The 55,993-nt window shown below is 67.7% G+C and carries 60 protein-coding genes and 3 tRNA genes (1 of these 63 running past the window's edge); 49 read left to right on the top strand and 14 right to left on the bottom strand.

Features of this window, described 5'->3' with window-relative positions; all coding sequences use genetic code 11:
- Nucleotides 1–631, bottom strand: the 5' portion of a protein-coding gene (locus JAV51_RS11005) for a sensor histidine kinase (protein ID WP_197320602.1). It extends 515 nt beyond the left edge of the window; the window shows 631 of its 1,146 coding nt (coding positions 1–631); its start codon is at nt 629–631; its stop codon lies off the left edge, out of view.
- A gap of 174 nt (nt 632–805) precedes the next feature.
- Here JAV51_RS11005 and JAV51_RS11010 point away from each other — a divergent pair, with 174 nt between their 5' ends.
- From JAV51_RS11010 to JAV51_RS11045, 8 genes are all read left to right on the top strand, one after another.
- Nucleotides 806–1,456, top strand: a complete 651-nt coding sequence (locus tag JAV51_RS11010; RefSeq protein ID WP_197320603.1) for a DedA family protein — start codon at nt 806–808, stop codon at nt 1,454–1,456.
- 339 nt (nt 1,457–1,795) lie between these two features.
- The gene (locus JAV51_RS11015) at nt 1,796–4,474 is read left to right on the top strand and encodes a bifunctional diguanylate cyclase/phosphodiesterase (RefSeq protein ID WP_197320604.1); all 2,679 of its coding nucleotides are present in this window, start codon (nt 1,796–1,798) and stop codon (nt 4,472–4,474) included.
- Nucleotides 4,475–4,551: 77 nt separating this feature from the next.
- Nucleotides 4,552–4,624: transfer RNA gene (locus JAV51_RS11020), tRNA-Thr, on the top strand.
- Nucleotides 4,625–4,639: 15 nt separating this feature from the next.
- Nucleotides 4,640–4,712 (top strand) — tRNA-Met (locus tag JAV51_RS11025).
- Between the two features lie 31 nt (nt 4,713–4,743).
- A complete protein-coding gene (gene rpmG / locus JAV51_RS11030) occupies nt 4,744–4,908 on the top strand; it encodes a 50S ribosomal protein L33 (RefSeq protein ID WP_005443178.1) in 165 nt (54 codons plus the stop codon).
- Nucleotides 4,909–5,094: 186 nt separating this feature from the next.
- Nucleotides 5,095–6,192: a S1 family peptidase gene (locus JAV51_RS11035; protein WP_197320605.1), complete on the top strand. Its 1,098-nt coding sequence runs from the start codon at nt 5,095–5,097 to the stop codon at nt 6,190–6,192.
- Between the two features lie 97 nt (nt 6,193–6,289).
- Nucleotides 6,290–6,733, top strand: coding sequence for a MaoC family dehydratase N-terminal domain-containing protein (locus JAV51_RS11040; protein WP_197320606.1), 444 nt, complete (start codon nt 6,290–6,292; stop codon nt 6,731–6,733).
- Between the two features lie 3 nt (nt 6,734–6,736).
- Complete coding sequence (locus JAV51_RS11045) at nt 6,737–7,159, top strand: MaoC family dehydratase (protein WP_197320607.1); 423 nt, start codon at nt 6,737–6,739, stop codon at nt 7,157–7,159.
- Between the two features lie 19 nt (nt 7,160–7,178).
- Here the strand turns inward: JAV51_RS11045 and JAV51_RS11050 are convergent, their stop codons facing one another.
- From JAV51_RS11050 to JAV51_RS11065, 4 genes are all read right to left on the bottom strand, one after another.
- A complete protein-coding gene (locus tag JAV51_RS11050) occupies nt 7,179–8,051 on the bottom strand; it encodes an SGNH/GDSL hydrolase family protein (RefSeq protein ID WP_197320769.1) in 873 nt (290 codons plus the stop codon).
- 27 nt (nt 8,052–8,078) lie between these two features.
- The gene (locus tag JAV51_RS11055; protein ID WP_197320608.1) at nt 8,079–9,065 is read right to left on the bottom strand and encodes a DUF1648 domain-containing protein; all 987 of its coding nucleotides are present in this window, start codon (nt 9,063–9,065) and stop codon (nt 8,079–8,081) included.
- Nucleotides 9,062–9,412 carry a GntR family transcriptional regulator gene (locus tag JAV51_RS11060; RefSeq protein WP_197320609.1) on the bottom strand — a complete coding sequence of 117 codons (351 nt, stop codon included), beginning with the start codon at nt 9,410–9,412 and terminating at the stop codon, nt 9,062–9,064. Before JAV51_RS11060 ends, JAV51_RS11055 begins: the two co-directional genes overlap by 4 nt.
- 124 nt (nt 9,413–9,536) lie before the next feature.
- Nucleotides 9,537–10,769, bottom strand: a complete 1,233-nt coding sequence (locus tag JAV51_RS11065) for a pyridoxal phosphate-dependent aminotransferase (RefSeq protein WP_197320610.1) — start codon at nt 10,767–10,769, stop codon at nt 9,537–9,539.
- A gap of 240 nt (nt 10,770–11,009) precedes the next feature.
- On the opposite strand from JAV51_RS11065, the gene JAV51_RS11070 reads away from it, so the two are divergent.
- From JAV51_RS11070 to rplA, 5 genes are all read left to right on the top strand, one after another.
- Nucleotides 11,010–11,082: transfer RNA gene (locus JAV51_RS11070), tRNA-Trp, on the top strand.
- Between the two features lie 34 nt (nt 11,083–11,116).
- Nucleotides 11,117–11,566 (top strand): preprotein translocase subunit SecE, encoded by a 450-nt coding sequence (gene secE / locus JAV51_RS11075; protein ID WP_197320611.1) that lies wholly within the window; start codon nt 11,117–11,119, stop codon nt 11,564–11,566.
- A 78-nt stretch (nt 11,567–11,644) separates the two neighbouring features.
- Nucleotides 11,645–12,475, top strand: a complete 831-nt coding sequence (gene nusG, locus JAV51_RS11080) for a transcription termination/antitermination protein NusG (RefSeq protein WP_197320612.1) — start codon at nt 11,645–11,647, stop codon at nt 12,473–12,475.
- A gap of 82 nt (nt 12,476–12,557) precedes the next feature.
- Nucleotides 12,558–12,989, top strand: a complete 432-nt coding sequence (rplK, locus tag JAV51_RS11085; protein WP_197320613.1) for a 50S ribosomal protein L11 — start codon at nt 12,558–12,560, stop codon at nt 12,987–12,989.
- A gap of 104 nt (nt 12,990–13,093) precedes the next feature.
- A complete protein-coding gene (rplA, locus tag JAV51_RS11090; protein WP_197320614.1) occupies nt 13,094–13,813 on the top strand; it encodes a 50S ribosomal protein L1 in 720 nt (239 codons plus the stop codon).
- 64 nt (nt 13,814–13,877) lie between these two features.
- On the opposite strand, the gene JAV51_RS11095 is transcribed toward rplA, so the two are convergent.
- Nucleotides 13,878–14,825, bottom strand: coding sequence for a hypothetical protein (locus tag JAV51_RS11095; RefSeq protein ID WP_197320615.1), 948 nt, complete (start codon nt 14,823–14,825; stop codon nt 13,878–13,880).
- A gap of 376 nt (nt 14,826–15,201) precedes the next feature.
- Between JAV51_RS11095 and rplJ the strand changes: the two genes are divergently transcribed.
- From rplJ to JAV51_RS11180, 17 genes are all read left to right on the top strand, one after another.
- Nucleotides 15,202–15,747, top strand: a complete 546-nt coding sequence (gene rplJ, locus JAV51_RS11100; RefSeq protein ID WP_197320616.1) for a 50S ribosomal protein L10 — start codon at nt 15,202–15,204, stop codon at nt 15,745–15,747.
- Between the two features lie 54 nt (nt 15,748–15,801).
- The gene (rplL, locus tag JAV51_RS11105) at nt 15,802–16,194 is read left to right on the top strand and encodes a 50S ribosomal protein L7/L12 (RefSeq protein ID WP_197320617.1); all 393 of its coding nucleotides are present in this window, start codon (nt 15,802–15,804) and stop codon (nt 16,192–16,194) included.
- A gap of 190 nt (nt 16,195–16,384) precedes the next feature.
- On the top strand, nt 16,385–17,551 hold the full coding sequence (locus JAV51_RS11110) for an ABC transporter ATP-binding protein (protein ID WP_197320618.1): 1,167 nt from the start codon (nt 16,385–16,387) through the stop codon (nt 17,549–17,551).
- Entirely contained in the window at nt 17,548–18,342 is a 795-nt protein-coding gene (locus tag JAV51_RS11115) for an ABC transporter permease (protein WP_197320619.1), read from the top strand. Before JAV51_RS11110 ends, JAV51_RS11115 begins: the two co-directional genes overlap by 4 nt.
- Before the next feature lie 3 nt (nt 18,343–18,345).
- Nucleotides 18,346–19,185 carry an ABC transporter permease gene (locus JAV51_RS11120; protein ID WP_197320620.1) on the top strand — a complete coding sequence of 280 codons (840 nt, stop codon included), beginning with the start codon at nt 18,346–18,348 and terminating at the stop codon, nt 19,183–19,185.
- Complete coding sequence (locus JAV51_RS11125) at nt 19,182–20,504, top strand: MCE family protein (protein WP_197320621.1); 1,323 nt, start codon at nt 19,182–19,184, stop codon at nt 20,502–20,504. Before JAV51_RS11120 ends, JAV51_RS11125 begins: the two co-directional genes overlap by 4 nt.
- A gap of 37 nt (nt 20,505–20,541) precedes the next feature.
- A complete protein-coding gene (locus JAV51_RS11130; protein WP_197320622.1) occupies nt 20,542–21,573 on the top strand; it encodes an MCE family protein in 1,032 nt (343 codons plus the stop codon).
- Nucleotides 21,570–22,556 carry an MCE family protein gene (locus tag JAV51_RS11135; RefSeq protein WP_197320623.1) on the top strand — a complete coding sequence of 329 codons (987 nt, stop codon included), beginning with the start codon at nt 21,570–21,572 and terminating at the stop codon, nt 22,554–22,556. The genes JAV51_RS11130 and JAV51_RS11135 overlap by 4 nt, the downstream gene beginning before the upstream one ends.
- Complete coding sequence (locus JAV51_RS11140; protein WP_197320624.1) at nt 22,553–23,731, top strand: MCE family protein; 1,179 nt, start codon at nt 22,553–22,555, stop codon at nt 23,729–23,731. Before JAV51_RS11135 ends, JAV51_RS11140 begins: the two co-directional genes overlap by 4 nt.
- The gene (locus JAV51_RS11145) at nt 23,728–24,927 is read left to right on the top strand and encodes an MCE family protein (RefSeq protein ID WP_197320625.1); all 1,200 of its coding nucleotides are present in this window, start codon (nt 23,728–23,730) and stop codon (nt 24,925–24,927) included. Before JAV51_RS11140 ends, JAV51_RS11145 begins: the two co-directional genes overlap by 4 nt.
- On the top strand, nt 24,927–26,186 hold the full coding sequence (locus JAV51_RS11150) for an MCE family protein (RefSeq protein WP_197320626.1): 1,260 nt from the start codon (nt 24,927–24,929) through the stop codon (nt 26,184–26,186). The genes JAV51_RS11145 and JAV51_RS11150 overlap by 1 nt, the downstream gene beginning before the upstream one ends.
- Before the next feature lie 72 nt (nt 26,187–26,258).
- A complete protein-coding gene (locus JAV51_RS11155; RefSeq protein ID WP_197320627.1) occupies nt 26,259–27,017 on the top strand; it encodes a hypothetical protein in 759 nt (252 codons plus the stop codon).
- Nucleotides 27,018–27,084: 67 nt separating this feature from the next.
- Nucleotides 27,085–28,176, top strand: a complete 1,092-nt coding sequence (locus JAV51_RS11160; RefSeq protein WP_197320628.1) for a hypothetical protein — start codon at nt 27,085–27,087, stop codon at nt 28,174–28,176.
- 344 nt (nt 28,177–28,520) lie between these two features.
- Entirely contained in the window at nt 28,521–32,012 is a 3,492-nt protein-coding gene (locus JAV51_RS11165; protein WP_197320629.1) for a DNA-directed RNA polymerase subunit beta, read from the top strand.
- Between the two features lie 119 nt (nt 32,013–32,131).
- Nucleotides 32,132–36,043, top strand: a complete 3,912-nt coding sequence (locus tag JAV51_RS11170) for a DNA-directed RNA polymerase subunit beta' (protein ID WP_197320630.1) — start codon at nt 32,132–32,134, stop codon at nt 36,041–36,043.
- Between the two features lie 357 nt (nt 36,044–36,400).
- Nucleotides 36,401–36,958 (top strand): DinB family protein, encoded by a 558-nt coding sequence (locus JAV51_RS11175; RefSeq protein WP_005443218.1) that lies wholly within the window; start codon nt 36,401–36,403, stop codon nt 36,956–36,958.
- Nucleotides 36,959–37,091: 133 nt separating this feature from the next.
- Entirely contained in the window at nt 37,092–37,826 is a 735-nt protein-coding gene (locus tag JAV51_RS11180) for a D-Ala-D-Ala carboxypeptidase family metallohydrolase (RefSeq protein ID WP_005443220.1), read from the top strand.
- Between the two features lie 69 nt (nt 37,827–37,895).
- Here the strand turns inward: JAV51_RS11180 and JAV51_RS11185 are convergent, their stop codons facing one another.
- From JAV51_RS11185 to JAV51_RS11220, 8 genes are all read right to left on the bottom strand, one after another.
- Entirely contained in the window at nt 37,896–39,053 is a 1,158-nt protein-coding gene (locus JAV51_RS11185; protein ID WP_197320631.1) for a WXG100 family type VII secretion target, read from the bottom strand.
- A gap of 17 nt (nt 39,054–39,070) precedes the next feature.
- The gene (locus tag JAV51_RS11190) at nt 39,071–39,415 is read right to left on the bottom strand and encodes a type VII secretion target (RefSeq protein WP_197320632.1); all 345 of its coding nucleotides are present in this window, start codon (nt 39,413–39,415) and stop codon (nt 39,071–39,073) included.
- 74 nt (nt 39,416–39,489) lie between these two features.
- A complete protein-coding gene (locus JAV51_RS11195; protein ID WP_197320633.1) occupies nt 39,490–40,173 on the bottom strand; it encodes a hypothetical protein in 684 nt (227 codons plus the stop codon).
- Between the two features lie 102 nt (nt 40,174–40,275).
- Nucleotides 40,276–40,863, bottom strand: coding sequence for a hypothetical protein (locus JAV51_RS11200; protein WP_197320634.1), 588 nt, complete (start codon nt 40,861–40,863; stop codon nt 40,276–40,278).
- A 7-nt stretch (nt 40,864–40,870) separates the two neighbouring features.
- Nucleotides 40,871–41,992 (bottom strand): hypothetical protein, encoded by a 1,122-nt coding sequence (locus tag JAV51_RS11205; RefSeq protein ID WP_197320635.1) that lies wholly within the window; start codon nt 41,990–41,992, stop codon nt 40,871–40,873.
- Nucleotides 41,993–42,029: 37 nt separating this feature from the next.
- Nucleotides 42,030–42,371 carry a hypothetical protein gene (locus JAV51_RS11210; RefSeq protein ID WP_197320636.1) on the bottom strand — a complete coding sequence of 114 codons (342 nt, stop codon included), beginning with the start codon at nt 42,369–42,371 and terminating at the stop codon, nt 42,030–42,032.
- Nucleotides 42,368–43,162: a hypothetical protein gene (locus JAV51_RS11215; protein WP_197320637.1), complete on the bottom strand. Its 795-nt coding sequence runs from the start codon at nt 43,160–43,162 to the stop codon at nt 42,368–42,370. The genes JAV51_RS11210 and JAV51_RS11215 overlap by 4 nt, the downstream gene beginning before the upstream one ends.
- A 51-nt stretch (nt 43,163–43,213) precedes the next feature.
- Entirely contained in the window at nt 43,214–43,795 is a 582-nt protein-coding gene (locus JAV51_RS11220; protein WP_197320638.1) for a YbaB/EbfC family nucleoid-associated protein, read from the bottom strand.
- Between the two features lie 471 nt (nt 43,796–44,266).
- Between JAV51_RS11220 and rpsL the strand changes: the two genes are divergently transcribed.
- The 19 genes from rpsL to rplE all read left to right on the top strand — a co-directional run bounded on the left by rpsL (nt 44,267) and on the right by rplE (nt 55,990).
- Nucleotides 44,267–44,641 carry a 30S ribosomal protein S12 gene (gene rpsL, locus JAV51_RS11225; RefSeq protein WP_005443238.1) on the top strand — a complete coding sequence of 125 codons (375 nt, stop codon included), beginning with the start codon at nt 44,267–44,269 and terminating at the stop codon, nt 44,639–44,641.
- Nucleotides 44,641–45,111, top strand: coding sequence for a 30S ribosomal protein S7 (gene rpsG / locus JAV51_RS11230; protein ID WP_197320639.1), 471 nt, complete (start codon nt 44,641–44,643; stop codon nt 45,109–45,111). Before rpsL ends, rpsG begins: the two co-directional genes overlap by 1 nt.
- Nucleotides 45,112–45,205: 94 nt before the next feature.
- The gene (gene fusA / locus JAV51_RS11235) at nt 45,206–47,308 is read left to right on the top strand and encodes an elongation factor G (RefSeq protein WP_197320640.1); all 2,103 of its coding nucleotides are present in this window, start codon (nt 45,206–45,208) and stop codon (nt 47,306–47,308) included.
- Between the two features lie 7 nt (nt 47,309–47,315).
- Nucleotides 47,316–47,438: a hypothetical protein gene (locus JAV51_RS20380; RefSeq protein WP_255534903.1), complete on the top strand. Its 123-nt coding sequence runs from the start codon at nt 47,316–47,318 to the stop codon at nt 47,436–47,438.
- Between the two features lie 237 nt (nt 47,439–47,675).
- A complete protein-coding gene (tuf, locus tag JAV51_RS11240; RefSeq protein ID WP_197320641.1) occupies nt 47,676–48,869 on the top strand; it encodes an elongation factor Tu in 1,194 nt (397 codons plus the stop codon).
- 424 nt (nt 48,870–49,293) lie between these two features.
- Nucleotides 49,294–49,599 (top strand): 30S ribosomal protein S10, encoded by a 306-nt coding sequence (gene rpsJ, locus JAV51_RS11245; RefSeq protein WP_003883485.1) that lies wholly within the window; start codon nt 49,294–49,296, stop codon nt 49,597–49,599.
- A 30-nt stretch (nt 49,600–49,629) separates the two neighbouring features.
- A complete protein-coding gene (gene rplC, locus JAV51_RS11250) occupies nt 49,630–50,286 on the top strand; it encodes a 50S ribosomal protein L3 (RefSeq protein WP_197320642.1) in 657 nt (218 codons plus the stop codon).
- A complete protein-coding gene (rplD, locus tag JAV51_RS11255; protein WP_197320643.1) occupies nt 50,283–50,957 on the top strand; it encodes a 50S ribosomal protein L4 in 675 nt (224 codons plus the stop codon). Before rplC ends, rplD begins: the two co-directional genes overlap by 4 nt.
- Nucleotides 50,954–51,265, top strand: coding sequence for a 50S ribosomal protein L23 (gene rplW / locus JAV51_RS11260; RefSeq protein ID WP_197320644.1), 312 nt, complete (start codon nt 50,954–50,956; stop codon nt 51,263–51,265). Before rplD ends, rplW begins: the two co-directional genes overlap by 4 nt.
- A 14-nt stretch (nt 51,266–51,279) precedes the next feature.
- Complete coding sequence (rplB, locus tag JAV51_RS11265) at nt 51,280–52,113, top strand: 50S ribosomal protein L2 (protein WP_197320645.1); 834 nt, start codon at nt 51,280–51,282, stop codon at nt 52,111–52,113.
- 18 nt (nt 52,114–52,131) lie between these two features.
- Nucleotides 52,132–52,413: a 30S ribosomal protein S19 gene (rpsS, locus tag JAV51_RS11270; protein ID WP_005453244.1), complete on the top strand. Its 282-nt coding sequence runs from the start codon at nt 52,132–52,134 to the stop codon at nt 52,411–52,413.
- A gap of 26 nt (nt 52,414–52,439) precedes the next feature.
- On the top strand, nt 52,440–52,862 hold the full coding sequence (gene rplV, locus JAV51_RS11275; protein WP_005443250.1) for a 50S ribosomal protein L22: 423 nt from the start codon (nt 52,440–52,442) through the stop codon (nt 52,860–52,862).
- The gene (gene rpsC, locus JAV51_RS11280) at nt 52,862–53,707 is read left to right on the top strand and encodes a 30S ribosomal protein S3 (protein ID WP_197320646.1); all 846 of its coding nucleotides are present in this window, start codon (nt 52,862–52,864) and stop codon (nt 53,705–53,707) included. The genes rplV and rpsC overlap by 1 nt, the downstream gene beginning before the upstream one ends.
- Before the next feature lie 3 nt (nt 53,708–53,710).
- A complete protein-coding gene (gene rplP / locus JAV51_RS11285; RefSeq protein WP_197320647.1) occupies nt 53,711–54,130 on the top strand; it encodes a 50S ribosomal protein L16 in 420 nt (139 codons plus the stop codon).
- Nucleotides 54,130–54,381, top strand: a complete 252-nt coding sequence (gene rpmC / locus JAV51_RS11290) for a 50S ribosomal protein L29 (RefSeq protein WP_005443256.1) — start codon at nt 54,130–54,132, stop codon at nt 54,379–54,381. Before rplP ends, rpmC begins: the two co-directional genes overlap by 1 nt.
- Nucleotides 54,378–54,659, top strand: coding sequence for a 30S ribosomal protein S17 (rpsQ, locus tag JAV51_RS11295; RefSeq protein WP_005443258.1), 282 nt, complete (start codon nt 54,378–54,380; stop codon nt 54,657–54,659). Before rpmC ends, rpsQ begins: the two co-directional genes overlap by 4 nt.
- Nucleotides 54,660–54,737: 78 nt before the next feature.
- On the top strand, nt 54,738–55,106 hold the full coding sequence (rplN, locus tag JAV51_RS11300) for a 50S ribosomal protein L14 (RefSeq protein ID WP_005453254.1): 369 nt from the start codon (nt 54,738–54,740) through the stop codon (nt 55,104–55,106).
- Nucleotides 55,107–55,421, top strand: a complete 315-nt coding sequence (gene rplX / locus JAV51_RS11305) for a 50S ribosomal protein L24 (RefSeq protein ID WP_197320648.1) — start codon at nt 55,107–55,109, stop codon at nt 55,419–55,421.
- Nucleotides 55,421–55,990, top strand: coding sequence for a 50S ribosomal protein L5 (gene rplE, locus JAV51_RS11310; protein ID WP_197320649.1), 570 nt, complete (start codon nt 55,421–55,423; stop codon nt 55,988–55,990). Before rplX ends, rplE begins: the two co-directional genes overlap by 1 nt.
- Nucleotides 55,991–55,993: the final 3 nt, after the last annotated feature.

Genomic DNA, 55,993 nt, shown 5'->3' on the forward strand with positions numbered 1-55,993 from the left:
GCGACTGCTGGACACCGTCGTGGAGGTCCCGTTCGATACGCCGGCGCTCGGCGTTCACCGCCTTGACGACCTCGGCCCGCGTCGTCGCCAGCTCGTGGACGCGTTCGCGCAGCCGGTCGGTGGCACTCGGCGCCAGCAGCCGCCGTGCCACCGCGCGTTCGAGCACGACGACTCCCCACAGGCCCGACACGACGAGGAACACCAGGAGCGCGCCGCCCAGCACCACCGTGAACGGGTCATACCAGGAGCGTTCGGTGCCACCGCCGACCGGAGAGCCCGACAGCAGTTGGCCCACCATGATCCCGCCGCCGACACCGCCGAGGGCCGCCAGCACGACGATGCCCGCGGTCAGCCCGCCGACGACGCAGCGGGCCGCGAGGTACGGCCACGCACGATGATCCGGGTAGTCACCGGAGAGGGCGGTGTTCAGGAATCGGGCCAGTCGCGTGCGGTGGAGCTCGGCGAGAGCCCGCGCGACGCGGTGGACCGAGCGACGTGCGGGTGGCACGAGCACGGCGGGAGCGGTCAGGAGCACGAACGGCAGTTCGACGACGACGGCGAGCGCCCCGAACAGGAGCCCGGCACCCACGCGCGGCGCACCCCGCGCGATACGCTCGGTGGTGGAGGACACCTCGCAGACGCTAACCAGGCCGGGGTCTCGTGTGACTGAGGTTTTCCACAATTCCGGCCTGCGGAAGGGGCACCCCGTGTTCGGCGGTGTGCACCATCCCGTCCACGCCGTAGCGGTTTGTAGTGTTCTGGCCACACATCCGGACTTGGTGATTCGCGAAAGGCCCCCTTATTCATGAACAGTCTCGCTGCTGAAGCCGACACCGCCGAGCTCGGAGGGCTCGCCGGCTGGACGGTCGACTTGATGGACGCGCTCGGTGGGCCGGGTGCGGCCGTGGCCGTGGGACTCGACAACATCTTTCCCCCGATCCCGAGCGAGCTGATCCTTCCGCTCGCGGGTTTCACCGCCGCGCAGGGGCGGTTCAGCCTGGTCGAGGCGCTGGCGTGGACCACTGCGGGTTCGGTGATCGGCGCGGTGCTCGTGTACCTGGTCGGCTACTTCTTCGGCCGGGAGCGCACGCGCAAGCTCATCACAATGCTGCCGCTGGTCAAGGAGTCCGACTTCGACCACGCCGAGCGGTGGTTCGCGAAGCACGGGACGAAGGCGGTGTTCTTCGGCCGGATGGTGCCGCTCGTGCGGAGCTTCATCTCGGTGCCTGCGGGTATCGAGCGGATGCCGTTCTGGATCTTCCTCGGTCTCACCACGCTGGGCAGCCTGATGTGGAACGCGATCTTCGTCGTCGCGGGCTACTTCCTGGGGTCGAACTGGCACGTGGTCGACGAGTACGCGGAGATCTTCCAGTACATCGTCATCGCCGCCGTCGTGGTGGCGCTCGCGGTGTTCGTCGTCAAGCGGGTGCGGGAGCGGCGCAACGCCAACGTCTGAACCACAGCGCTCGGCAACGGGCATCCACGCGGTCGGCGTGGGTGCCCGTTTCTCGTGTGTGCACGGTCCCGCGTAGGGGGCCAGGGCGGTGGGACGCTCGCATTGTTCCCGGAAATGTGGCATAAATCACCCTGTTGGGGTGGCTACCAATCGCGACCGAAACGCCACGGAGCTGTTCACTCACTCTGCGGTCGAACGACCGCTGATGTCGGTGTTCGTTGACACAGCGCTGATGAGTTGGTCGCGAACAGCCGCCTTGATACGCCCACCGGGGGTAAAGTATCGCCTCGTTCGTGGGTCGGCCCCGACAGGCGCATGCGCGTCACACAAGGAGGTTGCATGCCGGAGGCATACGGCGACGCCACCGCCGCTGCCGAGGCCGGTACGGCGACGGACGACGTACCGAGACCGAGTGGACGACCGACCGACGAGAACCGCCCCTCGGTGGAAGCTCGCGCGGACGAACGTCGTTTCGGGCTTTACACCGCCGCGGTCCTGACCCTCGGCATCGCCGCCGCGGCGGCCGTGTCGGCATGGCTGCCCTTCGACGGCTCGGTGCACCTGTGGTGGATCGGACCTCTCCTCGCACTCGCGTTCCTCGGAGCCGAACAGCTCGGCGTCAACGTCGACGTCCGCAGCGGCATCTCCTGGACCATCTCCTTCACCGAAATCCCCCTCGTCATCGGACTCCTCGTCGCACCGTTCGAGGTCGTACTCGCGGCCCACGTCGTCGCCGGGGTCACCACGCTGTTGGCGCGTCGCGTCACAGGCCGGGTCCTCTACAACGCCGGCGCATTCCTCCTGGAGGTCACGAGCGCGTTCGCCGTCGCGGGGCTCGTCAGTCAGGCGCTCGGCAGCCCGTCCTCCATGCCGTGGCTCGCGGCGCTCGCGGGCACGCTCACCGCTCCACTCGCGAGCACCCTGCTGGCGATGGCAGCCGTGCGCGTGCTCCGTCGCCGGATGCGTATCGGCACCGTCGTGCGGCTGGCGGGACGCATCCTCGTGGTCGGGTTCGTCAACGCCTCGGTCGGGCTCACCGGCTACCTGGTGATCTCGAAGACGCCGGAGGCGTGGCCGATCGTGCTCGCGGTCAGTCTCGGGCTCGCCGCGCTGTACTGGGCGTACTCGGACCTGCTGCGCGAACAGCGCGACATGGAGGCCCTCACCGACGTCAGCCTCATGGTGGCGCGCTCGGGGCAGCAGGTGGCCGCGCGCCCCGCGCAGCGGACCGGGGACTTCGGGGTGGACGTCGACCTCGACGAGTGGACGACGATCGCCGAACGCATCCGTGACCAGCTCGCCGCGGCCCGGATCGTGCTGCGGCTGCGGCTCGAACCCGACGAACCGCTGCGCACCGTGGTGGTCGGCGACGAGCTGCCTCCCGAGGCGGAGGTCGACCAGGACGACGACCCGCTGCTGCGCCTGCCGGGCTCGCACGTCCGGCACCTGCGCATCACCGAGGCCAACACGCGCATCCGCACCGCGCTGCTCGATCGCGGTGCGCACGAGGTGCTCGCCGTCCCGTTGCGCAGCGCGAACCAGTTGCTCGGCATCGTCGAGGCGCACGACAGGCTGTCGCGCTGGCGGGGGTTCGGCAAGTACGACGTCCAGCTGCTCGGCACGATGGCGAGCCACCTCGCCACCGCCCTCGACAACCGCAGGCTGCTCGCCACGCTCCGGCACGACGCCTACCACGACCCGTTGACGGGGCTGCTGAACCGACCGGGCTTCCGGCAGGTGACCGCCGAGCCGCTGCGGGAGAGCGAGAACTCGGTCGTCCTCCGGGTCGACCTCGACGTGTTCTCCACCGTCAGCGACGCACTCGGGTACACGTGGGCCGACCGCATGCTCATGGCTGCGGGGCGGCGTATGCGCGACACCCTCGGCGCGCACGTGCCGCTGGCGAGGTTGGAGGGCGCGTCGTTCGCGGTGTTGCTCGCCGACTGCGAGGTCGAGGACGCCCAGCAGGTGGCCCAGCGACTGCGCAGCCAACTCTCCGCCCCGTACACGGTGGACCGGCTCATGGTGGAGGCCAACGCGGTCGTCGGCTACGTCGCCACGACAGCGGCGGAGAACGCCGAGCGGGCGGACGTCGACAGCCTCCTGCAGCGGGCCGACATGGCCGTCCGCGCGACCCGCAGCGGCGAGGAGGTCAAGTCCTACGTGCCCAGCATGGGGCAGATCTTCCTGCGGCGGTTCCAGATGGTCACGCAGTTCCGGCAGGCCATCGAGGAAGGGCAGGTCACCGTCCACTACCAGCCGAAGGTGGCGCTGCCCGGCAAACAGGTGCTCGGCGTCGAGGCGTTGGTGCGGTGGCAGCATCCGGAGTTCGGCCGCGTCGACCCCGACGAGTTCGTGCCTGCCGTCGAGGCGGCTGGGCTGGTGGGCTTGCTCACGTCGTTCGTACTCGACACGGCGCTCGACCGCGTGCGGCGATGGCTGGACGACGGGCTGCGGATCTCCGTCGCCGTGAACCTGTCGGTGCGCAACCTCGCCGACGCGGAGTTCCCCCGGCGGGTCGCCGAGTCGCTGGAGCGCTTCGGAGTACCCGGTGAGTTGCTCACGTTGGAACTCACCGAGTCGGACGTCATGCAGGACCCGGAGCGCGCCCTGCCGATCCTGCGCGAGCTGAGCGAGCTGGGCATCGAGCTGGCCGTCGACGACTTCGGCACGGGGTACTCGTCGTTGGCCTACCTGCGGCAACTGCCCGTCGACCAGGTCAAGATCGACAAGAGCTTCGTGTTCGGCATGGGGACCGATCTCGGCGACCTGGCCGTGGTGCGGTCGATCGTCGAGCTGGGGCACTCGCTCGGGCTCACCGTGGTGGCCGAGGGGGTCGAGGAGGACCTGGCTCGCGACCAACTGGAGGCGATGGGCTGCGACGTGGCCCAGGGCTACCTCATCTCGCGTCCGTTGGCCGAGGACCGGCTGGAGGCGTGGTTGCAGGCGAGGACGGTCCGTTCGCTGGGTCGCTCCTCCGAGTCGTCCGGCGGCGCCGTGCTGACCCTCCTGACCTGAGGTTTCACCGAAAACCGACCCCCGAATCAGGGGGGTGACGAGGTGCTGTATTGTTGTCCTCAGCCCGGTGAGGGCAGGCCCCTTTAGCTCAGTCGGCAGAGCGTCTCCATGGTAAGGAGAAGGTCTACGGTTCGATTCCGTAAAGGGGCTCGGTGTGTGTTACGAGGCGGTGTAGCTCAGTCGGTAGAGCAAGCGGCTCATAATCGCTGTGTCGCCGGTTCGAGTCCGGCCACCGCTACGCTGTTTCGATGAGAGAGTAAGGAGCCGTTGTGGCTGCCACCGACGTACGACCGAAGATCACGTTGGCGTGCGAGGAGTGCAAGCACCGCAACTACATCACCAGGAAGAACCGTCGTAACGACCCGGATCGCCTGGAGATGAAGAAGTTCTGCCCGAACTGCGGTACGCACCGGTCGCACAAGGAAACGCGCTGACGCAGATCTCTCCAAGCTCTACGAAGCCGCCCCCGCAAACCGGGGGCGGCTTCGTTGTGTGTGGAGCATGGGAGCGTAACGGTCCTGAGGTTGGAAAAAACCCAACGAACGGGGCTACTTTTCGGTAGTGGTGTCGATCACTCTAGCGGGGACCCATTTCCAACCCTGCGGAAGTGAGGGACCGACATGAAGAGGTTGACGAAGACGACGGTCGCGGCCGGTGCGTGTGCCCTGGCGTTCGGCGCCCTGGCGCCCGCCGCCATGGCGTCCGCGGCGTCGACGTCGGCGGAGGTCGAGGGTTACTCCGCCAGCGTCCAGACCGAGGCGGTGTCCGCTCTGGTCGCCGAGCGCGGTATCGACCGGGCCGAGGCGATCGAGCTGCTGCAGAAGCAGGACGCCGCGGTGGCGGCGCTCGACTCCGCGCTGGAGCAGTTGGGTGCTCGTGCTGCGGGCGGGTACCTGGACGCCTCGGGCACGCCGGTGGTCAACGTCGTGAGCGACGCGGCCGCGGCTTCGGTGGCGGGCAGCGGCGTCGTCACGAAGGTGGTCGAGTACTCCACGGCCGAGCTCGAAGCGGCTCGGGCCGCCCTGCCGACGGTGGTCGGCACGGCCGTCGCGACCGACCCGACCACGAACCAGGTCGTCGTCACCGTCGCGGAGGAGGCCGACGCGACGGAGGTGGCCGAGCTGGAGGCCGCCGCACAGCGTCTCGGTGACGCGGTGCGTGTCGAGCATGTCGATGGCGAGTTCGAGCTGGCGATCTACGGCGGCGAGGCCATCACCGGTGGCGGCAGCCGTTGCTCGGCGGGCTTCAACGTCAACTCGGGCGGCCAGAACTACATCGTGGACGCGGGTCACTGCACGGGTGCCGTCTCGCAGTGGAACGTCGGTCCGTCGGTGGGCGCCAGCTTCCCGGGCAACGACTACGGCCTGATCCGCAACGACACGGGCAGCGCTCCCGGTGCGGTGAGCCTGTACAACGGCTCGACGCAGGCGATCAGCTCGGCTTCGAACGCCTCGGTGGGCCAGTCGATCTGCAAGAGCGGCAGCACCACGGGCCTGACCTGCGGCACGGTGACGGCCACGAACGTCACGGTGAACTACGCGGAGGGCGCGGTGCACCAGCTGGTGCAGACGTCGGCCTCGGTCAACTCCGGTGACTCCGGTGGCGCTCTGTTCGCCGGTAGCACCGCTCTCGGCATCACGTCCGGTATGGGGGGCGGCAGCTCGTTCTTCCAGCCCGTCACCGAGGCGCTGAGCGCCTACGGCGTGTCGCTCAACTGAGTTCGGTCGGTGACAGCCGTGTCCGGTCCAGGCCGGGCACGGCTGTCGTCGTTCGGTGGTCTGTCCGGTGAGGTGGCCGACCGGTACCCTGCCGTGCGTGCCACTGGATCCTAGTTACGCAGGGCGAACGTACCCGCCCACCACCACGTACGAGGTCAGCCGCAGCAAGATCGCGGAGTTCGCCGACGCGATCGGCGACGACAACCCGCTGTACCGCGACCCCGAGGCGGCCAAGGCCGCAGGCCACCCGGACGTGCTCGCCCCGCCCACGTTCCTCACGGTCGTCAACCTGAGGGCGATCAACGCGATCGTCGCCGACCCGGACCTCGGGCTCGACTACTCCCGCATGGTGCACGGTGACCAGCGGTTCACCCACCATCGTCCGGTGTACGCGGGTGACGTCCTCCGGCTCACCACCCACATCGACGAGGTGTTCGCCCGCGCGGGCAACGACTTCCTCGGCGTGCGCGCCGACATCGAGACCACGTCGGGCGAGTTGGTGTGCACGACGCACGCCCAGCTCGTCGTGAGGGGGGAGTGAACCGTGACCGAGACGATCGGTACCGAGACGTCCGTCGGCGACGAGCTGCCGCCGCTGTCCGTGCGGGTCACCCGTGAGCAGTTGGTGCGCTACGCGGGTGCGTCGCTGGACTTCAACCCGATCCACTGGAACGAACGCTTCGCCACCGAGGTCGGCCTGCCCGGCGTGATCGCGCACGGGATGCTGACCATGGCTCTCGGTGGCAGGGTCGTCACCGACTGGCTCGGCGACCCCTCGCGCCTGGTCGAGTACGGCGCCCGGTTCACTCGACCGGTGGTCGTGCCGGACGACGACACCGGCGCGTTGGTGGAGTTCAGCGGCAAGGTCGCGCAGATTCGCGACGACGGCACCGCCAGGATCGACATCACGGCGAAGTTCGACGGCAAGACCGTGCTGGGCAAGGCGCAGGCGGTCGTCCGGCTCTGAGCGGCGCTCGCCGGTGCGGTCACCGCGTCCGGATGGCGGCGAGGACCGCGTCGGCGATCGCGCGTTCTCCTCGTGCGGTCGGATGCAGAGGTGCCGCACCGGTCGTGGACTCCAGTCCCTCGATCCAGCGTTGCCCCTCCGCCGCACACAGGTGGTGCTCGGCTGTGGGTGTCGCCGTGTCGACGAACCGGGCGCCGTGCGCGTTGGCCTGCTGCTCCAGCACGTGGTTCAGCAGGTCCAGCCCTTCCCGGAGCGCGGCGAGGTCGGCGAGGTCGTGGGGGAGGACGTCGGCGCACGTCGCCGGATCGGCGGGCAGGATCGTCGGGTAGCCGACCACGAGCACGCGAGCGTCGGGTGCCCGCTCGCGGACGGCCCGCACCGCCTCGGCGACGGCCGCCACGGTGTTGCCCACGCGCTCCTCGACCGCTGCGCTCTCACCGCACCGGCCGCCCTCGGCCGCCACCTCGGCGCACTGCCCGGCCAACTGCACCAGACCCACGTCGTTGCCGCCGATGCCGAGTGTCACCAACGTCGTGTCGGGGGTGAGTGCGTCGAGCTGCGGCGGGTTGGTGCCGTCGGCGGTCTGTTGCGGGCTGGTGAGGTGCTCGGTCGTGGCGCCACCGCAACTGGCGTCGGTGAAGCTGGCGGGTGCCAGCTCCGCCGCGACCAGGCGCGGGTAGTTGTTGTCCGACCGCTCGCATCCGATCGGTGAGCCCACACCCCGGCCGGTGCCGGGTGCCGAGGTGTAGGAGTCGCCGAGAGCCACGTAGTGCACCGGCTCGGCGGACTCTCCGGCCGTGGACCGCTCCCCGCTCGCGCACGCCGCGGTGAGCGCCGCCAGGACCGTCACGACCGACACGGCCACCCGCGGCGCCACCGAGGTGAGTCCCATTCGTCCGCGCAGCACCTCTCGGTTGTATCAGGAGGCCCGGTCGCGAGCCTGTCGAACGAGGTCGTTGACCAGGCCCGCCGCCTGATCGGGGTGGTCGACCGTCGCGATCACCCTGCGCTTGGTGCTCAGCGTCAGGACGAGTGCCTCGCCGCCGCGGCACTTGAACGCCACGTCACCGGAGGCGTTGAGCCGCACACCGAGGCCGCCGTTGCCCAGGAGAGTCAGGGTCGTCGTGCCTGCGGAGGTGACGTCGGAGAGCGGCACGGTGCGGCGGGGATACCCGAGCAGCCCCATGCGGATCGAGACGGCCTTCTCGTCGATCGTGACCCGCACGGAGGCGATGCCCACGGCGGCGAGCGCACCGACCAGCAGCGGGACGAGCGCCGAGCTCCAGGTGGGCGCCGTGCCCGACAGGGCGCTGACGATCGCGATCACGACCGGGGGAGCGACGACGCAGATCACGGCCAGACCGGCGTTCGTGGTGCCCCCGACCCACGTCGCCCGCTCGTGGGCGGCCAGACCGACGCTCTCGACGGTCACGACGTCGTCGCGGCGTCGCTGCGGAGGCACGTCGGGGGCGACGAGCCAGGCCAGCGCGCCGACGACCAGCCCGAGGCCCAGCAGGAGCGGAACGGTCGTGGCCGCGCCGGCTGCGTCCTCCCACGACGCCGCGTCGAGCGTGCTGACCATCGACGTCACGAGGGTTGCGACGGGCAACGCCGCGACACCGGCGGCCAGGCCGAGCAGCGGGCGATGAACTCCTCGGCCGGTGCGCCACAACACGAAGGCTGTGACCGTGACGGCGACGGTCAGGGCGAGCGTGATCGCGACCGTCCACGTCGTCAGGGGTGCCAGCCCGGTCGCCTGGTCGGGCGTACCCGACGGGCCCCAATGGGTGGCCACCTCGTCGGGGAGGCGGTCCGCCCACGCGTTGCGCAGCGCCAACGCCGCGACGGTGAGCAGGACGGGCCCGCTGAGGAGAGCTGCCACCACCCGCATCGGAACACTTCTCACGAGAACTTCCTCCTGACGATCGTGACCAACTCGTCGACGTCCACGCCGACTCGTCGGCTCTCTGCCACGAGCTCGCCGACCAGCGCGGCCAGCCGCGCGTGTCCGTCGGCCTGTCCCTTCACCACGGCGCCCCGCCTTCGTCGGAGGTCGATGACGCCCTCGTCCCGCAACGTCGCGTACGCCCGGAGGACCGTGTGCACGTTGACGTCGAGCAGCGTCGCGAGCTCCCGTGCGGGAGGGAGCTGCTCGCCCGGCTTGACGCGCTGCTCGGACAGGGCACGCCGGACCGACGCGGCGAGCTGTTCGTACAGCGGGGTCGTCGACGACGGGTCGATGCGAAACAGCATAGTTCTAACTGTACTAGAACAATGAACTCTAATGCGGGTGCTTACGCAACGAGGCCCACGCCGTCCCCGGAAACGACGAAGCCCCCGAGGTGGGAACCCCGGGGGCTTCGCGACGTGCTCGTGACTACTTGGCCTCGGAGAGCAGCTCCGCCACGCGGGTCACGCCCTCGACCAGGTCGTCCTCGGCCAGCGCGTACGAGAACCGGAAGTAGCCGGGCGTGCCGAACGCCTCGCCCGGAACCACGGCCACCTCGACCTCACGCAGGATCAGGTCGGCCAGCTCGACGGTGTCCGCCGGCTTCTGGCCCCGGATCTCCTTGCCGAGCAGTGCCTTCACCGACGGATACGCGTAGAACGCGCCTTCCGGCGTGGGGCACTCGACGCCCGGAATCTCCGACAGCATCGACACGATCCGGCGGCGACGCTTGTCGAACGCGGCGCGCATCTCCTCCACCACGTCCAGCGGCCCGGCGACGGCCGCCAGCGCCGCCCGCTGGGCCACGTTGGCGACGTTGCCGCACAGGTGGGACTGGAAGCTCGACGCGGCCTTGATGACGTCCTGCGGGCCGACGATCCAGCCGACACGCCATCCGGTCATCGAGTAGGTCTTCGCGACGCCGTTCAGGATCAGCGTCCGGTCGGCCATCTCGGGCACCACGACGGGCAGCGACTCGGCCTTGACGCCGTCGTAGACGAGGTGCTCGTAGATCTCGTCGGTGATCACCCAGATGTCGTGCTCGGCGGCCCAGCGGCCGATCTCCGCCACCTGCTCCCGCGTGTACACCGCGCCGGTGGGGTTCGACGGCGAGTTGAACAGCAGTACCTTGGTGCGCTCGGTGCGCGCCGCTTCCAGCTGGTCCACCGTGACCCGGTAGCCCGTCGACTCGTCGGCGGTGACCTGCACCGGGACCCCGCCGGCGAGGGTGATCGACTCGGGGTAGGTCGTCCAGTAGGGGGCGAGCAGCAGCACCTCGTCGCCCGGGTCGAGCAGGGTGGCGAACGCCGAGTAGACGGCCTGCTTGCCGCCGTTGGTCACGAGTACCTGCGACGCGTCGCACGAGAAGCCGGAGTCGCGCAGCGTCTTGGCGGCGATGGCTTCCCGCAGTTCCGGGAGCCCGGCGGCGGCCGTGTAACCGTGGTTGCTGCGGTCGTGCACCGCTGCCGCGGCTGCCTCCACGACGTAGTTGGGGGTCGGGAAGTCGGGCTGCCCGGCGCCGAAGCCGATCACGGGCCGCCCCTCGGCCTTGAGTGCCTTCGCCTTCGCGTCGACGGCGAGTGTCGCCGACGGCGTGATGCCGGCGATGCGAGCGGACACTCGGGGACGGGAACCGGAGGCAGAGCTGTCGGATGTGGCCATGCCGACAGTTTTCCACGTGAGCCATACTGCCTGGCAGCAGCCCTCCTTCGAGCGTCGTGGCCCCCTGGTGTGGGCGCGGTGGGAGACGCCCCGTGATCGCCTCGCCACGCCGTAAGTAGGGCGTGGTTGCGAGTCACCCTCGGGCTTGCCGTAGACTGCTGAACTTGGAACGTCCGGAACCGGCCCCACGACTCTCGCGGGGTTGGTGAAGAGCGTCCTTGTGAGTGGGTCACCGCTCGAAGGGGTGTAGCTCAACTGGCAGAGCAGCGGCCTCCAAAGCCGCAGGTTGCAGGTTCAAGTCCTGTCACCCCTGCGTTGACGTGTCAGGTGGAGCGGAGGAGTAGCTCGTGAGCGAGGACGGGGAGAAGGACAAGGAGAGGGCGGCTGAGCGCCCTTCCCGTCCGGACACCGCCGCGGCTCGGCGCGCACGGCGTGCCTCCGCTGACCGAACGGGCACACCAGCCAAGGCCGGCTCCGGGGGAGCCCGCAAGGGTGCGGAGTCGAAGCGGCCCGCTCCGAAGGGAAAGGCGCCGGAGAAGGCTGCCAAGCCCGAGGGCAAGGGTGCGCCGACCCCGAAGCGGAATCGGCAGGAGACCAAGAAGGGCTCTCCGTTCGCCCGCATCGGGCGTTTCGTCCGCGAGGTGTGGGGCGAGCTGCGCAAGGTCATCTGGCCGACGCGCAAGCAGATGGTCACCTACACCACGGTGGTCCTGGCCTTCCTGGTGTTCATGGTGGCCCTCGTGGCCGGACTCGACTTCGTCTTCCTTGAGGGCGTCGACGTCGTCTTCGGTAACTAGGTTGCCTACTTCCTCGCGGGTCGCGACGTCCACGCGGCGCCCGCGACCACCACACGCGATCAACTGAGAGGACGGAAAGTGACCTCCGAGAACGGCTCAGGAGCCGGTCAGGACCTGACCGGCCTCTCCGAGGAGCAGGCGCTCGCCGCCACCGGCGACGCGGACTCGGATGCCACCGAGACCGCCGAGGTGGCCGAGGCCGCCGAGACGCCCGAGGCCGACCAGCCCTCGGAGACTTCCGGGGCTTCGGAGGCCGCCGGAGACGACAGCGCGGAGAGTGCCGCCGACGAGGACCCCGCCGCCAAGCTGAAGGCCGAGCTGCGGAACCTCCCCGGCGACTGGTACGTCGTGCACTCCTACGCCGGTTACGAGAACCGGGTGAAGAGCAACCTCGAGACCCGTCGGCAGACGCTGGACGTCGAGGACTACATCTTCCAGATCGAGGTGCCCACCGAAGAGGTCACCGAGATCAAGAACGGCCAGCGCAAGATCGTGCAGCGCAAGGTGCTGCCGGGCTACATCCTCGTGCGGATGGAGCTGAACGACGCCTCGTGGAGCGCGGTGCGGAACACCCCGGGTGTGACCGGGTTCGTCGGCGCCACCTCGCGTCCGTCTCCGCTCAGCCTGGACGACGTGGTCAAGTTCCTCGCCCCGAAGGTCGAGAAGCCGGAGCCCGCGAAGGCAGGCAAGGGCGAGCCCGCCGAGGCCGCGCAGCCCGCCGCCTCCGGCGCCGTCGAGGTCGACTTCGAGGTCGGCGAGTCGGTCACGGTGATGGACGGCCCGTTCGCCACGCTCCCCGCCACGATCAGCGAGGTCAACGCGGACGCCCAGAAGCTGAAGGTCCTGGTGTCGATCTTCGGCCGGGAGACGCCGGTCGAGCTGTCGTTCACCCAGGTCTCCAAGATCTGACGGCCGGGTACGCTCGGCCGCAGGCACAGTCCCACGCCATGGCAGGGGCGTGGGGACGAGCGACATTGAACAGGAACGAAGAATGCCACCCAAGAAGAAGAAGCTTGCAGCGATCATCAAGCTGCAGATCCAGGCGGGCGCCGCGAACCCGGCCCCGCCCGTCGGTCCGGCGCTGGGTCAGCACGGCGTCAACATCATGGAGTTCTGCAAGGCCTACAACGCCGCGACCGAGTCGCAGCGCGGCAACGTGGTGCCCGTCGAGATCTCCGTCTACGAGGACCGCTCGTTCGACTTCAAGCTCAAGACCCCGCCCGCCGCGAAGCTGCTGCTGAAGGCCGCCGGCGTCGACAAGGGCAGCGGTGAGCCGCACAAGTCGAAGGTCGGCAAGGTCACCTGGGACCAGATCCGTGAGATCGCGGAGACCAAGAAGTCCGACCTCAACGCCAACGACGTCGATCAGGCCGCCAAGATCATCGCCGGTACCGCTCGCTCGATGGGCATCACGGTCGAGTGACCGTCGGTGGCCGGACGGCCCTGCGGGGCTCCGAGCCACCTGTGGGAGGGCCAGGCGCTGGCCCGGACCACAACTGATCCGCCACGAACTTCGAAGGACAGAACATGACGAAGCGCAGCAAGGCCTACCGTCAGGCCGCCGAGCTGATCGACCGCGAGCGGCTGTACACGCCGCTGGAGGCCGCGAAGCTCGCCAAGGAAACGTCCAAGATCAAGATGGACGCCACCGTCGAGGTCGCGATGCGACTCGGCGTCGACCCCCGCAAGGCCGACCAGATGGTCCGCGGCACCGTGAACCTGCCGCACGGAACGGGTAAGACCGTCCGCGTCATCGCTTTCGCGACCGGTGACAAGGCCGCCGAGGCCGAGGCCGCCGGTGCCGACGCGGTCGGTTCCGACGACTTGATCGAGCGCATCCAGGGTGGCTGGCTCGATTTCGACGCCGCGATCGCGACGCCGGACCAGATGGCGAAGGTGGGCCGGGTGGCCCGCATCCTCGGCCCGCGTGGCCTGATGCCGAACCCCAAGACCGGCACCGTGACGCCGGACGTCGCCAAGGCCGTGGCCGACATCAAGGGCGGTAAGGTCAGCTTCCGGGTGGACAAGCAGGCCAACCTGCACATGGTGATCGGCAAGGCGTCGTTCGACGCCGAGAAGCTGGTGGAGAACTACGCCGCCGCGCTGGACGAGGTGCTGCGGGTGAAGCCGTCCTCCTCGAAGGGCCGCTACCTCAAGAAAGTCACCTTCTCCACCACCATGGGCCCGGGCATCCCGGTGGACCCGGCTCGCACGCGGAACCTGCTGAGCGAGGACGCCAACGCCTGACGGGTACCTGACGTTCGTTCGGGGCGGTCATCCGAGGGATGGCCGCCCCGACGTCGTTTCCGGGTCAGTTGTCGTCGGTCGAGCTCGTGCTCGGCGTGGCGGGGCAGGTGGTGGGACCCGGCTGGTGGCCGGTGATCAGCCACTGGCCCATCTCGACCTGGCTGACCTCGAACACGCCCAGCGCGGGGCCGCCCTTGACGGCGAAGTCGCACGAGTCGATGCGGACCGTCGTCGCGTCCGGGTCGTACCACCGAGGGAAGATCGACTCGGCGTAGTCGTTGACGTGGGTGACCTGCTCGTGCAGGGCCAGCACCGCGGCGCGGCAGTCGGTGTGCCCGGTGTTCTCGGCGAACCGCTGCTGGATGCCGTTCTCGTTGTCGAAGTGCCCGCATGCCTCGGCGATCAGCGGGCGGTTGGTGCGCGGGTCCTCCTGGGCGATGGAGTCGTAGACCCGGCGGACGGCCTCGTGTGGCTGCTTCGCGAGCAGCTCGCGGGTGTGGTAGGTACCGCCGCCCATCCGGGCCGCGGCCTCGGTGTCGGTGCCGCCGTTGTCCGAACCGAAAAGCTGGTTGAACGCCCAGTTGGCGAAGAGCGCGAGCAGCAGGAAGAAGACGAGCCAGCCGATGACCTTCTTGCCGAGCCACTGCAGCCAGCGGGGCACGCGGCTGGTGGCAGGCGGAGGCTGCGGCGAAGGTGGTGACGGCGGGACGAGATCGGTGGTGCCGGTGGTCTGGAGCGTGCCGGAGGGTGCTGGCCCGCCGCCCTCCTGCTGCCGGAGGAACTGTTGGAACTGCTGAAACTGCTGGAACTCGCGGAAGGCCTGGAACTGGCGTAGTTGCTCGGCGTCGACTTGCTGAGCCGGGGCGAGTTCCGCGCCCGGTGTGGTGGGTGCGTGCGGGGTGGCGCCGACGTCGATGCCGGGATCGCCGTGGGTACCGGGCTGCGGGTGCGTGCCCGGTGTGTCCGGTCGGTCGGGGGTTCCGTCAGGTCGCTGCTCCACCACGTCACCCATGATGCCTGCTCGCACACGAATCGTGGCCTACGCGGCGAGCATTCGTCGTGACACCGAGGGCGCACGGGGTGCGAGCGGGGGCAAGCGAGGGCATCGATGAGGTGTTCGCCGGGGGCGGTGTGGGCGTCTTCCCAGGTGGTGCGTATGCTGGTCGACGGTTCTACCGAAGACCGCTGGTCTTTCCCACGCCGGAGCGTGGGGAACGAAGGTCCCGTGCAAGGCGGGCGGCCCGCGCAGGAGGACGAGGCTCGTGTGACGTCGGATCGTGTCCGACGACCCGCGAAGGTACGCCCCGCGCCTGCTGCGCCGGGGCGTTTTGTCGTTGTGGGGGTCCGGGCAACGCCGGTGGTCATTGAAGCCAAGAGAGGAGGCGACCATGGCGAAGCCCGACAAGGTGGCGGCCGTCGCCGACATCGCGGACAGCTTCCGCAACAGCTCGGCTGCCGTCGTCACCCAGTACAGCGGCCTCTCCGTGTCCCAGCTCAGCGAGCTGCGCCGCGCTCTCGGCGACACCGCCAACTACCGGGTCGCGAAGAACACCCTCGTGAAGCGTGCCGCCGAGGAGGCGGGCGTCGAGGGGCTCGACGAGCTGTTCGTCGGTCCCACGGCCATCGCGTTCATCGAGGGCGAGCCGGTTGAGGCCGCGAAGGCGCTTCGCGACTTCGCGAAGGACAACAACGCCCTCGTGATCAAGGGCGGCTACATGGACGGCAAGAGCCTCTCGGTCAGCGAGATCGAGCGGATTGCCGACCTGGAGAGCCGCGAGGTGCTGCTCGCCAAGACGGCGGGCGCGCTGAAGGCGAAGCTGTCCCAGGCCGCTGCGCTGTTCCAGGCCCCGGCGTCGCAGATCGCCCGCCTGGGCGCTGCGCTCGAGGAGAAGCGCAAGTCCGAAGGTGGCGCCGACGAGGCTGCCGAGAGCTGATCACCACCCACCCGACTCACCAACCACGAGTCCGTTAGAGGAAGGAACGCCATCATGGCGAAGCTGAGCACCGACGAACTGCTCGACGCGTTCAAGGAGCTGACGCTGCTCGAGCTCTCCGAGTTCGTGAAGAAGTTCGAGGAGACCTTCGACGTCACCGCCGCCGCTCCGGCCGCCGTCATGGCCGCCCCGGGTGCCGCCGGTGGCGCGGCTGCTCCGGCCGAGGAGGAGAAGGACGAGTTCGACGTCATCATCGAGGCCGCTGGTGACAAGAAGATCCAGGTCATCAAGGTCGTGCGTGAGGTCGTCTCCGGCCTGGGCCTGAAGGAGGCCAAGGAGCTGGTCGAGAGCGCTCCGAAGCCGCTCCTGGAGAATGTCGACAAGGAGGCCGCCGAGGCCGCCAAGGAGAAGCTGGAGGCCGCCGGCGCCAAGGTTTCGCTCAAGTGAGCTGACGCCACTTCGGCTTCGAAGGCGGGTCGTTCGTCGTGTGACGGACGGCCCGCCTTTTTGTCACCCGGTCGTGGGTTAGTGTGCTGCAGGCCACGGGCGCGCCCCCAGAAACAACTGGTGAGTAACCTGCGCGCCTCGAACTCGTTGCACGTTGTTGACGCGCCACGAACACAGACCGGGAGGTGCGATGGGTGCCGAGGTGGTCATCGAAGGACTCAGCAAGTCCTTCGGCAAGCACACCATCTGGCGGGATGTCACGCTGACTCTGCCTCCCGGCGAGGTGTCGGTGATGCTGGGCCCGTCCGGCACAGGCAAGTCGGTGTTCCTCAAGTCCATGATCGGACTGTTGAAACCGGACAGAGGCAAGTGCGTCATCAATGGTGTGGACATCGTCCGTTGCTCGGAGCGCAAGCTCTACGAGATCCGCAAGTTGTTCGGGGTGCTCTTCCAGGACGGCGCGCTGTTCGGGTCGATGAACCTTTACGACAACGTCGCCTTCCCGCTGCGTGAGCACACGAAGAAGTCGGAGACGGAGATCCGTCGGATCGTCTTCGAGAAGCTGGAGATGACGGGTCTGGCGGGTGCGGAACGCAAGCTGCCCGGCGAGATCTCGGGCGGTATGCGCAAGCGGGCCGGGCTCGCGAGGGCGCTCGTGCTCGACCCGGAGATCATCCTCGTCGACGAGCCGGACTCCGGTCTGGACCCGGTGCGCACGACCTACATCTCGCAGCTCTTCATCGACGTGAACGCGCAGATCGACGCGACGTTCCTCATCGTCACCCACAACATCAACCTGGCGCGGACGGTGCCCGACAACCTCGGGATGCTGTACCGCAAGGAACTGGTGATGTTCGGTCCCCGCGAGGTTCTGCTCACCAGTGAGGAACCCGCGGTCAAGCAGTTCCTGAACGGCCGCATGGACGGTCCGATCGGGATGTCCGAGGAGAAGGACTCCGCGACGCTGGCCGCCGAGCGCGCGATGTTCGAGGCCGGCCACCACGCCGGTGGGGTCGAGGAGATCGAGGGCGTTCCGCCGCAGTTGCAGCCGACTCCCGGCCTGCCGGAGCGACAGGGCGCGCGGCGGCGCAAGGACCGCGTCATGCGCATCCTCCACACGCTGCCCGCACCGGCCCGCGAGTCGATCATCGCGTCGTTGACGCCCGAGGAACGCCGCCACTACGGCGTCCACAGCGCCCGGCCCGCTCACGCCGGTGTCGCGGGTGTGCAGCAGGGCACCCTGCCGACCGGCGACGTGGCGAGGCTTCCCGACTCCGACTGGACCCGACCGCTTCCGTCGAACTCCGACACGAGTTCCGACGTGACCCGTCGACTACCTGAGCAAGGAAATCTATGAGTTCACCGGCCTCGACGGCCAGGATTCCCGGCGCCGGGATGCTCCGCGAGACCGGGCGGTTGTTCGCGCTCGGCCTCGACGTGGCTCGTGGAGTGTTCCAACGGCCTTTCCAGTTCCGGGAGTTCATCCAGCAGGCGTGGTTCATCGCCAGTGTGACGATCCTGCCGACAGCACTGGTCGCGATCCCGTTCGGCGCGGTCATCTCGATGCAGTTCGGGTCGCTGGCCAAGCAGTTGGGGGCGCAGTCGTACACCGGTGCGGGCAGCGTGCTCGCGACGGTGCAGCAGGCGAGCCCGCTCGTGGTGGCGTTGCTGGTGGCGGGCGCGGGAGGCTCGGCCATCTGCGCCGACATCGGCGCGCGCACCATCCGCGAGGAGATCGACGCCATGGAGGTGCTCGGCGTGTCGGCCGTGCAGCGCCTCGTGGTGCCGAGGGTGCTCGCGTGCATGTTCGTGGCGTTGCTGCTCAACGGCATGGTGAGCGTCATCGGTGTGCTGGGTGGCTACTTCTTCAACGTCGTGCTCCAGGACGGCACACCCGGCGCGTACCTGGCGAGTTTCTCGGCGCTGGCGCAGCTCTCCGACTTGTGGATCGGTGAGATCAAGGCACTGATCTTCGGGTTCATCGCCGCGGTGGTCGCCGCCTACCGTGGCCTCAACCCGCCCCCTGGACCGAAGGGGGTCGGCGACGCCGTGAACCAGTCGGTCGTCATCACGTTCCTGCTGCTGTTCGTGGTCAACACGGTGATCACACTGATCTACCTGCAGCTCGTTCCTTCGAAGCTGGACTGACTCATGGCCCGTCTGACCCAGAGTGTGAAGAACTTCGTCGACCGTCCTTTGACCACATTGGACATGCTCGGCGACCAGATGTCGTTCTACCTGCGCGCGCTCGCGTGGGCGCCGAGGGCGCTGCGCCGGTACAGCAAGGAGGTCCTGCGGCTGCTCGCCGAGGTGAGCTTCGGCTCGGGCTCGCTCGCGGTGATCGGTGGCACGGTCGGCGTGATGGTCGGGTTGACCCTCTTCACGGGTGTCCTCGTCGGACTCCAGGGGTTCTCCGCGCTGGACTCCATCGGCACGTCCGCCTTCACGGGCTTTTTGACGTCGTTCTTCAACACGCGTGAGATCGCGCCGCTGGTGGCGGGGTTGGCGTTGTCGGCGACCGTCGGTGCGGGCTTCACCGCGCAGCTCGGCGCGATGCGGATCTCGGAGGAGGTCGACGCCCTGGAGGTGATGGGCGTGCCGAGCCTGCCGTACCTGGTGACGACGCGCATCATCGCCGGATTCGTCGCGATCATCCCGCTGTACGTGATCGGGCTGTTGAGTTCGTACCTGGCGTCCCGGACGGTGGTCGTCTACCTCTACGGCCAGTCGGCGGGAACGTACGACCACTACTTCGACATGTTCCTGCCACCCGAGGACGTGTTGTACTCCTTCATCAAGGTGCTGATCTTCAGCGTCTTGATCATTCTGATGCACTGCTACTACGGCTACCGCGCCAGCGGCGGACCCGCCGGTGTCGGCATCGCGGTCGGGCGAGCCGTGCGGTTGTCGATTGTGACCGTGGCAGTGGTCAACTTCTTCATCGGTTTCGCCCTCTGGGGCACCGACACGACGGTGAGGATCGCGGGATGAGCTCGACGGGCGCGACGATTCGTCGCAGGTTGCTCGGCCTGCTGCTGGTGGGGATTCTCGTCGGCGGCATCGCGTTGAGCGTGGCGATCTACAACAGGTCGTTCAGCCAGTACGTGACCGTGCGGTTGCAGGCCGACGAGATCGGCAACCAGCTCGCGCCGAACTCCGACGTGAAGGTGCGCGGGCTGATCGTGGGGCACGTCGGTGAGATCAACGCGACGTCCGACGGGACGGAGCTGGTACTCCAGCTCGACCCGCAGCACGCGGAACTCGTGCCGGCCAACGTGTCCGCGCGGTTCCTGCCGAAGACGTTGTTCGGCGAACGCTACGTCGACCTGGAGATCCCGGAGGAGCCGGCGACCGCGACCCTCGCCGACGGCGGAACGATCACGCAGGACCGCACCGAGGACGCCGTCCGGCTGGACCGAGCACTCGACAACCTGCTGCCCGTGCTGCAGGCCGTGCAACCGGAGAAGCTGTCGAGCACGTTGTCGGCCATCTCCACGGCGTTGGAGGGCAGGGGAGAGCAGCTCGGTGAGACCCTGTCCGAGCTGGGCGACTACCTGAGCGAACTCAACCCGCACGTGCCGAGGCTGCAGGAGAACCTGCGGGAGCTGGCCGAGTTCTCCGACACGCTGTCCGACGTCGCACCGGACCTGCTGACCACGCTCGACAACCTCAGCACCACCAGCCGCACCGTCGTGGAGCAGCGGTTCAACCTCGACACGCTGTACCGGACGGTGACGGCGGCGACGACCGACCTCGACACCTTCCTGGAAGCCAACCAGGCCAACCTCATCAGCCTGGGTGAGACCGCGCGCCCCACGGCGGAGTTGTTGGCGAAGTACGCGCCGTCGTACCCGTGCTTCCTCGGGCAGATGGCCGAGCTGGTGCCGCGGATCGACGAGTCGTTCGGCAAGGGCACGAACAAGCCCGGCCTGCACGCGACCCTGGAGATCACGGTCGACCGTGGTCCGTACAAGGCCGGGCAGGACGAGCCCGAGTACAAGGACAAGCGCGGGCCTCGCTGCTACGCGATGGAGGAGTATCCCGACCCGTTCCCGCAGCATCCGCCGGACGGTCCGCTGCAGGACGGCACAGTGCACCCGCCCGCGGCGGGGACGTCGGGGACCGGGCTCAACCACTCGGCAGGCGGCGGCACCGCCCCGGCGGGCAACCCGGCGAACACCCCGGGCGAGCACGCGCTGGTGGCGCAGCTCGTCGGGCCGAGGGTCGGCATGGATCCGGGTGAGGTGCCGGCGTGGGGGTCGCTGCTCGTGGCCCCGCTGTACCGGGGAGCGCAGGTGACGGTCGAATGAACGGGACTCGGGTGATGCGTCGACCGGAGGTGATCGCGTGAGGGGACTGCTCGCGCCACTCCTGAAGCTCGGTGTCTTCGTGGTCACCACCGTGGTGTTCACGGCGATGCTCGCGTTCAGCATCGCCAACGTGAACACGTCCGACACCCACACCTACAAGGCCCGGTTCACCGACGCCACGTCCGTGCTCGCGGGCGACGAGGTCCGCATCGCGGGTGTCCGGGTGGGCAAGGTGTCCGACGTGCGCATCGTCGACCGCCGGATCGCCGAGGTCGAGTTCGAACTGGACAGTCAGCGGACGTTGCCGGACAACGTGGTGGCGGCCATCAAGTTCCGCAACCTGGTCGGGCAGCGGTACCTCTCCCTCGAACGCGGTGAGGGCGAACCCCAGGGCGTGCTGGACCACGGAGCGACGATCCCGCTGGAGAACACCCGCCCCGCCGTCGACCTCACCGAGTTGTTCAACGGCTTCAAGCCGTTGTTCCGGGCGCTCTCACCCGAGGACGTCAACACGCTGTCGTACCAGATCGTGCGGGTCCTGCAGGGCGAGGGCGGCACCGTGGAGAGCCTGCTCGCGCACACCGCGTCGCTCACCACGACGCTCGCCGAACGCGACCAGGTGATCGGCGACGTCATCGACAACCTCAACCAGGTGCTGCACACCCTGAACGAACGCACACCGCAGCTCTCCCAGCTCATCGGCAGGCTCCAGCGGTTCGTGTCGGGACTCGCGAGCGACCGGGAACCCATCGGCGAAGCCATCGACGCGATCGGCGACCTCACCCAGACCACGGCCGGTCTGCTCGACGAGGCCCGCAAGCCGCTGCGCGAGGACATCGACGCGCTCGGTGAACTCGCCGGCAACCTCAACGACTCCGAGGAAGTCGTCGAGCACTTCATCCAGTTCCTGCCGAGGAAGACGAGCCGACTGGCGTCCACAGCGGACTACGGCTCGTGGCTGAACTTCTTCCTGTGCGAAGCGAAGGGCAGCATCAGCATCACCGGGCTCGGCGACCAGCCGGTGTCGCTGCCGCTGTTGCCCGCCAACCGGAGTCGGTGCCTGTCATGACGAAGTTCTCCCACCGCAACCCCATCCCCATCGCGCTCGTCGGGATCACGTTGATCCTGCTGGGCACGCTCGCCGCGTTGAACTCCGACGACCTCCCGCTGATCGGCGGCGGCACCACCTACCGGGCCGAGTTCAGCGAGGCCGCGGGGCTGCAGACCGACGACGAGGTGCGGATCGCCGGTGTGAAGGTCGGCAAGGTCACCGACATCGACCTCGACGGCGCGAAGGTGCTGGTGTCGTTCAAGGTCTCCGACGCCTGGCTCGGCGACCGCACCACCGCCGCCATCAAGATCAAGACGTTGCTGGGGCAGAAGTTCCTCGCGCTCGACCCGCATGGCGAACAGACTCTCGACCCCGGCGACACGATCCCGCTCGACCGCACCGCCGCGCCCTACGACGTCCTCGAAGCGTTCCGCGACCTGTCCGAGACGGTGGACGAGATCGACGTCGACCAGCTCGCGGAGAGCTTCGACGTGCTGGCGGAGACCTTCTCCGACACCCCCGACGACGTGCGCGGCGCACTCTCCGGACTGTCCGAACTGTCCGACACCATCGCCTCACGCGACGCCGAACTCGCCGAGTTGCTCGACGGCACCCGGCAGGTCAGCCAGACGCTCGCCGACCGCGACGACGAACTCGCCACCCTCATCGAGGACGGCAACCTCCTGCTGGAGGAACTCTCCGCCCGTGAGGAAGCGATCAGCGCGATGCTCAACGGCACGAGGGAACTCACCGAGCAGTTGAAGGGCCTCGTCGACGACAACGACGAACAGCTCGACCCCGTGCTCGCCCAGCTCGACAAGCTCACCGACATGCTGGAGCGCAACCAGGAGTCGCTGGCCGAGGGCATCGAGAACTTCGCGCCGTTCGTGCGCGTCTTCAACAACACCATCGGCAGCGGGCGCTGGTTCGACAACTACATCTGCGGCCTGCTCCTGCCGAGCATCGGACCGCTCAACGAAGAGGGGTGCAACGCGCGATGAACACCCGCTTCGGGCAACAGCTCGCCCGCGGTGTCGCCGCCGCCTGCGTGCTCGGCCTGGTGGTGGCCGGGGCGTTGTGGTGGACCTTGAAGGACGCCGGTTCCAAGACCGTCACCGCGTACTTCACCGAGGCGATCGGCCTCTACGAGGGCAACAGCGTGCGCATCCTCGGCGTAGAGGTGGGCGAGGTGGTCTCCGTCGAACCCGAGGGCGACCGCGTCCGCGTCGAGATGACCTACGACCGGAAGGTCTCCGTCCCCGCCGACGCCAAGGCCATCCTCGTCGCGCCCTCGCTGGTGTCAGACCGGTACGTGCAGTTCGCCCCCGCCTACACGGGAGGCGACGAACTCGACCACGGCGCCGTCATCCCGCTGCAGCGCACCGCCGTGCCGTTGGAGATCGACGAACTCGGCCGCAGCCTCAACCGCGTCTCCGAGGCACTCGGCCCGAACGGCGCCAACGCCGACGGCTCGCTGTCGGACCTCCTCGACACCGCCGCAGCCAACCTCGACGGCAACGGCAAGGCACTGAACCAGACCATCAGCAAACTCGGCCAGGCCGCGGGCACGCTCTCCGGCAACTCCGAAGACCTGTTCGTCACCGTCGAGAACCTCGCCAAGCTGTCCGGCACCCTCGCCGAGAGCGACGGCCAGGTGCGCCGCTTCGAGGAACAACTCGCCGAGGTCAGCGGCTTCCTCGCCGACGAGCGCGAGAACCTTTCCGCCACCGTCTCCGAACTCGGCACCACACTGCAGATCGTCGACGACTTCCTCAACGACAACCGCGACCGCGTGAAGTCCAACGTGGACAAGCTCGCCGACGTCACCAAGGTGCTCGTCGACCAGCGGGCGGCGCTCGCCGAGACCCTCGACATCGCCCCGCTCGCCCTCGGCAACCTCGCCAACACCTACAACGGCGCCTCGGGCACCCTCGACGCCCGGCCGAACATGAACGAGCTGACCGAACCCCCGATCGCGATGGTGTGCAACCTGCTCAAGCAGACCCCCAAGGCACTCGACGCGCTCGGCAACCTCTGCTCGGAGCTGAGCGGCGTGCTGGAGGGAGCGATCCCGCTGCCGTCGCTGGCCGAGACGGTCAACTCGCTCAACAAGGGCAAGCTGCCGCCTCTGCCGCTGCCGCTGCTCGGGCAGTTCTCCTCGGGAGGTGACCGATGAGGCGCCTGCGCACACTCGTGACGGCCGCGAGCGCGGCCACGTTCCTCGTGACCGCGGGTTGCAGCGGCTACCAGGGCATCTACGACGTCCCGCTCCCCGGCGGCGCCGACCTCGGCGACGACCCGTACACGATCCGCGTGCACTTCCGCGACGTGCTCGACCTCGTCCCCAAGGCGGGCGTCCGGGTGGGCGAGGTGCCCGTCGGCGCCGTCGAGGAGGTGCGGCTCGCCGAGGACGGGTGGACCGCCGAAGTGGTGCTCGTCGTCAACCGCGACGTCCAACTGCCCTCCGGCGCCATCGCCAACCTGCGCCAGTCGAGCCTGCTCGGGGAGAAGTACGTCGAGCTCGCCGCGCCCGCCGAGGGCACCGACGCCGGTGGCGGCACACTGTCCGACGGCGACCTCATCCCGATCGAGCGCACCAACCGCAGCGTCCAAGTCGAAGAGGTGCTCGGCGCGCTCTCCATGCTGCTCAACGGCGGCGGTGTCGAACAGCTCAACACGATCACCAAGGAACTCAACGCGGCGCTGGAGGGTAACGCGCCCGACATCAAGGCGCTGCTGCGCAACGCCGAGGAGCTCGTCAAGGCCCTCGACGAGCAGTCCAGCGACATCACCACCGCGCTCGACGCGCTCAACCGGCTGTCGTCGACCCTCAGTTCGCAGCGCGACAAGATCGCCACCGCCGTCGAGGACCTCGGCCCCGGGCTGGAGGTGCTGGAGCGCCAGCGCGACCAGCTCGTCGACATGCTGAGCGCGCTCGACGGACTGTCCGAGGTCGCCGTCGAGACCGTCAACGCCGGGCAGGAGGACCTCGTCGCGAACCTCGAAGCGCTGCTGCCGGTGTTGCGCAAGCTCGGCGAGGCCGGGTCGGACCTCCCCAACGCCCTGGAACTGATGCTGACCTACCCGTTCACCGACGCGGCGGCCGAAGGCGTCAAGGGCGACTACATGAACCTCTACCTCGACCTGGACCTCAACCTGAAGGAGATCCTGGCCAACCTCGGCCGCAGCAGGCAGAACCCGCTGCACAGCCTCCCGATCATCGGTGACCTCACCAGCCCGCGCGAGACCGACCCCGACGACACGTCGTCGGTGCTGCCGATCCCCGGCGACGACCGGTACAGCACGTCCGGGCAGAACGGGTCGAGCGGCCTCGGCGGGCTCGTCGAATCCATCGTGGGAGGGCAGCGCTGATGCTCGTGCGCAAGACCAGGATCCAGCTCGTCGCCTTCCTCGTCATCTCGGTGCTGGCGGTCGGGTACGCGCTCGTGCGCTTCACCGACGTCGAGAAAACGTTCGGCTCCGGCGGCTACACCGTCCACCTGCACATGAGCGAATCGGGCGGCATCTTCACCGGCGCGGAGGTGACCTACCGCGGCTACAACATCGGTAAGGTCGGCCCGCTCAGCCTGACCCGCGACGGGCTGTCGGCTGCCCTGCACATCGAACCGGACGCGCCGGCGGTGCCGAAGGACCTGCACGTCGCGGTCGCCAACCGCTCGGCCGTGGGTGAGCAGTACATCGACCTGCGGCCGGTGAAGGACGAGGGCCCCTACCTGACCGAGGGCGACGTGATCCCCGCCGACAAGGTCACCACGCCCGTCCCGTCCGAGAAAATCATCTCGGACCTGGACGCGTTGGCGTCGTCGGTGCCCACCGAGTCGTTGCGCACGGTCGTCGACGAGGCGTACGAGGGGTTCCGAGGCACCGGCCGCGACCTCCAGGTACTGCTGGACACCACCGGCGAGTTCACGCGCGTGGCGAAGGAGTACCTGCCGCAGACGGTGGACTTGCTGGAGGACGGCACGACCGTCCTGGCCACCCAGAACGACCTCAGCACCCACATGCGGTCGTTCAGCGCCGACCTCAAGGACCTGTCGCAGACGCTCAAGGACTCCGACGCCGACCTCCGTGAGCTCATCGCCGCGGCCCCGGAGGCGGCCACCACCGTCAGCGAGGTGCTGGCCGAGTCGGGGCCGAACCTGAGCACGCTCGTGGCCAACCTCTTGACCACGTCCAACGTGCTCGTCACCCGGCTCGACGGACTGGAGCAGGCGTTCATCAGCTACCCCATGGTCGCGGCGGGCGCCTACAGCGTGACCCCCGGCGACGGCACGGCACACCTGGGGCTCGTGCTGAACCTCTTCAACCCGCCCGCGTGCACCAAGGGCTACCGTTCTCCCAAGGACTACCGCCCGGGCAACGAGACCGCCGAACGCGAGCACTACGCCGACGCGTACTGTGCCGAACCCGAGGGCAGCCCCATCGCGGTGCGCGGCTCGCAGAACGCACCGTTCAACGGTGTGCCCGTCGTGCCCAGCGCGGAGCAGGTGCGGGCCAACAGCAACCGCGACTCGGAGCAGTTGGAGGCGTTGCGGCGGGCGGCGCTCGGCCTCGACGACGACGATCGCTCGATCACCTCGCTGCGGCAGCTCGTGGGCCTGGAGGACTGAGGACACCCACGGCCCCAGCCCACCGACACCGTTCACCTCGACAACACCCACCCCGACCTAGTCTGGAGCGCCATGAGTTCGGACGAGCAGCGGCCGGAGCCGGACGAGCAGGAGAACCGCGTGGCCGCCGACGCCGGGCGCGACGACGGCGATCAGGTCGATCCGCACGGCGACACGACGACCGACGAGCCCACCGGCGAGGCCATCGAGGCCACCGAGAAGACCGAGGAGTCCGACGGCTCCGTCGAGGAGTCGGCCTCGGCGGAGGGCCGCGAGAAGCGGTCACCCCGCCAGGGCCCGCCGCGACCGGTGGTGTTCGTCGCCGCGGCCCTGACGGTGGCGTCCCTGGTGGTCGCCGTCGTGTTCGGCGTGATGTGGCAGAGCGCCGAGGGCAGCGACGACGTGCGCATCGCCGAGGCACGCGAGGCCGTGGTGGCGTCGGCGGGCTCGGCCGTGGTCGCGTTCACCGGCCTCGACTCGGAGGCCCCCGACGAGTACTTCCGCAGGCAGAAGGAGCTCGCGACCGGCGATCTGCTCAAGGAGATCGAGGCGACCGAGCAGCAGTACCGCGACGCGATCAGCAAGGCCAAGACCACGGTCGACGCGCGGGTCGCGGACGTGGCGGTGGAGGAGCTCAACGTCCACGAGGGCAAGGCGATCGCCCTGGCCGTCGTGGAGCTGACCGTCACGCAGGAGCAGGACACCGGGACGAAGACGCTGCGCATGCAGTTGCAGCTCGAACGTGATCGAGGCGACGACTCCGGCGACACGTCGGAACAGGCGTGGAAGGTGTCGGGCATCTCGCCCGTGGAGTACGGCGCCAGCGGCTGACCCGCTCCCGCCGCCCGTTCCCCGCCCCTCGCGAGCCACCGTCGCACGACCCAGTCAGGAGACCCCGATGCCTCCCTCCCGGCGCCGCAACCTCGGTGCACAGCCGCCCACACCGTCCCGCCGTCCCCGGGTCGCGGGCCTGCGCAGGCCGTCCCCGGTCAAGCGGGTGTCGGAACCGACCGAACCCACCGAACCCACCGAGTCGACTGAGCCCACCGAGCCGACCGAGGCCGCTGCCGATCCGTCCGTCGACAAGTCCGACGCGGTCGAGAGCGCGCCGAGCGTGGCCGAGCGGGAGGCCACGACCCCCGACGACACCGAGCCGGAACCCGCCACCGAGCAGGGGGCCGAGCAGGACGAGGAGCCTTCCGGCACTGCCGAGCCGACGCCCTCCGAGGCCACGGACGCCCCGGCCCGGCCGAGCCCGCGACGCAAGGCGCGTGACCGAGGTACCGCCCGGCCCACGGACGCCGACCAGGTGGACGTGCGCGACCAGGCGGCCGCCCTCGCCGAACGGCCGGCCGCCGAGGAAGAGCCCGAGGCCGTCGACTCGACGACTCGTCGCCGCGTCGGCTACCCGGTGCTGGCCGCGCTGATCGCCGCGACGCTCGTGCTCGCGGGTCTCGCCGTGTTCTTCAAGATCAAGCACAGTGAGGTCTCGAACCTCGTCGGCAACACGGCGCTGGTCGACGTCGCCTCCACCGCCGAGGTGAAGCAGGCGATGGAGGACGCGGCGGAGCAGTTGCTGTCGGTCAACTACAAGGACATGGAGAAGACCGAGCGGGCCGCGGACCGGTTCCTCGGCAGCGACGAGGTCCGCAAGACCTACGACGGCCTCATGGGCGACTACCGCAAGCAGGCCGCTGAGCAGAAGATCGTCGTTACCACGACGGCGGTTCGCAGCGGAGTGGTGGTCCTCGACGACGACAGCGCCAGGGTCATGGTCTACGTTGATCAAGTGGCGACGCGGGCCGGCAACGACCAGCCGATGGGTGGCCCGGCCGCTCTGTGGTTCGAGGCCGAACGACAGGACGGCACGTGGAAGGTCTCCGATCTGGACGTCTACGGTTCCGCTGAGTCCGATACTCGATCGGGGTCGGCTCCGACCGGCGCCGAACCATCATCGTCGCAGGCAGAGGATTCGACGGAGGGTAACTGACACTGCGCCAACCGGTGGTCAACACCTGAAGGACGCTTGACTCAGCGTCTCCGGGGGTTCACGCTTACAGGCAACACGGCGCGCCTTGCGGGAGGCGCGTCGGGGACACGAGTAGGGAGAGAACAGACCGAGGCCGGACCACGATCGCTGCGGGTCTTCGCGCGATCAGGTGGGTCCCCTCGACAACTCTCCTGTTGCGGGCTAGACTGCTTCTTTGCGCTGCCCACTTTCAGGCTGCCCTTTTGCGGTAGCTAGGATGGTCGGCAACACCGCACCCTTGACAGTCCGCGTTACGAGTTGCTAGCGCGGCTGCTCAACCAGCTATGTCCCCGGAAGGACGCATCTTGGCAGTCTCTCCCGCGAACCAGGCCACTGCTGCGACCAACTCGAATCGACCGTCAACGGGTGTTCCTGGAGCACCGAAGCGAGTCTCTTTCGGGGAGATTCGCGAGCCGCTCGACACCCCGCACCTGCTTGACGTGCAGATCAGGTCGTTCGAATGGTTCACCGGCTCGGAGGCGTGGTACGAACGCGCCGTCAACGAGGGTGAGGAGAACCCGGTCGGCGGTCTCGAGGAGGTCCTGAACGAGATCTCCCCGATCGAGGACTTCTCCGGTTCGATGTCCCTGTCCTTCTCCGACCCGCGCTTCGACGAGGTCAAGGCCTCCGTCGAGGAGTGCAAGGACAAGGACATGACCTACGCGGCGCCGCTGTTCGTCACCGCCGAGTTCGTCAACAACAACACCGGTGAGATCAAGAGCCAGACGGTCTTCATGGGCGACTTCCCCGTGATGACCGACAAGGGCACCTTCATCATCAACGGCACCGAGCGTGTCGTCGTGTCCCAGCTCGTGCGGTCGCCCGGCGTGTACTTCGACCAGTCCGTCGACAAGTCCACGGACAAGGACGTCTTCAGCGTCAAGATCATTCCGAGCCGGGGTGCCTGGCTCGAGTTCGACGTCGACAAGCGCGACACCGTCGGTGTGCGTATCGACCGCAAGCGTCGTCAGCCGGTCACCGTGCTGCTGAAGGCCCTCGGCTGGACCGCCGAGCAGATCCGCGAGCGTTTCTCCTTCTCCGAGACGCTGCTCGCGACGCTCGAGAAGGACTCCACCGCCACCCAGGACGAGGCGCTGCTCGACATCCACCGCAAGCTGCGGCCCGGCGAGCCTCCGACGAAGGAGAGCGCCCAGGCGCTGGTCGAGAACCTGTTCTTCAAGGACAAGCGGTACGACCTGGCCAAGGTCGGTCGGTACAAGGTCAACAAGAAGCTCGGCCTGAACCTGCCCTACGACACGGGCACGCTCACCGAAGAGGACATCGTCGCCACCATCGAGTACCTCGTCCGCCTCCACGCGGGCGAGGAGACGATGCGCGTCGGTGACGTCGAGGTGCCGGTCGAGACCGACGACATCGACCACTTCGGCAACCGCCGCATCCGCACCGTCGGCGAGCTGATCCAGAACCAGATCCGCGTCGGCCTCTCGCGCATGGAGCGCGTGGTCCGCGAGCGGATGACCACGCAGGACGTCGAGGCGATCACGCCGCAGACCCTGATCAACATCCGCCCGGTCACCGCGGCGATCCGGGAGTTCTTCGGAACCTCCCAGTTGTCGCAGTTCATGGACCAGAACAACCCGCTGTCGGGCCTGACCCACAAGCGTCGCCTCAACGCCCTCGGCCCCGGTGGTCTGTCGCGTGAGCGCGCCGGCATGGACGTCCGAGACGTGCACCCCAGCCACTACGGCCGCATGTGCCCGATCGAGACGCCGGAAGGCCCGAACATCGGTCTGATCGGTTCGCTGTCCTCCTACGCGAGGGTTAACCCGTTCGGGTTCATCGAAACCCCGTACCGGAAGGTCGTCGACGGCCGGGTCACCGACGAGGTGCACTACCTGACCGCCGACGAGGAGGACCGCTACGTCAAGGCGCAGGCCAACGCGCCGCTGACCGAGGACGGCTACTTCGCCGAGGACCAGGTCCTGGGTCGCCGCAAGGGCGGCGAGGTCGAGCTGATCGACCCCATGGAGATCGACTACATGGACGTCTCGCCGCGGCAGATGGTGTCCGTGGCGACCGCCATGATCCCGTTCCTGGAGCACGACGACGCCAACCGTGCCCTCATGGGTGCGAACATGCAGCGTCAGGCCGTGCCGCTGCTGCAGGCCGAGGCCCCGCTGGTCGGCACCGGTGTGGAGCTCGCCGCCGCGGTCGACGCCGGTGACGTCATCGTCGCCGAGGAAGCCGGTGTGGTCGAGGAGCTGTCCGCCGACATGATCACGGTCATGCAGGACGACGGCAACCGCCGCACCTACGGCCTGTACAAGTTCCGCCGCACCAACGCGGGCACCTGCTTCAACCACCGTCCCGTGGTGAACGAGGGCGACCGCGTGGAGAAGGGCCAGGTCCTCGCCGACGGTCCGTCGACCGACAAGGGCGAGATGGCCCTCGGCAAGAACCTGCTCGTGGCGATCATGCCGTGGGAGGGTCACAACTACGAGGACGCCATCGTCATCTCGCAGCGTCTCGTGCAGGACGACGTGCTCACGTCGATCCACATCGAGGAGCACGAGATCGACGCCCGCGACACCAAGCTCGGTGCCGAGGAGATCACCCGGGACATCCCGAACGTCTCCGAGGACGTGCTGGCCGACCTCGACGAGCGCGGCATCGTGCGCATCGGTGCGGAGGTCCGCGACGGCGACATCCTGGTCGGGAAGGTCACGCCCAAGGGCGAGACCGAGCTGACCCCGGAGGAGCGCCTGCTGCGGGCGATCTTCGGTGAGAAGGCGCGCGAGGTCCGCGACACCTCGCTCAAGGTGCCGCACGGTGAGACCGGCAAGGTCATCGGCGTCCGCGTGTTCTCCCGCGAGGACGACGACGAGCTGCCCCCGGGCGTCAACGAGCTCGTCCGCGTCTACGTGGCGAAGAAGAGCAAGATCCAGGACGGCGACAAGCTCGCGGGTCGGCACGGTAACAAGGGCGTCATCGGCAAGATCCTGCCGGTGGAGGACATGCCGTTCCTCGAGGACGGCACCCCGGTGGACATCGTGCTGAACACCCACGGTGTGCCGCGACGGATGAACATCGGTCAGATCCTCGAACTCCACCTCGGGTGGTTGGCCTCCCAGGGGTGGAAGGTCGAGGGCAACCCCGAGTGGGCGAAGAACCTGACCGAGGAGCTTATGGACGTCGAGCCGGGCACGAACACCGCGACGCCGGTGTTCGACGGCGCCCGCGAGCACGAGCTCACGGGTCTGCTGGGTTGCGCCAAGCCCAACCGGGACGGCGACCGGCTGGTCTCCAGCGACGGCAAGGCGACGCTGCTCGACGGTCGTACCGGCGAGCCGTTCCCGTACCCCGTGGCGGTCGGCTACATGTACATCCTGAAGCTGCACCACATGGTGGACGACAAGATCCACGCTCGGTCCACGGGTCCGTACTCGATGATCACGCAGCAGCCGCTGGGTGGTAAGGCGCAGTTCGGTGGTCAGCGCTTCGGTGAGATGGAGTGCTGGGCCATGCAGGCGTACGGCGCCGCCTACACCCTCCAGGAGCTGCTCACGATCAAGTCGGACGACGTTCTCGGCCGCGTCAAGGTCTACGAGGCCATCGTCAAGGGCGAGAACATGCCGTCGCCGGGCATCCCGGAGTCGTTCAAGGTGCTCCTGAAGGAGCTCCAGTCGCTGTGCCTGAACGTCGAGGTGCTCTCCACCGACGGAGCCGCCATCGAGATGCGCGACTCCGACGACGAGGACCTGGAGCGGGCCGCCGCCAACCTCGGCATCAACCTGTCCCGCAACGAGTCGCCCTCCGTGGACGACGTCGTGCAATGACCCAGCCGCCCGGTGGGGTCCGAGCCACTGGACCCCACCGGGTAGCCGAACCCCTCTAACCGATGGGGTCGGGACCGCACCCCGTACCCCCGAGATGAACCCCAAGGGGATGCAAGAACGTGCTGGACGTCAATTTCTTCGATGAGCTCCGGATCGGTCTCGCCACGGCCGACGACATCCGTCAGTGGTCCTACGGCGAGGTCAAGAAGCCGGAGACCATCAACTACCGCACGCTCAAGCCGGAGAAGGACGGGCTCTTCTGCGAGAAGATCTTCGGCCCGACCCGCGACTGGGAGTGCTACTGCGGCAAGTACAAGCGCGTCCGCTTCAAGGGCATCATCTGTGAGCGCTGTGGTGTCGAGGTCACCCGCGCGAAGGTGCGCCGTGAGCGGATGGGCCACATCGAGCTCGCCGCTCCCGTCACCCACATCTGGTACTTCAAGGGCGTTCCGTCGCGGCTCGGCTACCTGCTCGACCTCGCGCCCAAGGACCTCGAAAAGATCATCTACTTCGCGGCGTACGTGATCACCAGCGTGAACACGGAGCTGCGGCACAACGACCTGCCCACGCTGGAGAACGAGATCAGCGTCGAGCGCAAGACCATCGAGTCGCGCCGTGACGCCGAGATCGAGCAGCGCGCGCAGAAGCTGGAGGCCGACCTCGCCGAGCTGGAGGCCGAGGGCGCCAAGGCCGACGTTCGCCGCAAGGTGAAGGAGGGCGGCGAGCGCGAGATGCGGCAGATCCGCGACCGCGCCCAGCGGGAGCTGGACCGCCTGGAGGAGGTCTGGTCGACCTTCACCAAGCTGGAGCCGCGTCAGCTCATCGTCGACGAGCAGCTCTACCGCGAGCTGTACGACCGCTACGGCGAGTACTTCACTGGCGGCATGGGTGCCGAGGCCATCCAGAAGCTGGCCAGCGAGTTCGACGTGGACGCCGAGGCCGAGTCGCTGCGCGAGACCATCCGCAGCGGCAAGGGCCAGAAGAAGCTGCGTGCGCTGAAGCGCCTCAAGGTCGTCGCGGCCTTCCAGGCCACCGGCAACGACCCGCGCGGCATGGTCCTCGACGCGATCCCGGTGATCCCGCCGGAGCTGCGTCCGATGGTGCAGCTCGACGGTGGTCGCTTCGCCACGTCGGACCTGAACGACCTGTACCGCCGCGTCATCAACCGCAACAACCGCCTCAAGCGACTGATCGACCTCGGCGCGCCCGAGATCATCGTCAACAACGAGAAGCGGATGCTGCAGGAGGCCGTCGACGCGCTGTTCGACAACGGCCGCCGCGGTCGCCCGGTCACCGGGCCCGGCAACCGGCCCCTCAAGTCGCTGTCCGACCTGCTCAAGGGCAAGCAGGGCCGCTTCCGTCAGAACCTGCTCGGTAAGCGTGTCGACTACTCGGGCCGTTCGGTCATCATCGTGGGTCCGCAGTTGAAGCTGCACCAGTGCGGTCTGCCGAAGGACATGGCGCTGGAGCTGTTCAAGCCGTTCGTCATGAAGCGGCTGGTGGACCTCAACCACGCGCAGAACATCAAGTCGGCGAAGCGCATGGTCGAGCGGTCCCGCCCGCAGGTGTGGGACGTGCTCGAAGAGGTCATCAACGGCCACCCCGTGCTGCTCAACCGTGCTCCGACGCTGCACCGTCTCGGTATCCAGGCGTTCGAGCCGCAGCTCGTCGAAGGCAAGGCCATCCAGCTTCACCCGCTGGTGTGCGAGGCGTTCAACGCCGACTTCGACGGTGACCAGATGGCGGTGCACCTGCCGCTGTCGGCCGAGGCGCAGGCCGAGGCGCGCATCCTGATGCTGTCGGCGAACAACATCCTCTCGCCCGCGTCGGGTCGTCCGCTGGCGATGCCGCGTCTGGACATGGTCACCGGCCTGTTCCACCTGACGCGCCTCAAGGAGGACGCGCAGGGTGCGGGCACGGCGTACTCGTCGCCTGCCGAGGCGATCATGGCCTACGACCGCAAGCAGCTCTCGCTGCACGCGCCGGTGAAGATCCGCATCCGCGACCGCCAGCCCAACAAGGAGCAGGAAGCCGCGCTGCGTGAGCAGGGGTGGGAGCCGGGCCAGCCGTGGCTCGCCGAGACCACCCTCGGTCGCGTGCTGTTCAACGACTTGCTGCCCGCGGACTACCCGTTCATCAACGAGCCGTTGCCGAAGAAGCGCCAGGCCGCGATCGTCAACGACCTCGCCGAGCGGTACTCGATGACCCAGGTCGCGCAGACGCTGGACGCCCTCAAGGACGCCGGCTTCCACTGGGCGACCCGGTCGGGCGTCACGGTGGCCATCACCGACGTCGTGGTGCCGGAGTCGAAGAAGGAGATCCTCGACCAGTACGAGGCCCGTGCCGCGCAGGTCGAGAAGCGGTACCAGCGTGGTCAGCTCTCGCACACCGAGCGCAACAACGAGCTCGTCAAGGTGTGGGGCCAGGCGACGGAGGACGTCGCCAAGGCCATGGAGGACAACCTCCCCGACGACAACCCGATCTCGATGATCGTGAAGTCGGGTGCGGCGGGCAACATGACCCAGGTGCGGTCGCTGGCCGGTATGCGTGGTCTGGTGTCGAACCCGAAGGGTGAGTACATCCCGCGCCCGATCAAGGCCAACTTCCGTGAGGGTCTGTCGGTGGCGGAGTACTTCATCGCCACGCACGGTGCCCGTAAGGGTCTGGCGGACACCGCTCTGCGTACCGCCGACTCGGGTTACCTCACCCGTCGTCTGGTGGACGTGTCGCAGGACGTCATCGTCCGCGAGACCGACTGTGGCACCAGCCGCGGCATCATGATGAACGTCGCCGACGAGCTGCCCGACGGCCGCCTGGTGCGGGCCGAGCACGTCGAGACCAGCGTGTACGCCCGTAACCTCGCCACCGACGCGGTGGACGCGCAGGGCAACGTGGTGCTCAACGCGGGTGACGACCTCGGTGACCCGGCGATCGACCGCCTCATCCAGGCCGGTATCAGCAAGGTCAAGGTCCGCAGTGTCCTGACCTGCGAGTCGGCCATGGGTGTCTGCGCCACCTGCTACGGCCGCTCCATGGCGACCGGCAAGCTGGTGGACGTCGGCGAGGCCGTCGGTATCGTCGCCGCCCAGTCGATCGGTGAGCCCGGTACGCAGCTGACGATGCGTACGTTCCACCAGGGTGGTGTGGCCGGTGACGACATCACGACCGGTCTGCCCCGTGTCACGGAGCTCTTCGAGGCCCGTGTCCCGAAGGGCAAGGCGCCGATCGCCGACGTCGACGGCCGGGTGCGCATCGAGGAGAGCGAGCGGTTCTGGAAGATCACGCTCATCCCGGACGACGGCAGCGAGGAGATCGTCTTCGACAAGCTGTCGAAGCGGCAGCGTCTCGCCATCACCCCGAACGGTCCGCTGGCGGACGGCGACCACGTCAGCGTCGGTCAGCCGCTGCTGGAAGGCACGCCGGACCCGCACGAGGTGCTGCGTGTGATGGGTCCGCGCGAGGCGCAGATGCACCTGGTGGACGAGGTCCAGAAGGTGTACCGGGCGCAGGGTGTGTCCATCCACGACAAGCACATCGAGGTCATCGTGCGGCAGATGCTGCGCCGCGTGACGATCATCGACTCCGGTTCGACCGAGTTCCTGCCCGGTGAGCTCCCCGAGCGCACCCGGTTCGAGCAGGTCAACCGGCAGGCGGTCGCGGAGGGCGGCGAGCCCGCCTCCGGTCGCCCGGTGCTGATGGGTATCACCAAGGCGTCGCTGACCACGGACTCGTGGCTGTCGGCCGCCTCCTTCCAGGAGACGACCCGCGTGCTCACCGACGCGGCCATCAACGGCCGTAGTGACTCGCTGATCGGCCTGAAGGAGAACGTGATCATCGGTAAGTTGATCCCGGCCGGTACGGGCATCAACCGGTACCGCAACATCCAGGTGCAGCCGACCGAGGAGGCGAGGGTCGCCGCGTACGCGATCCCGTCCTACGACGACGGCTACTACACGCCTGATGTGTTCGGTACCGGCACCGGTGCCGCGGTTCCGCTGGACGACTACGACTTCGGTCGCGACTTCCGGTAAGCCGAGCAGAGCAAAGCCCCCGATCCACTGTGGTGGGTCGGGGGCTTTCTCGTCCGTGCCTCCCAGGCCCGCGGCGAGTGCAGTGAGTGCTTCGACGTGCTCACGTTGTTCCTTGCGGGCACTACGCCACTGTGGCCAGAAGAGCAGGCCGATGCCTATCGCCATGCAGGCCGACAGTGGAGAGAGCCTGAGCCAGGTCTCCCTCGCTCAGATGCCCTCTCGGTCCCGGAAACGCCGGTTCACTATGCCAGCCCCACAAGGGGGTTCGGGGCGAAACGGTGAACGGGGCACCGGGCAGACGGTTCAGTCCGTGAACGTTGCTTGTGCGTTGCCGGAAGCGTCCAGAAGAATCGGCTGGTGATCATTCCTGACACGAAGAACTGGACCTGGGTCCTCCAGCGGCAGTGCGCGGAGTGCGGGCTCGATGTGAGTGCCGTGCGGTGGGCGGACGTGCCGAGTCTGCTGCGCGCCAACGCCGCGTCCTGGTGCGAACTGCTCAGCAGCGGCGTTCGTCTGCGTGAGCGGCCACGATCCGACCGGTGGTCGGTACTGGAGTACGCCTGCCATGTTCGGGACGCGCTGCGCCTGCTGGATCAGCGGCTCGTGCTGATGCTCACCGAGGACGACCCCGTCTACGACGACTGGGACCAGGACCGGGCCGCTGTCGACGATCGGTACAACGAACAGGAACCCTCCATCGTGGCCACCGATCTGGGTATCGCCGCCGAACGTGCGGCGACCCGGTTGGACGGGCTCACGGACGACCTCGCGGGCGACGCTGTGCGGCGCAGCGGGCGGCGTGCTGACGGAACACGCTTCACCGTGGAAACGTTCGGGCGCTACATCCTGCACGACGTGGTGCACCACCTGAACGACGTCACCACACCGGTCGGCCCGTCCGGCACCGGCAGCTGACGGCCCCGTCCGGATCAGCATTCTCGAACCGCACCACCAATGTTGTGGTCCGAGTGGGTGTGAGCCGTTGAACACCCGGTGAGAGGCCAGGATGCTGTGCTCCACATCCTCGTTCGGCAGGAAGGGACCTCTCATGCTCAGACGTATCGCCGGCCTCGTGGCCGCCGCGCTGCTGGTGATCACGGGTACCGCCGTGATGTCCACGGCGACGGCTACACCCGCGCACGCGGACGGCTGCTACACGTGGACCCGGACGTTGAAGGAGGGGATGAAGGGGGAGGACGTCCGGCAACTACAGATCCGCGTGTCCGGTTACCCCGGTTACCGCAGCGTCCTCGCCCTGGACGGCTCGTACGGTGCGCACACCAAGGCCGCGGTGACCCGGTTCCAGCAGGCTTACGGACTGTCCGCCGACGGTGTGGCGGGGACGCAGACCTTCAACAAGATCTACCAACTTCAGGACAACGACTGCACGCCTGCCCACTTCAGCTACTCCGAGCTGAACAAGTGCAACTCGACCTGGTCCGGAGGTGCGGTGTCCGCGTCGACGGCCAGGGCGAACGCGCTCGTGTCGATGTGGAAGCTGGAGGCGCTGCGGCACGCGCTCGGCGACAAGCCGGTCCGGGTGACCAGTGGCTTCCGGAGCAAGGCCTGCAACGACCGCGCCGGCGGGTCGGCGAGCAGCAGACACATGTACGGCGACGGGGTCGATCTCGGCAGCCTGTCGCACTCGTTCTGCACCATCGCGAAGCAGGCCCGCTACCACGGTTTCAGCAACATCCTGGGCCCCGGCTACCCGAACCACAACGACCACGTGCACGTGGCTGTCGGCTCGACCACCTGGTCGGCTCCCAACTGCGGTATCTGATTCGCTGACCGCGTTCGGCCCGCGGAACGTGCGCGGGCCGAACGCGGCACTTCGTCGACGACAGCGGCGTCAGACGTCGAGCAGGTCGCGGGTCTCCTCCGCCGTGGCCCCCGAACCGATGCCGCCCTTGTCACCGGCGTCCTTGAGGTTCGTGACATGGTCGACGAGCTTGCCGTAGTGGTCGACGACCGTCTTGCCCGCCTGGTAGCCGTTGTCGGCCGTGCCTGTCGGGTTGATGCCGATGGTGGACTCCGCGAGCTTGCCCGCGCCCTTCTTCAACGACTCCGCCACGGCCGTCTTCATCGCGCCACCGCGGCCCACCTCGGCCACCGTGTCGAGCACGTTCGCGCCGTAGTTCTTCGGCTGCACACCGAGCTTCTCGCCGAGCGCGACGAGCTTCGAGCCGAACTTCTGGAAAAATTCGAGGATCTTGTCGAGGAGCTTGCCGAGCTTGCCCATCTTGCTCGTGACCCGCGAGAACATGCTCCCGGCCTTCGCGATGGACGCCGACATCGCCGCCGCCACCGACGACCCGAGGCTGACCACCGACGACGCGAGCGCGGGCAGCCAGATCCAGATCAGCCAGGTCACGAGCTCCGTGATGATCGCCTTGATGACCTCTTCGACGACCGTCATGAGCATCGACGACATCTTGAGGATCTCCGCGACGCCCCCGGCGCTGGTCGCGACACCCTCGATGCCCTTGGCGAAGTCCCCGAGCGCCCGCCGTGCCGTGTCGCTCGCCTCGCCCTCCCAGTCGGCGAGCGCCTCGTCGGCGACGCGGACGAACTCGCCCGCGTACTGCACCAGGCCGTTGCCGATGGCGGCGAAGTCACCCGACGCCGTGCTCAACGCAGGACCGTCGCCCGACACCATGTGCAGCGCGTCCTGCAGCGGCGTCACGAGGTGCAGCACCATGCTCAGACCGTTGCTGACCAGCCAGCCCACGGGGTCGAGCACCGCCGAGCCCACTTCCATCGCGCATTCCGCGGTGAACCCGGCCGCGTCGGTAATGACGTTGCCCGCGTGCAGCATCACGTCGGCGACGTCCGGGTCGTCGGGCAGCCCCTGCCAGATGTTCGTGACGGTCTCGTAGCCCTTGATGGCCTGCTTGGCGACGGGAGTGTGCTTCGCCAGGTCGAGAGCGGCGTCCCCGAACGAGGTGTCCGCGTCCCCCTTCAGTTCGACGGAGCCCGCGATGTCGGTGACCTCGATGGCCTCGGTCATTCTTGTGCCTCCTCCGTTCAGGACCCGGCCGGGCCGGCGTCGTTGACCGTGTCGATCTCGACCTGGTAGCGGCCGATCGTGATCGCGCCCTGGTCGTCGTTACCCGCGTACATGTCGGCGGCGGTCTTGAACTTGTCGCCCAGCGCGGACAGGCCTTCCTGCATGCGGGAGAGGAGGTCGTTCAGCTCCCCGAGCGCTTCGGTGTAGGAGCTCTTGGTGGCCAGGCCGACCAGTCCCCACGATTCGTCGCCGACGTCGGCGCGGCTGACAAGGTCCTTGAACTCGTTCGCCTGGTCACCGAAGTCGTCCAGCGCGTTGCGGTAATTGCGCAACGCCTCCACTTCGACCTTGAAGCCGCCCATGGCTGTTCTCCTCGGACTGTGCCTGAAACCCGTTTTCCGCTTTCTTCGACCGAGGAGGCGCGGTATCGGTTCCGTCAGCGGGTCCGAGGGAGCAGAAGATCGAGAAATTCGATGAGTACGTCGGCGGTACCGACCATGTTGGCGGGCGTGAGCCGGTCGCCGGGAGTGGCATCGGTCCGGAGAGTGCCGTGTTCGAGCACGATCGGACTGAACCACGGCCCGCGCCTCGCGGTGAGCCACGTCAACGTCTCCGGCGTGACGAGCTGACGGGCGAGCGCCTCGTCGGGCGAGGCCACCACGAGTTTCTGGTGATGCCGACCGACCGTCAGTCCCGGCACGATCTGCGCCTTCAGGCCGAGATCCTGCACCGCGAGGAGCTCCGGTCCGATCCACACTCGTGCGGTGGGCGGTGCCGGGATCTGAACGACGCGGTCGTGAGCGAGCTTGACGGTGCTGCCACCCGGCGAGTGCCTCCGCGTGCGCTTCTCGAACGCCAACACCCGGGTGGCGCCCCGCTTGAACTCGACGGCGTAGTCGAACGGCTGGGGAGCGTCGGCGGCACCCTCGGTGGGGAAGTGGCCGAACGACGGCCGGGTGCGGCCCGCGTCCCGGTACTCGACTCCGCCGACCTGGCGCGCGAACTCCCGGCGCTCGGCCAGCAGTTGTTCGTCGGTCTTCGTCCTCGACCGTGAGACGACCAGCCACACGACCACGGCGGCGAGCGTGAGAAGGGGAATCGCGACGTAGACGGGGGTCATCGGTGCTGCTCCTCCACTCGGGGGCCGCGTCAGTACATCACGCCGCCCACCGCACGCGGTCGAGTGTGCGCGGTGGGCGGCGTGAACGACGGGCGAGCCCGGTCAGCGTGGCGCGGTCAGTTCGTCGAGCGCGCGCAGCAGCCGTCTGGGCCCGAGCTGCCCTTGCCAGCTGAGCGAGACCAGCCCTGGGCCTTCGTGCCGGACCGGGGTGCCGGACTCGGCCAAGCGGTCGCGCGCCCAGTCGACGAAGTCGGCGTAGTACGCCTCCGCGTTCCCGGAGATCGCCCTCGCCCCCGAAGCACCGTGGAAGCCGCCGAAGGGGCGCGTCGACGTGGCCACCGCGACCACCGAGTATCGGTGGATGGTCCACTGCTGCTGGCCGTTGCGGACCCCCCGGCGTCTCGGCACTCCGTACTGCACGGCGTAGACGGGCCGGTGTCCGTAGGTGCCGAGGAGCTCGCACTCCGCGTACGGCACCGAGTAGGACCAGGTCACCGACCCGCTACCGGGGAGCTCGTCACCTTCTCGCGGTTGCCAGGGCAGTCGACGTTTCAACAGCCAACCGTGCGCGCGAGCCAGGCGGGGGAGCCGGACGAACCGCAACCACGCCGAGTGCAGCCCGTCCCAGCATCCGATGACCGTGAACACGACGACGGTGCACACGACCAGCAGGGCGAGCGAGGTGGGCATGACGCTCTCAGAAGTCCAGCTGCCGGGACGTCGTCTCGGTCGGCTGGTCCTCGCCGATGTCGCCGGCCTCGGCCGCGCCCGTGATGCCCTCGTAGTGCCCTTCGAGCGACGACATCGACACCTGGTCCTTGAAGAAGTCGGTGGCCGTGCCCCGCATCGACTTCCCGAAGCCCTGAGAAACCCGCGACCCGACCATCCCGGTCTCCGCGTGCAGGAGACGATCCCGCATGCCGGCCCTCATACCGTTCTCGAGCGCGTCGTCGACCCGCTGCGTCGCCTGGGTCACCTGCCTCCGCGTGGTGTCCATCGCCTCCCGGAAGCTCCTGCCCTGCCTCGTGACGAAGTCCCGCAGCTTGGCCAACAACTCCTGGATCTTGTCGAGGAGTTTCCGCAGCCAGTTCACCTGCTTGGTGGCCCTGGCACCGGTCTGGGCCGCACGAACGCCGGTGGCGGCACCCGCGGCGGCGGTCGACGCGCCCGCCGTGGGAATCGCCGCGGCCAATGCCGGGACCCAGATCATGATCAGCCAGGTGATCAGCTCGGTGAGCAGAGCCTTGATGAACTCCTCGATCACCGTCATGATCATGCTGGAGATCTGGAGCAGCTCGGAGATGTTTCCGGCTTCCCCGGCGACCGCCCTGATGCCCTTGGTGAACTCGCCGAACTTGGCGGCCGCGGCCTCCGCAGCCTCGCCGTCCCAGTCGGCCAGCGCCGTCTGGCACTCCTCGGCGAATTCGTCGGCGAAGTTGGCGATGCCTTGCGCGATGGAGGAGAAGTTGCCGGAGGCCGTCGACAGCGCAGGCCCGTCACCGCTGACCATGTGAATGGCGTCCTGCAACGGCTGGCAGATGGAGATCAGGAAGTCCAGCCCCTCACCGACCAGCCACCCGATCGGGTCCGTCGCGACGTCCGACACGACGCTGGAGCACGACGAGATGAAGCTCGCGCCCTCCGAAGCGAGGCCCTGCAAGTCCGATCCGCTCAGGCCACCGTCCGACACCGCGCTCGCCGCCCCGGCGAAGATCCCGACGGCGCCTCCCACCACGGGAAGTCCCTTGACGGCCTCGACGACCTTCTCGCCGTAGGAGCTCTCGCTCTCGATCGTGATGCCGCTCAACGCGTCGCTCATGATTCCTCGTCCCCCTTCGGAAGCTGCTCGTGCCGCGTCACACGCTGACCGTCTTGATCGTGGCCTGGGCCATTTCGGACGCGATGCGTTGCAGCGTGGCCCTGTGTCGGTCCTCGGCTACGCGGTAGTGCATCGCCGCGGTCCTCACCTTGTAAGAAGCGGACTGCAGGCCTTCCTCCATTTCGGACAGCAGATCCTTCAGATCGCCCAACATGTTCGTGTAGTCCTGTTTGACGAACAGGCCGACGATTCCCCAGGACTCGTCACCCACGTCCGCCTGGTCGACCTGGTCGCGCACGGTGTTCACCGCCGACCGGTGCGAGGCCAACGCTTGCGAGTACCGGTAAAGAGCGTCGAGGTCGACGTGGAAGCCGGTCATAGTGTCCTTTCTTGCTGTCGTTCGGCGATCGAGCGGTTCTGGTCCGCCGTGTGCCGGCGTTCCCGAAGGGAGCCGACGAGACACAGGGCTCCGCCCAGCCAAGCCCCGCCGGCGAAGAGGAGCAGGCGCCATGCGGCGAGGTCGCCGGTGAGAACCGGGTGCGGCCACAGCGGGGTGACCCACACCGGCACCACCTCTCCCGGCCTCGGAGACGGCGACTCCGCGCCCCACCAGGTGCCCTCGACGACGTGCTCCTTCCCGTCGAAGAGGTAGGTCCCGGTGACGTACGAGCTCTTCTTGCGCGTCGTGTGCACGTCGGTGACGTGAAGCTCGGTCTCGTGGGCGTAGCCGGCCAGTCCCGACACCCCGTTCACCGTCAGGTGGGTGGCGACGACGAGCAGCGCGACCCCCGCCGCCGTGCCGAGCATCCAGAGCACGCCGGAAGGTCCGGCGCCCCGACGCCGTCGTGCGGCGGAAATCAGTGCCACCACGAACGCGATCACCGAGGGCACGCCGACGACCAGCCCGACGACCCAGAGCAGCGCGCCCCACCCGACGGCGACCACCAGCCAGTACAGCGACACGGCGATGCCGAGCAGCCAGCCGACGGTGAGAACGAGCGTCCCCATGCGGTGCCGCTCCTGTCCTTCCCACGTCTGCGGGATGGGTTCGCCGTCCACGGTGTCGGGTGGCGGATGAGCCGCGCGGAGCCGAGATCCCAGTGTTCCGACGGCGATCGCACCGACGTAACCGGCGACGATCAGTACCGGAAGCATGTCTTCGACAGTCATGGTCCCCAAGTAACGCGTCCGGGACCTCCCCGGCCCGGACGCAGCCTGCTCTCAGCGGTGGTCGTCGTCCTGGAAGAGGTTCTGCAGGAACTCGTCACCGGCCGAGCCGCCGCCTCCCGCCGGGGGAGGGGTCGACGGTTGTGCGGCGTCGCCGTCGAGAAAGTCCTGATGGGAGTAGTCCTCGTGGTACTCCTCCTCCGGGCTCGGCCGCGGCGCCCGAGTGGGACGTTCCTGCTCCATGCGCTCCCGCAGCTCCTCGGGCGTGGTGCCGAAGAGCTGGGCCTGTGTCTCGATCACCTGGTCGGTGACGCCCATGCCCTCGACGTGCTCGTCGACGATTCCGGCCTGCTTGCGCGCGGCCTCGCCCACGGCCTGCTGGATCGTCGACAGCAGATCGGAGGCCAACGCCTGGGGCGGCTGAGCGAGCGCGCGGTCGGTGAGTTGGATGTCCTTGATCGCGCCGCCCGCGCCCGCCACCACGGTGACACTGCGGTCGGAGTTCGACGCGGTGGCCTCGATGGCGGCGATCTCGCTCTGCATCCGACCGACGTTGGCGAGCTGGTCGTCGACCTTCCTCAGCTTCGACTGGAACTGCTCGAACTGTGTGACGAGCCGTTCGAACTCCACCGACACGTGGGTCCCCTCCGTTACTACTTGATCAACTACTCGGCCACGATGCGTGATCAATCATGGAGTACGGTGGAGGCAGCTGTCCGCGGTTCAGCCGTGATGGACGTGAATCACTCGCGATCGCCGGGAAGGGCGCTGCGATCGCGCACACCGCCACCTGAGGTAGGCTGGGAAAACAGAACCACCCGTCCGTGTCCGCATCGCTGGTCGTACTCGACCCCCGATGTGGTAGCCGTGAATGCGGGCGGGTATCTTTGACGACCGTGCCCGGCAGGCTGTCGGGCCCTCCGTGTGCCTTCAGATCACGGTGGGTGCTTCTGGCGCCTTCCCGCGGTCGAGTCAGGCGGAGTTCCACGGCAATCCCGATGGGAAGTTGACGGGTCGTTCCTCGATCCTGAGACGGGCCGACACGCCCGACCGCGGGTACCGGGGAGACAACGTAGAGCTAGGTAGACGCAACAGAAGGCTGGTCCATTGCCCACGATCCAGCAGCTGGTCCGTAAGGGCCGCCAGGACAAGGCTGCCAAGCAGAAGACGGCGGCGCTCAAGGGAAGCCCGCAGCGTCGTGGTGTGTGCACCCGCGTGTACACGACCACGCCCAAGAAGCCGAACTCGGCCCTGCGCAAGGTCGCCCGTGTGAAGCTGAGCAACGGCATCGAAGTCACGGCCTACATCCCCGGTGAGGGTCACAACCTTCAGGAGCACTCGATGGTGCTCGTCCGTGGTGGCCGTGTGAAGGACTTGCCGGGTGTTCGCTACAAGATCATCCGCGGTTCGCTCGACACGCAGGGCGTGAAGAACCGCAAGCAGGCGCGCAGTCGGTACGGCGCGAAGAAGGAGAAGAGCTAATGCCCCGCAAGGGTCCGGCCCCGAAGCGGCCGTTGACGGCTGACCCCGTGTACCAGTCGCCGCTGGTCACGCAGTTGGTGAACAAGGTGCTGCAGGACGGCAAGCGCTCCATCGCCGAGCGCATCGTCTACGGCGCCCTGGAAGGCGCCCGGGAGAAGACCGGTACCGACCCGGTCGTCACCCTGAAGCGCGCGCTCGACAACGTGAAGCCCACCCTCGAGGTGAAGAGCCGCCGCGTCGGTGGTGCCACCTACCAGGTGCCGATCGAGGTCAAGCCGGGTCGTTCGACCACCCTTGCATTGCGTTGGATCACCATGTACGCGCGCCAGCGTCGTGAGAAGACGATGATCGAACGCCTCCAGAACGAGCTGCTCGACGCGAGCAACGGCCTCGGGGCCAGCGTGAAGCGCCGCGAGGACACCCACAAGATGGCCGAGTCCAACAAGGCCTTCGCTCACTACCGCTGGTGAGTCCGACAGCAGTGAACTTCAGGCAACACCGTCGGCCCGGTCCGATTGACGGCGCCAATGCCGGGTTCCACGTTTGAGACAGGGGAACATTGAAGTGGCACGTGACGTGCTGACCGACCTCAACAAGGTCCGCAACATCGGCATCATGGCCCACATCGACGCCGGTAAAACCACGACCACCGAGCGGATCCTGTTCTACACCGGGATCAACTACAAGCTCGGCGAGACGCACGATGGCTCGGCGACGATGGACTGGATGGAGGAGGAGCAGAAGCGAGGTATCACCATCACCTCGGCTGCCACCACCACCTTCTGGCATGACACCCAGATCAACATCATCGACACGCCCGGTCACGTCGACTTCACCGTCGAGGTGGAGCGCTCGCTGCGTGTTCTCGACGGTGCTGTCGCCGTCTTCGACGGCAAGGAAGGCGTCGAGCCGCAGTCGGAGCAGGTCTGGCGGCAGGCCGACAAGTACGACGTCCCGCGTATCTGCTTCGTCAACAAGATGGACAAGCTCGGCGCGGACTTCTACTTCACCGTCGGCACGATCGAGGAGCGTCTCGGCGCCAAGCCGCTGGTCATCCAGCTGCCCATCGGTGCGGAGAACGACTTCGAGGGTGTCGTCGACCTCGTCCGCATGAAGGCGCTGACCTGGCGTGGCGAGACCAAGAAGGGCGAGGACTACGAGGTCGAGGACATCCCGGCCGACCTCGCCGACAAGGCCGCGGAGTACCGCGAGAAGCTCATCGAGATGGTCGCCGAGGCCGACGACGAGCTGATGGAGCGCTACCTCGGTGGCGAGGAGCTGACGGAGGCCGAGATCAAGGCCGGTATCCGGAAGCTCACCATCGCGCGTGAGGCCTTCCCGGTGCTGGCGGGTTCGGCGTTCAAGAACAAGGGCGTTCAGCCCATGCTCGACGCCGTGATCGACTACCTGCCGTCGCCGCTGGACATGCCGCCGGTCGAGGGCACCCTGCCCGACGGCACCGAGGCGTCGCGCAAGCCGTCGATCGAGGAGCCGTTCTCCGCGCTCGTGTCCAAGATCGCGGTGCACCCGTTCTTCGGCAAGCTGACCTACATCCGGGTCTACTCCGGCAAGATCAGCGCGGGCACCCAAGTCGTCAACGCGACCAAGGACCGCAAGGAGCGCATCGGGAAGCTCTTCCAGATGCACTCCAACAAGGAGAACCCGGTCGACGAGGCCCAGGCCGGTCACATCTACGCCGTGCAGGGTCTGAAGGACACCACGACGGGTGACACGCTGGCCGACCCGCAGGCGCCCATCGTCCTCGAGTCGATGACGTTCCCCGAGCCGGTCATCAAGGTCGCCATCGAGCCGAAGACGAAGGCCGACCAGGAGAAGCTGTCGACCGCGATCCAGAAGCTCGCCGAGGAGGACCCGACCTTCCGGGTCAGCCAGGACGAGGAGACCGGTCAGACGATCATCGAGGGTATGGGTGAGCTCCACCTCGAGGTCCTCGTCAACCGGATGAAGACCGACTTCAAGGTCGAGGCCAACATCGGTAAGCCTCAGGTGTCCTACCGCGAGACGATCCGTAAGACCGTCGAGAAGCTGGAGTACACCCACAAGAAGCAGACCGGTGGTTCGGGTCAGTTCGCTCGCGTGATCATCTCGCTCGAGCCGCTCGACACCACGTCGGCCGAGGGCGCCCTCTACGAGTTCGACAACAAGGTCACCGGTGGTCGCGTGCCGCGGGAGTACATCCCGTCGGTGGACCAGGGTGCGCAGGACGCCATGCAGTACGGCGTGCTGGCCGGTTACCCGCTCGTCGGCCTGAAGGTCACGCTGCTGGACGGTGCCTACCACGAGGTCGACTCGTCGGAAATGGCCTTCAAGATCGCCGGTTCGATGGCGCTCAAGGAGGCCGCGAAGAAGGCCAACCCGGTTCTGCTGGAGCCGATGATGGCGGTCGAGGTGACCACGCCCGAGGACTACATGGGTGAAGTCATCGGCGACCTCAACTCCCGCCGTGGCCAGATCCAGGCCATGGAGGAAAGGTCTGGTACGCGCGTCGTCAAGGCGCTCGTGCCTCTGTCGGAGATGTTCGGGTACGTCGGCGACCTCCGGTCGAAGACCCAGGGGCGCGCCAACTACACGATGGTCTTCGACTCCTACGCGGAGGTTCCGTCGAACGTCGCGAAGGAGATCATCGCGAAGGCAACGGGGGAGTGAGCATCGCGTGAGCATTGCGAGCGCGAAGCGATGCGAACCCGGTGCCTCGCAGCGGCTGTTGCCGAGGCGACGGGAGAGCGAGCTCGCGCGAGTGGGCGCGCAGCGAAGCGAACTCGGAGTCGAGCAGTGAAGTCCGTGAAGGGCGAAGGGATCGTGATCGGTGCCGGTGCGGATGCTCCGTGCCGGCACGGTGAACGAACTCCACACCTTCGATCCGACACCGTGGCGACGGGGAAGTAAGAACCCGGAGCACCCATAACGCGGGCGCGAAAGGGGCCTTCCCCTAAGGTCCGCACAACCGAGCAGAACGAGTCGTCGGCCGGCAGCCACGCCGACCGGCAGCAAGAAAGTCCAGGAGGACATTCCAGTGGCGAAGGCGAAGTTCGAGCGGAGCAAGCCGCACGTCAACATCGGGACCATCGGTCACGTCGACCACGGCAAGACCACCCTGACCGCGGCGATCACCAAGGTGCTCCACGATGCGTACCCGGAGCTGAACCAGTCGCGTGCGTTCGACCAGATCGACAACGCGCCTGAGGAGAAGCAGCGCGGTATCACGATCAACATCTCGCACGTCGAGTACCAGACCGAGAAGCGTCACTACGCGCACGTCGACGCCCCGGGCCACGCCGACTACGTGAAGAACATGATCACCGGTGCGGCTCAGATGGACGGTGCGATCCTCGTGGTCGCCGCCACCGACGGCCCGATGCCGCAGACCCGTGAGCACGTGCTGCTCGCCCGTCAGGTCGGCGTGCCGTACATCGTGGTGGCCCTGAACAAGGCCGACATGGTGGACGACGAGGAGATCCTCGAGCTGGTCGAGATGGAGGTCCGTGAGCTGCTGAGCTCGCAGGAGTTCCCCGGCGACGACGCCCCCGTGGTGCGCGTCTCCGGCCTCAAGGCTCTCGAGGGCGACGAGAAGTGGGCCAACAGCGTTCTCGAGCTGATGAACGCCGTCGACGAGTTCATCCCGGAGCCTGAGCGCGAGATCGACAAGCCGTTCCTGATGCCGGTCGAGGACGTCTTCACGATCACCGGTCGCGGTACGGTCGTCACCGGCCGTATCGAGCGCGGTGAGATCAAGCTGAACGAAGAGGTCGAGATCGTCGGTATCCGTCCGGAGGCTCGCAAGACCACGGTCACCAGCATCGAGATGTTCAACAAGATGCTGGACTCCGGCCAGGCCGGTGACAACGCCGCCCTGCTGCTCCGTGGTATCAAGCGCGAGGACGTGGAGCGCGGCCAGGTCATCACGAAGCCCGGCACGACGACCCCGCACACCGAGTTCGAGGGTTCGGTGTACATCCTCTCCAAGGACGAGGGTGGCCGTCACACGCCGTTCTTCAACAACTACCGCCCGCAGTTCTACTTCCGTACCACGGACGTGACCGGCGTCGTGACCCTCCCCGAGGGTACCGAGATGGTCATGCCGGGCGACAACACCGAGATCAAGGTGCAGCTGATCCAGCCGATCGCCATGGACGAGGGGCTGCGGTTCGCCATCCGCGAGGGTGGCCGTACCGTCGGCGCCGGCCAGGTCACCAAGATCATCAAGTAAGGCACCCACCCCGGGTGCGGGTGCCATCAGCGAATATGGCATCCTACTAAGGTTGCTCGACGCGGGGCGGCCGATTTCGCAAGGACATAAGGCTCCCGAGAAATCGGCCGCTCCGCCGTGAGCGTCCAGGGCTCGCAATTTCTGTGAGTCAGGAGCGTTCGGTCTCATGGCCGGTGCTCCGTGGAGCAAGAAGACCTAGCGGCACGACAACGATTCCTGCGGGATCAGTCTGCGCAGTGGGTGCGACACGCCCGACCGCGTGGACCGGGAGCAGGGCGCTGACGTGCGGTAACAGCGGTACGAGACGATTCCTCGACCGTCCGACGTCCCCCGCGGGGAGGCGCCTCGACGATCGAGGGCAGGCCGGAAAGGCCGGCCCGAGGAGTCGATGTCGGGCCGGTCGAGGACGAGACGGTAAGGAACCATGGCGGGACAGAAGATCCGCATCAGGCTCAAGGCCTACGACCACGAGGCGATCGACGCCAGCGCGCGCAAGATCGTCGAGACGGTGACGCGCACCGGCGCCTCGGTCGTCGGACCTGTGCCGCTGCCCACCGAGAAGAACGTTTACTGCGTGATCCGTTCGCCGCACAAGTACAAGGACTCGCGCGAGCACTTCGAGATGCGCACGCACAAGCGTCTGATCGACATCCTCGACCCGACGCCGAAGACGGTGGACGCGCTCATGCGCATCGACCTTCCGGCGAGCGTCGACGTCAACATCCAGTAAGCGTTGGTCGAGCGGCGGAGATAGAGACTCATGTCTGACAGGCAAGTGAAGGGCATTCTGGGCACCAAGCTCGGCATGACCCAGGTCTTCGACGAGAACAACCGGGTCGTCCCGGTGACCGTCGTCAAGGCCGGGCCGAACGTGGTGACCCAGGTGCGCAACAAGGAGAAGGACGGCTACTCGGCCGTGCAGTTGGCCTTCGGTGCCATCGACCCGCGCCGGGTCAACAAGCCGGTCACCGGGCACTTCGAGAAGGCCGGTGTGACGCCGCGGCGGTACCTCGCCGAGCTGCGCACCGCCGACGCGGACACCTACGAGGTGGGCCAGGAGGTCACCGCCGAGGTGTTCTCCGACGGCGCGATCGTGGACGTCACCGGCACCACCAAGGGCAAGGGCTACGCCGGTGTCATGAAGCGCCACGGCTTCCGCGGCCAGGGCGCCAGCCACGGTAACCAGGCGAAGCACCGTGCCCCGGGTTCGATCGGTGGCTGCGCCACCCCGGGCCGTGTGTTCAAGGGCATGCGCATGGCGGGCCGCATGGGCCGCGACCGCGTGACCACGCAGGGCCTGACCGTCCACTCGGTGCGTGCCGAGGACGGCCTCCTGCTCATCAAGGGCGCGGTCCCCGGCCCCAAGGGCGGCCTGGTGTTCGTGCGTAGCGCCGCGAAGGGTGGTGTGACCGAATGACCGCGACGATCGAACTGAAGACTCCCGCTGGTGAGGCTCAGGGGACCGTCGAGCTGCCGAGCGAGATCTTCGACGTGCAGGCGAACATCGCGCTGATGCACCAGGTCGTTGTGGCCCAGATGGCGGCCGCTCGCCAGGGCACGCACGACACGAAGACCCGCGGCGAGGTCCGCGGTGGTGGCCGTAAGCCGTACCGTCAGAAGGGCACCGGTCGCGCCCGTCAGGGTTCGGTCCGCGCGCCGCAGTTCACCGGTGGTGGCACCGTGCACGGCCCCACGCCGAGGGACTACACGCAGCGCACCCCGAAGAAGATGAAGGCCGCCGCCCTGCGCGGTGCGCTCTCCGACCGCGCTCGTGCCGGCCAGGTCCACGTCATCACCGAGCTGGTGAGTGGTGAGAAGCCGTCGACGAAGGCCGCCAAGGCCGCGATCGCGGCGGTCACCCAGGCCAAGCGGGTGCTCGTGGTGCTGCAGCGCGACGACGAGGTGGGCACCTACTCGGCGCGCAACCTGCCGAACGTCCACCTGATCACGCCGGACCAGCTCAACACCTACGACGTGCTGGTCAACGACGACGTCGTGTTCACGAAGGCCGCGTTCGACGCGTTCCTCGCCGGTCCGGCGAAGGCCGCCGCGTCGTCGAGCAAGGCTGAAGGGAGTGACGAGCAGTGAGCTCCGTGGCGATCCCCGACCCGCGCGACGTCCTGATCGCGCCGGTGATCTCCGAGAAGTCCTACGGACTGCTCGACGACCACAAGTACACGTTCCTGGTTCGCCCGGACGCCAACAAGACCGAGATCAAGATCGCGGTCGAGAAGGTCTTCGGGGTGAAGGTGATCAGCGTGAACACGCTGAACCGGCCCGGTAAGCGCAAGCGCACCCGGTACGGCTACGGCAAGCGCAAGGACACCAAGCGCGCCATCGTGACGCTGTCGGCCGAGAGCAAGCCGATCGAGATCTTCGGCGGACCAGCCGCATAAGGGACTGAGACGACATGGGCATCCGCAAGTACAAGCCAACGACTCCGGGCCGCCGGGGTTCCTCGGTCGCCGACTTTGCCGAGATCACGCGGTCGGAGCCTGAGAAGTCGCTGCTGAAGCCGTTGCACGGCCGCGGTGGTCGCAACTCGGCCGGTCGCATCACCACCCGGCACAAGGGTGGCGGTCACAAGCGTGCGTACCGGGTCATCGACTTCCGGCGTCACGACAAGGACGGCATCCCGGCCAAGGTCGCGCACATCGAGTACGACCCCAACCGGAGCGCTCGCATCGCGCTGCTGCACTACGCGGACGGCGAGAAGCGCTACATCATCGCGCCGGACAAGCTGAAGCAGGGCGACCGGATCGAGAACGGCCCGAAGGCCGACATCAAGCCCGGCAACAACCTGCCGCTGCGCAACATCCCCGTCGGTACGATCGTGCACGCGATCGAGCTCCGCCCCGGCGGTGGCGCCAAGATCGCGCGTTCCGCCGGCGCTCGGGTGCAGCTCGTCGCCAAGGACGGCCCGTACGCCCAGCTGCGTATGCCTTCGGGCGAGATCCGCAACGTGGACGTGCGCAACCGCGCCACGGTCGGCGAGGTCGGCAACTCCGAGCACGCCAACATCAACTGGGGCAAGGCGGGCCGTAACCGCTGGCGCGGCAAGCGCCCGACGGTGCGTGGTGTCGTCATGAACCCGGTGGACCACCCCCACGGTGGTGGTGAGGGTCGCACCTCGGGTGGTCGCCACCCGGTGAACCCGAACGGTAAGCCGGAGGGCCGGACCCGTCGTCGCAAGCCGAGCGACAAGTTGATCGTCCGCCGCAGGCGCACCGGCAAGAAGCGCTGAGTAGGGAGGTAGCCACAGATGCCACGTAGCCTGAAGAAGGGCCCGTTCGTGGACGACCACCTGCTCAAGAAGGTGGACGCGCTCAACGAGTCGGGCAAGAAGACTGTCATCAAGACCTGGTCCCGCAGGTCCACGATCATCCCGGACATGCTGGGTCACACCATCGCGGTGCACGACGGCCGCAAGCACGTCCCGGTGTTCGTCACCGAGGCGATGGTCGGGCACAAGCTGGGCGAGTTCGCCCCGACGCGGACCTTCAAGGGTCACGTCAAGGAAGACCGCAAGTCGCGCCGCCGCTGAGCGCGCACCGAGAAGGGGAAGCAGCGATGAACGCGCGTAATGACGCGGTGGTCGAGGCAGAGGAACTGCCCACGGCCTTCGCGCGAGCTCGCTTCGTCCGGGACTCGCCGACCAAGGTGCGCCGGGTGATCGAGCTGATTAAGGGCCGTAACGCGAACGAGGCGCTCGCCGTGCTTCGGTTCGCGCCGCAGACGGCCAGCGACTCCGTGGCCAAGGTGCTCGCGAGCGCCATGGCCAACGCGGAGAACAACCTCGACCTGGACCCCGACACGCTGTGGGTCAAGAACGCGTACGCCGACGAGGGTCCGACCCTCAAGCGCATCCGCCCGCGGGCGCAGGGGCGTGCGTACCGCATCCGCAAGCGGACCAGCCACATCACCGTGGAGGTCGAGTCGCGTCCCGCCGACCAGGCGAAGTCGAAGAGCAAGAAGAAGGCAGGTGGCCGGTAGTGGGCCAGAAGATCAACCCGCACGGCTTCCGGCTCGGGATCACCACGGACTGGAAGTCCCGCTGGTACGCGGACAAGCAGTACTCGGAGTACGTCGCCGAGGACGTCAAGATCCGTAAGCTCCTGTCCACCGGTATGGAGCGCGCGGGCATCTCCAAGGTCGAGATCGAGCGCACCCGCGACCGGGTTCGCGTCGACATCCACACCGCGCGTCCCGGCATCGTCATCGGTCGTCGCGGTGCGGAGGCCGACCGGATCCGCGGCGCGCTGGAGAAGCTCACCGGCAAGCAGGTCCAGCTGAACATCCTCGAGGTGAAGAACTCCGAGGCCGACGCTCAGCTGGTCGCCCAGGGCATCGCCGAGCAGCTCTCGAACCGCGTGGCGTTCCGTCGCGCGATGCGCAAGGCGATTCAGACCTCGATGCGCTCGCCGCAGGTCAAGGGCATCCGCGTCCAGTGCAGTGGTCGTCTCGGCGGTGCCGAGATGTCCCGTTCCGAGCACTACCGCGACGGTCGCGTCCCGCTGCACACGCTGCGCGCCGACATCGACTATGGCTTCTTCGAGGCCCGTACGACGTTCGGCCGCATCGGCGTGAAGGTGTGGATCTACAAGGGTGACCTGATCGGTGGCCTGAAGGCGAAGCAGGAGCGGGAGGCGGCTGCCGCCGCCGAGCGTGCGCCGCGCCGCGAGCGTCCCTCGCGTCGGCGTTCCGGCAACGCGCCGTCCTCGAACGAGTCGAGCCGGGCCGCTGCGTCGCAGGGTGGAGCCAAGAGCGACACCGACACCGCGACCAGCCAGGCCCCGCAGGTGGCGGCCACGGACGCCACAGAGAAAACGGAGGGCTGAGGCGTGCTCATCCCACGCAAGGTCAAGTACCGCAAGCAGCACTCGCCGAAGCGTTCCGGCGCCGCCAAGGGCGGTACCAAGGTCACGTTCGGTGAGTTCGGCATCCAGGCGCTCGAGCACAGCTACGTGACGAACCGGCAGATCGAGTCCGCTCGTATCGCCATGACCCGGCACATCAAGCGTGGCGGCAAGATCTGGATCAACATCTTCCCGGACCGTCCGCTGACCAAGAAGCCCGCCGAGACCCGTATGGGTTCCGGTAAGGGTTCGCCGGAGTGGTGGGTCGCCAACGTGAAGCCCGGTCGGGTCATGTTCGAGATGAGCTTCCCGAACGAAGCTGTGGCGCGCGAGGCGATGCGTCGTGCGATCCACAAGCTGCCGATGAAGTGCAGGATCGTGACTCGTGAAGGTGGTGAGTTCTGATGGCGAAGGCCGGAGGAGTGGCGGCGTCAGAACTTCGTGAGCTCACTGCTGAGGAGCTCGTGCTGCGCCTGAAGGAGTCCAAGGAGGAGCTGTTCAACCTCCGGTTCCAGATGGCGACCGGGCAGCTCGACAACAACCGCAGGCTGCGCACGGTGCGCGCGGACATCGCCCGCATCTACACCGTGATGCGGGAGCGGGAGCTCGGTCTGTCCGTCTCCCCCGAGGAGAACGAGAGTGAGGGTGCCGCATGACGGAGGCGGTGCAGAACAAGGACTCCGGTCGTAACTACCGGAAGGTCCGCGAGGGACTGGTCGTGTCCGACAAGATGGACAAGACGATCGTCGTGGAGCTCGAAGACCGGAAGAAGCACCCGCTGTACGGCAAGGTCCTGCGCAGCACCAAGAAGGTGAAGGCGCACGACGAGCAGAACACCGCCGGTGTGGGTGACCGGGTCCTGCTCATGGAGACCCGACCGCTGTCGGCCACCAAGCGGTGGCGGCTCGTCGAGATCCGCGAGAAGGCCAAGTAATCAGGGGCTGGGCAACAGCCCCCTTCGTTCCGCCAGGCTCGGCTCCGCCGAGAACCGGCGCGACATACAGGAGTTGACGTGATCCAGCAGGAGTCGCGACTGCGAGTCGCCGACAACACGGGTGCCAAGGAGATCCTGACCATCCGGGTGCTCGGTGGCTCGGGGCGGCGCTACGCGGGCATCGGTGACATCATCGTCGCCACCGTCAAGGACGCCATCCCGGGCGCCAACGTGAAGCGTGGTGACGTCGTCAAGGCCGTGATTGTCAGGACCGCGAAGGAGAAGCGTCGCCCCGACGGCTCCTACATCCGGTTCGACGAGAACGCCGCGGTGCTCATCAAGAACGACAACGAACCGCGAGGCACACGCATCTTCGGGCCGGTTGGCCGTGAGCTGCGCGACCGCAAGTTCATGAAGATCATCTCGCTGGCGCCGGAGGTGCTCTGAATGAAGGTCAAGAAGGGCGACACGGTCCTCGTCATCGCTGGCAAGGACAAGGGTGCCAAGGGCAAGGTCATCAAGGCCTACCCCGAGCGCCAGCGGATTCTGGTCGAGGGTGTCAACCGGATCAAGAAGCACACCCGGATCACCCAGACGCAGCGCGGTGCCCAGTCCGGCGGGATCGTCACCCAGGAGGCTCCCATCCACGTGTCGAACGTGATGGTCGTCGACTCCGACGGGAAGCCGACCCGGGTGGGCTACCGCTTCGGCGAGGACGGCAAGAAGGTTCGTATCTCGCGTAGGACGGGCAAGGACATCTGATGACGACCGCAGAGAAGACGTACCCGACACCGCGGTTGAAGAGCCGGTACCGCGAGGAGATCGCCGGCCAGCTGCGCGAGGAGTTCGGCTACACCAACCCGCACCAGATCCCCGGTGTGGTCAAGGTCGTGGTGAACATGGGCGTCGGTGACGCCGCTCGCGACAGCAAGCTGATCGAGGGCGCCATCCGCGACCTCGCCACCATCACGGGACAGAAGCCCGAGGTGCGCCGCGCCCGGAAGTCCATCGCGCAGTTCAAGCTGCGCGAAGGGCAGCCGATCGGCGCTCGCGTGACGCTCCGTGGCGACCGCATGTGGGAGTTCCTGGACCGGCTGCTGACCATCGCGTTGCCGCGTATCCGCGACTTCCGCGGGCTGTCGGGCAAGCAGTTCGACGGCAATGGCAACTACACGTTCGGTCTCACCGAGCAGTCGATGTTCCACGAGATCAACCCTGACTCCATCGACCGCCCGCGCGGCATGGACATCACGGTTGTGACCACCGCGATCACCGACGACGAGGGTCGCTCGTTGCTGCGCAAGCTCGGTTTCCCCTTCAAGGAGGCGTGATCA

This window comes from Saccharomonospora sp. NB11 (assembly GCF_015910535.1).
Taxonomy (GTDB): Bacteria; Actinomycetota; Actinomycetes; order Mycobacteriales; family Pseudonocardiaceae; genus Saccharomonospora.

What these genes read in the sequence shown, in the direction of transcription:
- JAV51_RS11140 (WP_197320624.1), top strand. Translation starts at nt 22,553, where the DNA reads ATGAACACCCGCTTCGGGCAACAGCTCGCCCGCGGTGTCGCCGCCGCC.
- JAV51_RS11135 (WP_197320623.1), top strand. Translation starts at nt 21,570, where the DNA reads ATGACGAAGTTCTCCCACCGCAACCCCATCCCCATCGCGCTCGTCGGG.
- rplK (WP_197320613.1), top strand. Translation starts at nt 12,558, where the DNA reads ATGCCACCCAAGAAGAAGAAGCTTGCAGCGATCATCAAGCTGCAGATC.
- JAV51_RS11060 (WP_197320609.1), bottom strand. Translation starts at nt 9,412, where the DNA reads ATGCTGTTTCGCATCGACCCGTCGTCGACGACCCCGCTGTACGAACAG.
- rpsJ (WP_003883485.1), top strand. Translation starts at nt 49,294, where the DNA reads ATGGCGGGACAGAAGATCCGCATCAGGCTCAAGGCCTACGACCACGAG.
- JAV51_RS11215 (WP_197320637.1), bottom strand. Translation starts at nt 43,162, where the DNA reads ATGACTGTCGAAGACATGCTTCCGGTACTGATCGTCGCCGGTTACGTC.
- JAV51_RS11190 (WP_197320632.1), bottom strand. Translation starts at nt 39,415, where the DNA reads ATGGGCGGCTTCAAGGTCGAAGTGGAGGCGTTGCGCAATTACCGCAAC.
- rplE (WP_197320649.1), top strand. Translation starts at nt 55,421, where the DNA reads ATGACGACCGCAGAGAAGACGTACCCGACACCGCGGTTGAAGAGCCGG.
- JAV51_RS11095 (WP_197320615.1), bottom strand. Translation starts at nt 14,825, where the DNA reads ATGGGTGACGTGGTGGAGCAGCGACCTGACGGAACCCCCGACCGACCG.
- rplA (WP_197320614.1), top strand. Translation starts at nt 13,094, where the DNA reads ATGACGAAGCGCAGCAAGGCCTACCGTCAGGCCGCCGAGCTGATCGAC.
- JAV51_RS11125 (WP_197320621.1), top strand. Translation starts at nt 19,182, where the DNA reads ATGAGCTCGACGGGCGCGACGATTCGTCGCAGGTTGCTCGGCCTGCTG.
- JAV51_RS11015 (WP_197320604.1), top strand. Translation starts at nt 1,796, where the DNA reads ATGCCGGAGGCATACGGCGACGCCACCGCCGCTGCCGAGGCCGGTACG.
- JAV51_RS11150 (WP_197320626.1), top strand. Translation starts at nt 24,927, where the DNA reads ATGCTCGTGCGCAAGACCAGGATCCAGCTCGTCGCCTTCCTCGTCATC.
- rplV (WP_005443250.1), top strand. Translation starts at nt 52,440, where the DNA reads ATGAACGCGCGTAATGACGCGGTGGTCGAGGCAGAGGAACTGCCCACG.
- JAV51_RS11110 (WP_197320618.1), top strand. Translation starts at nt 16,385, where the DNA reads ATGGGTGCCGAGGTGGTCATCGAAGGACTCAGCAAGTCCTTCGGCAAG.
- JAV51_RS11155 (WP_197320627.1), top strand. Translation starts at nt 26,259, where the DNA reads ATGAGTTCGGACGAGCAGCGGCCGGAGCCGGACGAGCAGGAGAACCGC.
- JAV51_RS11035 (WP_197320605.1), top strand. Translation starts at nt 5,095, where the DNA reads ATGAAGAGGTTGACGAAGACGACGGTCGCGGCCGGTGCGTGTGCCCTG.
- JAV51_RS11210 (WP_197320636.1), bottom strand. Translation starts at nt 42,371, where the DNA reads ATGACCGGCTTCCACGTCGACCTCGACGCTCTTTACCGGTACTCGCAA.
- rpsG (WP_197320639.1), top strand. Translation starts at nt 44,641, where the DNA reads ATGCCCCGCAAGGGTCCGGCCCCGAAGCGGCCGTTGACGGCTGACCCC.
- JAV51_RS11115 (WP_197320619.1), top strand. Translation starts at nt 17,548, where the DNA reads ATGAGTTCACCGGCCTCGACGGCCAGGATTCCCGGCGCCGGGATGCTC.
- JAV51_RS11160 (WP_197320628.1), top strand. Translation starts at nt 27,085, where the DNA reads ATGCCTCCCTCCCGGCGCCGCAACCTCGGTGCACAGCCGCCCACACCG.
- JAV51_RS11120 (WP_197320620.1), top strand. Translation starts at nt 18,346, where the DNA reads ATGGCCCGTCTGACCCAGAGTGTGAAGAACTTCGTCGACCGTCCTTTG.
- rplB (WP_197320645.1), top strand. Translation starts at nt 51,280, where the DNA reads ATGGGCATCCGCAAGTACAAGCCAACGACTCCGGGCCGCCGGGGTTCC.
- rplL (WP_197320617.1), top strand. Translation starts at nt 15,802, where the DNA reads ATGGCGAAGCTGAGCACCGACGAACTGCTCGACGCGTTCAAGGAGCTG.
- JAV51_RS11180 (WP_005443220.1), top strand. Translation starts at nt 37,092, where the DNA reads ATGCTCAGACGTATCGCCGGCCTCGTGGCCGCCGCGCTGCTGGTGATC.
- JAV51_RS11195 (WP_197320633.1), bottom strand. Translation starts at nt 40,173, where the DNA reads ATGACCCCCGTCTACGTCGCGATTCCCCTTCTCACGCTCGCCGCCGTG.
- rpsQ (WP_005443258.1), top strand. Translation starts at nt 54,378, where the DNA reads ATGACGGAGGCGGTGCAGAACAAGGACTCCGGTCGTAACTACCGGAAG.
- JAV51_RS11145 (WP_197320625.1), top strand. Translation starts at nt 23,728, where the DNA reads ATGAGGCGCCTGCGCACACTCGTGACGGCCGCGAGCGCGGCCACGTTC.
- JAV51_RS11200 (WP_197320634.1), bottom strand. Translation starts at nt 40,863, where the DNA reads ATGCCCACCTCGCTCGCCCTGCTGGTCGTGTGCACCGTCGTCGTGTTC.
- rpmC (WP_005443256.1), top strand. Translation starts at nt 54,130, where the DNA reads ATGGCGAAGGCCGGAGGAGTGGCGGCGTCAGAACTTCGTGAGCTCACT.
- rplJ (WP_197320616.1), top strand. Translation starts at nt 15,202, where the DNA reads ATGGCGAAGCCCGACAAGGTGGCGGCCGTCGCCGACATCGCGGACAGC.
- JAV51_RS11065 (WP_197320610.1), bottom strand. Translation starts at nt 10,769, where the DNA reads ATGGCCACATCCGACAGCTCTGCCTCCGGTTCCCGTCCCCGAGTGTCC.
- rplX (WP_197320648.1), top strand. Translation starts at nt 55,107, where the DNA reads ATGAAGGTCAAGAAGGGCGACACGGTCCTCGTCATCGCTGGCAAGGAC.
- JAV51_RS11010 (WP_197320603.1), top strand. Translation starts at nt 806, where the DNA reads ATGAACAGTCTCGCTGCTGAAGCCGACACCGCCGAGCTCGGAGGGCTC.
- JAV51_RS11050 (WP_197320769.1), bottom strand. Translation starts at nt 8,051, where the DNA reads ATGGGACTCACCTCGGTGGCGCCGCGGGTGGCCGTGTCGGTCGTGACG.
- JAV51_RS11205 (WP_197320635.1), bottom strand. Translation starts at nt 41,992, where the DNA reads ATGAGCGACGCGTTGAGCGGCATCACGATCGAGAGCGAGAGCTCCTAC.
- rplD (WP_197320643.1), top strand. Translation starts at nt 50,283, where the DNA reads ATGACCGCGACGATCGAACTGAAGACTCCCGCTGGTGAGGCTCAGGGG.
- rplC (WP_197320642.1), top strand. Translation starts at nt 49,630, where the DNA reads ATGTCTGACAGGCAAGTGAAGGGCATTCTGGGCACCAAGCTCGGCATG.
- rpsS (WP_005453244.1), top strand. Translation starts at nt 52,132, where the DNA reads ATGCCACGTAGCCTGAAGAAGGGCCCGTTCGTGGACGACCACCTGCTC.
- JAV51_RS11185 (WP_197320631.1), bottom strand. Translation starts at nt 39,053, where the DNA reads ATGACCGAGGCCATCGAGGTCACCGACATCGCGGGCTCCGTCGAACTG.